At 38.0% G+C, this 57,671-nt stretch carries 47 protein-coding genes and 2 pseudogenes (1 of these 49 cut by a window edge); 24 read left to right on the forward strand and 25 right to left on the reverse strand.

What is annotated here, in order from left to right:
* Window positions 1-72 precede the first annotated feature (72 nt).
* From H4J57_RS05360 to H4J57_RS05395, 8 genes are all read left to right on the forward strand, one after another.
* On the forward strand, window positions 73-5,295 hold the full coding sequence (locus H4J57_RS05360) for a DNA repair ATPase (RefSeq protein WP_182242173.1): 5,223 nt from the start codon (window positions 73-75) through the stop codon (window positions 5,293-5,295).
* Between the two features lie 31 nt (window positions 5,296-5,326).
* Window positions 5,327-5,452, forward strand: coding sequence for a hypothetical protein (locus H4J57_RS05365; RefSeq protein ID WP_259366801.1), 126 nt, complete (start codon window positions 5,327-5,329; stop codon window positions 5,450-5,452).
* Between the two features lie 201 nt (window positions 5,453-5,653).
* Window positions 5,654-6,472 carry an alpha/beta fold hydrolase gene (locus H4J57_RS05370; protein WP_310733553.1) on the forward strand — a complete coding sequence of 273 codons (819 nt, stop codon included), beginning with the start codon at window positions 5,654-5,656 and terminating at the stop codon, window positions 6,470-6,472.
* Window positions 6,473-6,548: 76 nt separating this feature from the next.
* A complete protein-coding gene (lexA, locus tag H4J57_RS05375) occupies window positions 6,549-7,184 on the forward strand; it encodes a transcriptional repressor LexA (RefSeq protein ID WP_182175283.1) in 636 nt (211 codons plus the stop codon).
* Between the two features lie 565 nt (window positions 7,185-7,749).
* Window positions 7,750-9,306, forward strand: a complete 1,557-nt coding sequence (gene coxB, locus H4J57_RS05380) for a cytochrome c oxidase subunit II (protein WP_404842493.1) — start codon at window positions 7,750-7,752, stop codon at window positions 9,304-9,306.
* Window positions 9,307-9,317: 11 nt separating this feature from the next.
* Window positions 9,318-10,910 (forward strand): cytochrome c oxidase subunit I, encoded by a 1,593-nt coding sequence (gene ctaD, locus H4J57_RS05385; RefSeq protein WP_182175285.1) that lies wholly within the window; start codon window positions 9,318-9,320, stop codon window positions 10,908-10,910.
* Between the two features lie 11 nt (window positions 10,911-10,921).
* Window positions 10,922-11,503: a cytochrome c oxidase assembly protein gene (locus H4J57_RS05390; RefSeq protein WP_182214466.1), complete on the forward strand. Its 582-nt coding sequence runs from the start codon at window positions 10,922-10,924 to the stop codon at window positions 11,501-11,503.
* A 52-nt stretch (window positions 11,504-11,555) separates the two neighbouring features.
* Window positions 11,556-12,440 carry a cytochrome c oxidase subunit 3 gene (locus H4J57_RS05395; protein WP_182214464.1) on the forward strand — a complete coding sequence of 295 codons (885 nt, stop codon included), beginning with the start codon at window positions 11,556-11,558 and terminating at the stop codon, window positions 12,438-12,440.
* 78 nt (window positions 12,441-12,518) lie between these two features.
* Here H4J57_RS05395 and H4J57_RS05400 read toward each other — a convergent pair whose 3' ends face one another.
* On the reverse strand, window positions 12,519-12,734 hold the full coding sequence (locus H4J57_RS05400; RefSeq protein WP_182242174.1) for a DUF2909 domain-containing protein: 216 nt from the start codon (window positions 12,732-12,734) through the stop codon (window positions 12,519-12,521).
* 56 nt (window positions 12,735-12,790) lie between these two features.
* Between H4J57_RS05400 and H4J57_RS05405 the strand changes: the two genes are divergently transcribed.
* The 5 genes from H4J57_RS05405 (at window position 12,791) to H4J57_RS05425 (ending at window position 16,888) form a co-directional block, all read left to right on the forward strand.
* Window positions 12,791-13,522: an SURF1 family protein gene (locus H4J57_RS05405; protein WP_182242175.1), complete on the forward strand. Its 732-nt coding sequence runs from the start codon at window positions 12,791-12,793 to the stop codon at window positions 13,520-13,522.
* 25 nt (window positions 13,523-13,547) lie between these two features.
* A complete protein-coding gene (locus tag H4J57_RS05410) occupies window positions 13,548-14,108 on the forward strand; it encodes a hypothetical protein (protein WP_182214460.1) in 561 nt (186 codons plus the stop codon).
* Window position 14,109: 1 nt separating this feature from the next.
* Window positions 14,110-15,117, forward strand: a complete 1,008-nt coding sequence (locus tag H4J57_RS05415; protein WP_182242176.1) for a heme A synthase — start codon at window positions 14,110-14,112, stop codon at window positions 15,115-15,117.
* 9 nt (window positions 15,118-15,126) lie between these two features.
* On the forward strand, window positions 15,127-16,071 hold the full coding sequence (cyoE, locus tag H4J57_RS05420; RefSeq protein ID WP_182214456.1) for a heme o synthase: 945 nt from the start codon (window positions 15,127-15,129) through the stop codon (window positions 16,069-16,071).
* A gap of 175 nt (window positions 16,072-16,246) precedes the next feature.
* Window positions 16,247-16,888, forward strand: coding sequence for an SCO family protein (locus H4J57_RS05425; protein ID WP_182214454.1), 642 nt, complete (start codon window positions 16,247-16,249; stop codon window positions 16,886-16,888).
* A gap of 58 nt (window positions 16,889-16,946) precedes the next feature.
* Here H4J57_RS05425 and H4J57_RS05430 read toward each other — a convergent pair whose 3' ends face one another.
* Window positions 16,947-17,996: a polysaccharide deacetylase family protein gene (locus H4J57_RS05430; protein ID WP_182221317.1), complete on the reverse strand. Its 1,050-nt coding sequence runs from the start codon at window positions 17,994-17,996 to the stop codon at window positions 16,947-16,949.
* A 93-nt stretch (window positions 17,997-18,089) separates the two neighbouring features.
* Here H4J57_RS05430 and H4J57_RS05435 point away from each other — a divergent pair, with 93 nt between their 5' ends.
* Window positions 18,090-19,457, forward strand: coding sequence for an MATE family efflux transporter (locus H4J57_RS05435; protein WP_310733554.1), 1,368 nt, complete (start codon window positions 18,090-18,092; stop codon window positions 19,455-19,457).
* Here H4J57_RS05435 and H4J57_RS05440 read toward each other — a convergent pair.
* Window positions 19,447-19,701, reverse strand: coding sequence for a hypothetical protein (locus H4J57_RS05440; RefSeq protein ID WP_182242177.1), 255 nt, complete (start codon window positions 19,699-19,701; stop codon window positions 19,447-19,449). The two genes, H4J57_RS05435 and H4J57_RS05440, sit on opposite strands and share 11 nt — an antisense overlap.
* Before the next feature lie 58 nt (window positions 19,702-19,759).
* Window positions 19,760-20,338, reverse strand: a complete 579-nt coding sequence (gene nfuA / locus H4J57_RS05445) for a Fe-S biogenesis protein NfuA (RefSeq protein ID WP_070375496.1) — start codon at window positions 20,336-20,338, stop codon at window positions 19,760-19,762.
* 244 nt (window positions 20,339-20,582) lie between these two features.
* On the opposite strand from nfuA, the gene H4J57_RS05450 reads away from it, so the two are divergent.
* Window positions 20,583-23,159 carry a M14 family zinc carboxypeptidase gene (locus H4J57_RS05450; RefSeq protein WP_182242178.1) on the forward strand — a complete coding sequence of 859 codons (2,577 nt, stop codon included), beginning with the start codon at window positions 20,583-20,585 and terminating at the stop codon, window positions 23,157-23,159.
* A gap of 61 nt (window positions 23,160-23,220) precedes the next feature.
* Here the strand turns inward: H4J57_RS05450 and H4J57_RS05455 are convergent, their stop codons facing one another.
* Window positions 23,221-24,027: a ComF family protein gene (locus tag H4J57_RS05455; protein ID WP_182242179.1), complete on the reverse strand. Its 807-nt coding sequence runs from the start codon at window positions 24,025-24,027 to the stop codon at window positions 23,221-23,223.
* Window positions 24,028-24,095: 68 nt separating this feature from the next.
* On the opposite strand from H4J57_RS05455, the gene bioH reads away from it, so the two are divergent.
* The 3 genes from bioH (at window position 24,096) to H4J57_RS05470 (ending at window position 26,392) form a co-directional block, all read left to right on the forward strand.
* Window positions 24,096-24,896 carry a pimeloyl-ACP methyl ester esterase BioH gene (gene bioH / locus H4J57_RS05460; RefSeq protein ID WP_220465887.1) on the forward strand — a complete coding sequence of 267 codons (801 nt, stop codon included), beginning with the start codon at window positions 24,096-24,098 and terminating at the stop codon, window positions 24,894-24,896.
* 194 nt (window positions 24,897-25,090) lie between these two features.
* A complete protein-coding gene (locus H4J57_RS05465) occupies window positions 25,091-25,405 on the forward strand; it encodes a hypothetical protein (RefSeq protein ID WP_182242180.1) in 315 nt (104 codons plus the stop codon).
* A 3-nt stretch (window positions 25,406-25,408) separates the two neighbouring features.
* On the forward strand, window positions 25,409-26,392 hold the full coding sequence (locus H4J57_RS05470; RefSeq protein WP_182242181.1) for a putative metalloprotease CJM1_0395 family protein: 984 nt from the start codon (window positions 25,409-25,411) through the stop codon (window positions 26,390-26,392).
* A gap of 108 nt (window positions 26,393-26,500) precedes the next feature.
* On the opposite strand, the gene pyrE is transcribed toward H4J57_RS05470, so the two are convergent.
* Together pyrE and rph are read right to left on the reverse strand one after the other, a co-directional pair.
* On the reverse strand, window positions 26,501-27,154 hold the full coding sequence (gene pyrE / locus H4J57_RS05475; RefSeq protein WP_182214442.1) for an orotate phosphoribosyltransferase: 654 nt from the start codon (window positions 27,152-27,154) through the stop codon (window positions 26,501-26,503).
* Between the two features lie 26 nt (window positions 27,155-27,180).
* Window positions 27,181-27,894, reverse strand: coding sequence for a ribonuclease PH (rph, locus tag H4J57_RS05480; protein WP_070375502.1), 714 nt, complete (start codon window positions 27,892-27,894; stop codon window positions 27,181-27,183).
* A 154-nt stretch (window positions 27,895-28,048) separates the two neighbouring features.
* On the opposite strand from rph, the gene H4J57_RS05485 reads away from it, so the two are divergent.
* From H4J57_RS05485 to H4J57_RS05500, 4 genes are all read left to right on the forward strand, one after another.
* The gene (locus H4J57_RS05485) at window positions 28,049-28,546 is read left to right on the forward strand and encodes a thioredoxin family protein (RefSeq protein WP_083277985.1); all 498 of its coding nucleotides are present in this window, start codon (window positions 28,049-28,051) and stop codon (window positions 28,544-28,546) included.
* Window positions 28,547-28,550: 4 nt separating this feature from the next.
* The gene (locus tag H4J57_RS05490; RefSeq protein ID WP_182242182.1) at window positions 28,551-29,270 is read left to right on the forward strand and encodes a gluconate 2-dehydrogenase subunit 3 family protein; all 720 of its coding nucleotides are present in this window, start codon (window positions 28,551-28,553) and stop codon (window positions 29,268-29,270) included.
* Window positions 29,267-30,976 (forward strand): GMC family oxidoreductase, encoded by a 1,710-nt coding sequence (locus H4J57_RS05495; protein ID WP_182242183.1) that lies wholly within the window; start codon window positions 29,267-29,269, stop codon window positions 30,974-30,976. The genes H4J57_RS05490 and H4J57_RS05495 overlap by 4 nt, the downstream gene beginning before the upstream one ends.
* A 237-nt stretch (window positions 30,977-31,213) precedes the next feature.
* Window positions 31,214-31,819 carry an HAD family hydrolase gene (locus H4J57_RS05500; protein ID WP_182242184.1) on the forward strand — a complete coding sequence of 202 codons (606 nt, stop codon included), beginning with the start codon at window positions 31,214-31,216 and terminating at the stop codon, window positions 31,817-31,819.
* 59 nt (window positions 31,820-31,878) lie between these two features.
* On the opposite strand, the gene H4J57_RS05505 is transcribed toward H4J57_RS05500, so the two are convergent.
* The 13 genes and pseudogenes from H4J57_RS05505 to H4J57_RS05565 all read right to left on the reverse strand — a co-directional run bounded on the left by H4J57_RS05505 (window position 31,879) and on the right by H4J57_RS05565 (window position 51,932).
* A complete protein-coding gene (locus tag H4J57_RS05505; protein WP_182242185.1) occupies window positions 31,879-32,544 on the reverse strand; it encodes a YceH family protein in 666 nt (221 codons plus the stop codon).
* A gap of 351 nt (window positions 32,545-32,895) precedes the next feature.
* Window positions 32,896-33,622 (reverse strand): annotated as a pseudogene (istB, locus tag H4J57_RS05510) (IS21-like element helper ATPase IstB).
* Window positions 33,615-35,109, reverse strand: a pseudogene (istA, locus tag H4J57_RS05515) (IS21 family transposase). Before istA ends, istB begins: the two co-directional pseudogenes overlap by 8 nt.
* Window positions 35,110-35,274: 165 nt before the next feature.
* Entirely contained in the window at window positions 35,275-37,752 is a 2,478-nt protein-coding gene (locus H4J57_RS05520; protein ID WP_182242186.1) for a hypothetical protein, read from the reverse strand.
* A 16-nt stretch (window positions 37,753-37,768) separates the two neighbouring features.
* Window positions 37,769-40,408 (reverse strand): P-loop NTPase fold protein, encoded by a 2,640-nt coding sequence (locus H4J57_RS05525; RefSeq protein ID WP_182242187.1) that lies wholly within the window; start codon window positions 40,406-40,408, stop codon window positions 37,769-37,771.
* A 22-nt stretch (window positions 40,409-40,430) separates the two neighbouring features.
* Complete coding sequence (locus tag H4J57_RS05530) at window positions 40,431-41,165, reverse strand: hypothetical protein (protein ID WP_182242188.1); 735 nt, start codon at window positions 41,163-41,165, stop codon at window positions 40,431-40,433.
* A gap of 109 nt (window positions 41,166-41,274) precedes the next feature.
* Window positions 41,275-44,526, reverse strand: a complete 3,252-nt coding sequence (locus H4J57_RS05535; protein ID WP_182242189.1) for a type I restriction endonuclease subunit R — start codon at window positions 44,524-44,526, stop codon at window positions 41,275-41,277.
* Window positions 44,527-44,570: 44 nt separating this feature from the next.
* Window positions 44,571-45,605 carry a virulence RhuM family protein gene (locus tag H4J57_RS05540; RefSeq protein ID WP_182242190.1) on the reverse strand — a complete coding sequence of 345 codons (1,035 nt, stop codon included), beginning with the start codon at window positions 45,603-45,605 and terminating at the stop codon, window positions 44,571-44,573.
* 11 nt (window positions 45,606-45,616) lie between these two features.
* The gene (locus tag H4J57_RS20250; RefSeq protein ID WP_182242191.1) at window positions 45,617-46,498 is read right to left on the reverse strand and encodes a DUF4145 domain-containing protein; all 882 of its coding nucleotides are present in this window, start codon (window positions 46,496-46,498) and stop codon (window positions 45,617-45,619) included.
* Window positions 46,495-47,292: a hypothetical protein gene (locus H4J57_RS05550; protein WP_182242192.1), complete on the reverse strand. Its 798-nt coding sequence runs from the start codon at window positions 47,290-47,292 to the stop codon at window positions 46,495-46,497. Before H4J57_RS05550 ends, H4J57_RS20250 begins: the two co-directional genes overlap by 4 nt.
* Window positions 47,282-48,601: a restriction endonuclease subunit S gene (locus H4J57_RS05555; protein ID WP_182242193.1), complete on the reverse strand. Its 1,320-nt coding sequence runs from the start codon at window positions 48,599-48,601 to the stop codon at window positions 47,282-47,284. The genes H4J57_RS05550 and H4J57_RS05555 overlap by 11 nt, the downstream gene beginning before the upstream one ends.
* Window positions 48,601-50,967, reverse strand: coding sequence for a class I SAM-dependent DNA methyltransferase (locus tag H4J57_RS05560; RefSeq protein WP_182242194.1), 2,367 nt, complete (start codon window positions 50,965-50,967; stop codon window positions 48,601-48,603). The genes H4J57_RS05555 and H4J57_RS05560 overlap by 1 nt, the downstream gene beginning before the upstream one ends.
* Before the next feature lie 32 nt (window positions 50,968-50,999).
* Window positions 51,000-51,932: a restriction endonuclease gene (locus H4J57_RS05565; protein ID WP_182242195.1), complete on the reverse strand. Its 933-nt coding sequence runs from the start codon at window positions 51,930-51,932 to the stop codon at window positions 51,000-51,002.
* Between the two features lie 273 nt (window positions 51,933-52,205).
* On the opposite strand from H4J57_RS05565, the gene H4J57_RS05570 reads away from it, so the two are divergent.
* Window positions 52,206-52,748 (forward strand): hypothetical protein, encoded by a 543-nt coding sequence (locus H4J57_RS05570; protein ID WP_182242196.1) that lies wholly within the window; start codon window positions 52,206-52,208, stop codon window positions 52,746-52,748.
* Window positions 52,749-52,996: 248 nt separating this feature from the next.
* Complete coding sequence (locus H4J57_RS05575) at window positions 52,997-53,614, forward strand: hypothetical protein (RefSeq protein WP_182242197.1); 618 nt, start codon at window positions 52,997-52,999, stop codon at window positions 53,612-53,614.
* Window positions 53,615-53,736: 122 nt separating this feature from the next.
* Here H4J57_RS05575 and H4J57_RS05580 read toward each other — a convergent pair whose 3' ends face one another.
* The 5 genes from H4J57_RS05580 to H4J57_RS05600 all read right to left on the reverse strand — a co-directional run.
* A complete protein-coding gene (locus H4J57_RS05580) occupies window positions 53,737-54,570 on the reverse strand; it encodes a hypothetical protein (RefSeq protein ID WP_182242198.1) in 834 nt (277 codons plus the stop codon).
* A 13-nt stretch (window positions 54,571-54,583) separates the two neighbouring features.
* Window positions 54,584-54,838 carry an AlpA family transcriptional regulator gene (locus H4J57_RS05585; RefSeq protein ID WP_182242199.1) on the reverse strand — a complete coding sequence of 85 codons (255 nt, stop codon included), beginning with the start codon at window positions 54,836-54,838 and terminating at the stop codon, window positions 54,584-54,586.
* 48 nt (window positions 54,839-54,886) lie between these two features.
* Window positions 54,887-55,420 (reverse strand): hypothetical protein, encoded by a 534-nt coding sequence (locus H4J57_RS05590; RefSeq protein WP_182242200.1) that lies wholly within the window; start codon window positions 55,418-55,420, stop codon window positions 54,887-54,889.
* Window positions 55,421-56,647, reverse strand: coding sequence for a site-specific integrase (locus H4J57_RS05595; RefSeq protein WP_182242201.1), 1,227 nt, complete (start codon window positions 56,645-56,647; stop codon window positions 55,421-55,423).
* Window positions 56,648-56,826: 179 nt separating this feature from the next.
* On the reverse strand, window positions 56,827-57,671 hold the 3' portion of the coding sequence (locus tag H4J57_RS05600) for a YicC/YloC family endoribonuclease (RefSeq protein ID WP_182242202.1). Its footprint extends 19 nt past the window's final position; 845 of the gene's 864 nt are visible here — the last part of the coding sequence; the start codon falls outside the window, past its right edge; the stop codon is at window positions 56,827-56,829.

Here is a 57,671-nt window from a genome sequence, read left to right on the forward strand (position 1 = left end):
CATCAAGTATTAATTAAGCAATGCACAGTGTTCCATTCAAGGATAACTGTGCATTAGCTCATGGAGTCTCATATGTCAGATAAGGATAGCGTCACTAATCAGGCTGTTGCGGAAGGGGGTTCATATGAACTTATTCAGCGCAGATTGTCAGCCTTAGGCAGTGATCTTAATACACAAATTAAGCAGCTAAATGACAAGCGCATTGTTACGTTTGGCTCCACCGAGATGAAAGTTGATGCTCGTGTGCGGGTTAGAACTGAGCATAATTGTGTTGCTAGAGATATTGCCGCCATCGGAGATACCTTACTTTTTGGCTATAACGTCTTTCTCGGTTTAAAGCGCAATATTACCGTCTCAGATGTTTTTAGTTTGCACCAAATAAAAGGTGATAAAGATGACATTGAGATTATTGATCTTCCGGTACAAGATAGTTTTCTTGACGATGCTGAGTTTGTCCGTGATTTTGATGAGTTATACACCTATTACAAAAAAACATTTCTAGCCCATGTTTATCGACAAGGCAGTAAAGTATTTGCCATCTTTCGAATTGGTGAACGCCTTGACGATATTAGAGTCTTTCGTTGGGGTATCGACGCTGATCACCAAGTTAGCTATATCGATAATCGTGGTGAAAGAGATATAAAGCAGCCAGAAAACTTTGACTTTGAATGGCATAAAGTATCTCGAGAGCAACAAGAGCAAGGTAAACACCCACATTATAATTTATATGACATCTTGTTTGTCGAAGCTATTGGTGGCTCAATTACTTTAAAAGTTGAGAATAATACCACCGCAGGTCAAGGTATATATTCTGAGCCAGTCGAAGATGAACATCAGTCTATAGATGACGCTGAAATCCATTACGCCAGAGTGGGTGAGCTTATTTTATTGAAAATAAAGCCGTATCGTGAAACTGACACTCGCCATTTAATTTTTAATGCTAAAACTCAGCAAGTGATCAGGCAAGATGCTATTGCTCATGCTTGTATTCAGTTACCAGAAGACCACGGTATTATTTTTCCTGGTGGATACTATTTGCAAAATGGTGAACACAAAAGCTTTGAAGATAATGCCGAAGATTTACAATTGCACCGAGTGGTAAAGTCGCCAAATGGTGAAGACTTTCTCTATATATTTTATGAGCCAAATGAAGGGCAGTACGCTTTGTTTGGTTATAATTTAATTACGAGAACATTGCAAAACCCTATTTATGGTCATGGGCAAAGTTTATACAATAACGGCAGAGCCGTGGTTTTTAACGCCGAGTCCGAGCCATCACGTGTTCATGCCATGCAAATATGGCAAACGCCTTTTTGTAGTGAAGAGTTTGCTAGTAACCAACCGGTTGATAATAGCTTCTTTGGCAAAATAGGTAATCCTGAACTGGTCCGCGGTATTTCTGATTTATACAGTGTCGCTAAATTGATCTCGGTGCAAACACCAAGTGCGCAGCATTTTAATGACTTAGTAAAAGAGTCTAAGCAAATTTTTGATAAATATCATTGGCTCAATGATAAAGAGCTCGGTTTGCTGCATGATCTTATCAAGCAAATCGCGATCACTTCTGAATTGGTTATAGATGAATTTGAAAAAGTCACCAGCATTAAAGAAAACTCTGATCGGGCCTTGATTCAAGCAAAAGAAAAGCTAGCCGAGCTAGTAACACAAGTTCAAATCTCGGGTTTTGAGCATGCCTCACAATTCGTTGACTGCTTATCGGCGTTAGCCCAATTTAAAGGTGAATTGATTTCTCATAAAGACTTACGTTATATCGATGTTGACGCAATTAATGCCATGGAATCTCACTTAGATACGTTAACGAAAGAACTTAGCCAAGCAACCGCTGATTTTCTCCAACAAGACGATGCTTTAACGCCTTATCAAAAGACCATAGTTACATTAGAAAAGGCGATAGAAAAAAGTGAGTCGGTTAGCTCATTAAAGCCGATTCGTACGGAGATTGAAGAGCTTGTGCAAGGATTAGAATTACTTAACCGCACAATGTTGTCACTAAAAATTGAAGATAGCCGACAAAGAACACGTATTCTGGAAGATATTTCAGCAGTTTTTAGTCAAATAAACCGCGTTAAAGCTAATGCTGATTTGGCGGCTAAAAGTGTCGGTAGTGAAGAGGCACGAGCAGAATTTGGTGCTCGATTTAAACTGTTAAGCCAAAGTGTTACCAGTGCTTTAAATGCGAGTGATTCCCCGCAAGCATGTGATGAGCAACTTTCTCAAATTCTAATTCAGTTAGAAGACTTAGAAAGTCAGTTTAGTGATTATGATGAATTTTATAATGAAATCATCACTAAAAGAGATGAGATATACGATAATTTTGAACAACATAAGCAGCAGCTAATGGATGCACAGCAGCGTCGTTGTTTGAATTTGATGACGGCAGCCGAGCGCATTATTGAAGGTGTGATCAGACGGAGTCAATCGTTTAGTGAGCAAGACAAATTAAACAGCTATTTTGCTGGCGATCCTATGGTTGCCAAGCTTAGGCAACTAATTTCACAGCTTAGAGAGCTTGATGACAATGTTAGAGCTGATGACATTGACGCTCAATTAAAAAATGCTAAAGAGCAGGGCATAAGAGCACTGAGAGATAAAACGGATATTTACTCTGCTGACGGTAGTTTAGTTAAAATAGGGGACCACCAATTTTCGGTGAATCGTCAAAAATTAGAACTGACCTTATTACCTCGTGATGGTGACATGGTCTTGCATATCAGTGGTAGTGAATACTTTGAAACGCTACCCGCTGAATTATTTGTTGGTACTGAATACCTTTGGCAGCAAGCGCTGGTCTCTGAATCTGACAAGGTCTACCGAGGAGAGTATTTAGCGGCAACACTATTATTTGAGGCTGAATTTGCTGGCCAAGCGCAACTTGAGTGTTTAAAAGCGGCGGTAAAAAACAATGAATTAGGTGAGGTGGTTAGAAAAGCGGCTGAGCCACGTTATCAAGAAGGTTATGATAAGGGCGTGCATGATGCCGATGCGGCATTAATTCTAAAGCAATTACTTGCTTTAAGAGAATCTATTGGCTTGTTAGCTTATCCGGTCTTGGAAAGAAGACTCGCGCTACTTTTTTTCACCACAGAATTAGCTGATAACAGTAGAAAAGATTTATTACAGCGCAGTCATAATCTCTATATCATGGAAGAAACTTTTGGTGATAGTCAATTACGTCATCAGCTTATTAAAGAATTGGCTACGCTATTAGATAGCTATATTGAAAGTCAACCTTGGCTGAAATGCGACACGTTATTGTCAGCAACCTACCTATTAAAAGAGTTAGCTTTAGCCGAACAGAAATTTGTTATTAAAGAAAGTAGCGTTGAGTTAGCTAATCAACTGGAGAGTCAGTTAAAGCATAAGAGCTTAGAAAAACAACTCAGTGGCGCATTATTGGGTTGTTCGACACTAGAGCAAAAATATCAACTTTACTGGGCGTGGTTGCAGGCTTTTTCTTCGCACCAGAGTATGAATATCCATCAAGATATTATTGATGAAGCCGCAATTTTTATGCTGATGCAAGAGCAATGTGAATTCTATACTTCATTGGCTGACACCGAAGGTGTTGTTGACGGTTTATTGGGGCAGCATGGGCAAATATCGGACAGAAAAATTGCGATAAATTATCAAGAATTTATCACTCGACTTCGCCAATTTAAAAATGAACATGAACCGGCATTCAAAGGTTTTCATATTCAAAAACAAAAGGTATTAGCGGCACAACGTAAACGCTTACGATTAGAAGAGTTTAAACCAAGAGCGCTGTCTTCGTTTGTGCGTAATAAATTAATTAATGATGTTTATTTCCCGATTATTGGTATTAATTTAGCCAAACAAATTGGCGCAGCTGGTAATAATAAACGTTCTGATTTAATGGGATTATTACTGCTTATTTCTCCCCCAGGTTATGGTAAAACAACGCTTATTGAATACGTTGCCAGTAAGCTAGGTATGACCTTTGTTAAAATAAACTGTCCGTCGATAGGACACGATCAGTTGTCACTAGATCCCGCTCAGGCAAACAACTCAACAGCTAAAAATGAAGTTGAAAAGATTAACTTAGCCTTCGAAATGGGTAACAATGTTATGTTGTACCTTGATGATATTCAGCATACTAATCCTGAGTTTTTACAAAAGTTTATTTCCTTATGTGATGGCTCAAGAAAAGTGGATGGTGTTTGGAATGGTGACAGTAAAACCTATGATATGCGTGGCAAAAAATTTGCAGTTGTCATGGCTGGTAACCCTTATACCGAATCAGGAGAAGCATTTAGCATTCCTGATATGTTGGCTAACCGAGCCGATATTTATAACTTAGGTGATACTTTAAGTGGTCGAGAAGAAGAGTTCTCTTTAAGCTTTATTGAAAATAGCTTAACCAGTAATCGCTATATCGCACCACTAGCGACCCGAGATATGGACGACCTCTATAACTTGGTTAAAATTGCCGATGGTCAACAAGTTGCCACAACTGAACTAAAGCATAATTACTCGCAAGCAGAGGTCAATGAAATAGTTGCAGTTATTAAACGTATTCGTAAAATTCAAGCGACGGTATTAAAAGCAAATCAACAGTACATTGCCTCTGCCGCCCAAGACGATAAGTACCGCACTGAGCCTTCGTTCAAGTTACAAGGAAGCTATCGCAATATGAATAAGATGGCGGAAAAAGTAGTACCGGTTATGACCGAAGAGGAAGTTGAGCAGCTTATCGCCGATCATTATCGTGGTGAAGCGCAAACACTCACCATAGGCGCTGAAGAAAATTTACTTAAATTAGCCGAGCTGCGCAACAATCAAACCAGTGAAGAAAAAGTGCGTTGGCAACAAATTAAGGCAGATTTTGTTCGTCATCAAAACTTGGGTGATAGTGATAACCCGATTGCGGCTGTTGCGAGCCAAATATCGTTATTGCAAAAAGGGCTCAATCAAATAGGAGAAGCTTTGTTAGAGCCTAAATCTGCAGCGTTAGATAGTTTGAATGAAACGCTTGCCAGTCTTAAACTGCAAGTGAATATTGAAAAACCAGATGATTCAGCGTTAGCCGAAACTTTGGCGTTATTTAGTGAAAATATGGCGTCTTTTTTAACGCCGCTGGTTAACGCGTTACAAAGTAATAAAAATGTCGATTTGGCGATGATTGATACTTTAAAAACATTGCACCTGACTACTGAAAAATCAGTAAAAAGTTCTGAGACCCATATTCAAAAAATTAGTCGAGAACTCGCTTCAGGAAAACAAAGTAGCGATGAGCTTTCTGCGGACGAGACCTAGTTAACATCGGCTATGCTAAACGAGAAAATAGTTGCCAGTAGTAAAGATAAACCAAGAAGATGCCTTGTTACCTTTAGACAAACGACAACATATTGGTTTGTTGTTAGCGATGCATCCTTGGGAGTTACCTGAGTGTAAAGCACTGCGCAGAAATTAATATTTATTGCCAAACCGAGAACACATAACGTTATACTCCCTATAAACACATGACTGAATGCTAATGGTAGATGTTTAAAGTTATTAGCCCTTTTAAAATGATACTCAAACCGCGCTTTAAAAAATATTATCTCGCTTGTTTTCAAAAGTGAATAAAGCGTCAATAATTAACGTTCAACATAAAAAATGATGGAGCGCAGCTATGAATGAAAAAATTGCAGCACTTAAGTCAGACCTAGCGCTACTTAAAGAACAATTTAGTAAAAAAATTACTGATGCAGAAACTCGTTTAAAAAATATGATTGAACAAGAAAGCTTAGATACTTCGGTTGAACGTGGCTATAAAATTCAAGCTTCTTTTGAAGAGCCAGCAGATTCTTTAGCTAATGGTGAATGTGTAATTTTACTGCATGGGCTTGCACGTTCGGCTAACTCCATGAAAGCTATTGAAAAACGATTGTTAGCAGAAGGATATTTTGTGATAAATATCAACTACCCTTCTAGAGATTATTCGATAGAAGAGTTGGCTGAAAAAGTTATTTCTAAAGCGCTATTAATTTGTGAAAATCGCCAAGTTAACTTTGTTACCCATTCAATGGGCGGTATATTAGTTCGCCAATATTTAAGTATGCATAAAATACCTAATTTACATAAAGTCGTGATGCTAGGTCCACCAAACAAAGGCAGTGAAGTTGTTGATAAACTAAAAAATACACCTGGTTTTAGTTTCATCAATGGTGATGCGGGTATGCAATTAGGTACCGGCGAATTCAGTGTCCCTAGTAACCTTGGCAATGCTAATTTTGATTTGGGTGTTATTGCCGGTAATCAAAGTATTAATTGGATATTATCAACACTTATTCCTGATAAAGATGATGGTAAAGTTTCGGTTGCTAGTACCAAACTTGATGGTATGAATGATCACATTGAAATGGAAACGACCCATCCATTTATGATGAAAAACGAAAAAGTTATCGAACAAGTTATCCATTATTTAAAATCAGGGAGTTTTCAAAAATAATTTGGCTAGAAAACTTGCCTTTACTAACGACCTGTATATACTCACAGTAACAACTGTGTAAATTTACAGGCTCCCTATGCTAAATGAAATCAGCGAATTACGCCCTCTAACGAACCGACAACAACAAGTTTTTGATCTGATCAAAGATAAAATAAGCGATACGGGCATGCCACCAACGCGTGCTGAAATAGCCAAGTTTTTTGGCTTTAAATCAGCAAATGCAGCAGAGGAACATTTAAAAGCTTTGGCTAAAAAAGGCTATATAGAAATGTTGCCAGGTACTTCTCGCGGCATTCGTTTGACTGAGAAGTTAATGGAAGAAGCCGGTTTACCTTTAATCGGCAGAGTGGCTGCAGGTGAACCTATTTTAGCTGCAGAGCATGTTGAAGATCATTACAAAGTTGATGGTAATTTGTTCCACCCAGCTGCTGATTACTTATTGAGAGTTAATGGCGAAAGCATGAAAAATATCGGCATACTTGATGGTGACTTGTTAGCGGTTCATCAAACGACCGATGTACAGAATGGCCAAGTAATTGTTGCTCGTGTCGAAGAAAATGTTACGGTTAAACGTTATAAACGAGAAGGTAACATCGTTTACTTACATGCTGAAAATGATGACTTCTCTCCTATAAAAGTCGATTTGTCTGATCAAGAGTTTAATATTGAAGGGTTGGCAGTTGGCGTTATTCGCTCGGCAGACTGGATGTAATTAAGTTAACCTATCCAATAAACTTGGTGGTAACTAAATCAATTTATCTAACAAATATAGTATTAATTACGTCAAACTGCTCCGCAAACTTTAGTGTATAAAATAGGCTAAAGTTTGCTTTTCTAACCTTTCGTATTCTTTTCATGCAAACCTTTCTCTTTACTAAGAATAATTTTCATTCTAAAGCCCCTTCAAACAACTTTATCTTTCTCTGATTAAAAAACAACCAAGATCGATTTTTGCAATACGCGTATTTATACTCAGCTGTTTATTTTTAATACTACGGCTACAGCCCTTTGTTATTAGGCCTTTGCTTGTATTAGAGTTGATACTCTATTGTTTTTATTGGTTTTTATTTTAAAATAGCTCGATTTTTAAATTGACCCAGATCAACTTTTAAGTAATTCTAGTTTGGAATGTGTACAAATATAAATATAAGGCGATGTTGTCGACGCTAACTGGTTGATAACAAAATCGCTAAGAAAATAATAAAAATCCGTACTAAAGGATGTGTTTTGTCCTAGGTATCAAGTTTTAAACTTTTATAGGGTGAAGGAGATGTCGTGTGAAAAGACGTAACCTAGGTTGGCTGTTGTTGGGGAGTGTTCTTTCCAGTTCAGCTTGGGCAGATATGCAATTAAATCTGACCAAGGGTGTAACAGAAGTAAGTAGAGATGTTTACGATCTACATATGCTCGCAATGTATATATGTGTAGCAATTGGTGTGGTCGTTTTTGGTGCTATGTTTTGGTCAATGGTTTTCCATCGAAAATCCAAAGGGGCTAAATCAGCAGATTTTCATGAAAGTACAAAAGTAGAAATCCTCTGGACAGCAATTCCCATTGTCATTCTTATCGCTATGGCTGTACCAGCAACAAAAACACTGATTGAAATGGAAAATAACGACGATTCTGACGTTACCATTCAAGTTACCGCCTCTCAGTGGAAATGGCATTACAAATATTTTGATCAAGATATTGAGTTCTACTCCGTTTTATCGACGCCAAGATCACAGTATGAAACACAAGAAGGTAAACACCTTAATGTTGATGCTGGCGATAAAGTCAAAGGTGAAAATTACCTACTCGAAGTTGATAAACACCTTGTCATTCCAGTTAATAAAAAAGTACGGTTTTTAATCACTTCTGACGACGTTATTCATGCTTGGTGGGTACCTGCTTTTGCTGTAAAGCAAGATGCTAACCCAGGATTTATTAATGAAGCATGGACAAAAGTTGACAAGCCTGGGATATACCGAGGTCAGTGTGCTGAGCTTTGTGGCAAAGACCATGGTTTTATGCCAATTGTTGTCGAAGTAAAGTCTGAAGCAGACTATGCAAAATGGCTTGATGAACAACACCAACTCAACGCTCAAGCCGCTGCTGCTGAGAAAGCATCTCTTAACGCTTCCGCATCAATGGATGAATTGATGACCTTGGGTGAAACTACCTATATTGCCCACTGTGCTGCCTGTCATCAAGTTTCTGGTGCTGGTCTACCTCCTGCATTTCCTGCACTTAAAGGAAGTCCAGTTGCTACGGGTAGTATTGCCGCGCATATTGATATTGTACTCAATGGTAAAGCGGGTACAGGTATGCAAGCTTATGGTAAGCAGTTAAGTATGAAGCAAATTGCTGCAGTTGTGACCTACGAGCGTAATGCTTGGGGTAACAATACCGGTGATGCCGTACAAGCCGCTGATGTTAAAGGTGCTGCTAAGGGATCAGGCAATGACACAGAAACACCGGTAGCAGTTGCTGAAATGGTTGCTGAAGAAGCCCCAGTAGAAGATCTAACTAAAGTGTACAGCGAAGATGAACTGATGGTTATGGGTGAGCAAGTTTACATGAAAGCTTGTGCTGCTTGTCATCAAGTTTCTGGTGCGGGTTTACCTCCGGCATTTCCAGCACTAAAAGGTAGTGCAATTGCACTGGGTGATATTGCTGTGCATATAGATATGGTTATTAATGGCAGTAAGAAAAACCCTGCTATGGCTGCTTTTGGTAGCCAGTTAACTAAAACCGAAATAGCGGCAGTTGTTACTTATGAGCGTAATGCTTGGGGCAATAACACCGGTGATTTAGTACAACCTGCAGCTGTTGATGCTGCTAGTGCGAAGTAGGAGGATATAAAATGACTACAGACGTTATAGAACAAGAATCGCACGACGATCATCATGATGACCATAAAATGAAAGGCATCAAACGTTGGTTGTACACGACAAACCATAAAGATATAGGTACGTTATATCTATGGTTTGCTTTTATTATGCTATTAACCGGCGGCGCTTTAGCCATGGTTATTCGAGCCGAGTTATTCCAACCCGGTTTACAAATAGTGGAGCCTGATTTTTTCAATCAGCTAACAACCGTACATGGTTTGATCATGGTATTTGGTGCAATTATGCCGGCCTTTACCGGGTTTGCTAACTGGATGATACCTATGATGATTGGTGCTCCAGATATGGCCTTACCACGTATGAATAACTGGAGCTTCTGGATTCTACCTTTTGCTTTTGGGATTCTTTTGTCTACATTCTTTATGGAGTCAGGTGCGCCTAACTTTGGTTGGACATTCTACGCACCACTTTCTACAACCTATTCAAATGGTAGTACGGCATTTTTTGTTTTTGCTGTTCATATTATGGGTATCTCATCAATAATGGGCGCAATTAATATTGTTGTTACTATTATGAATATGCGTGCGCCTGGTATGACTTACATGAAAATGCCATTGTTTGTTTGGACATTTTTTATTACCGCTTACTTATTGATTGCGGTGATGCCCGTGCTCGCAGGTGTGGTAACTATGTTGTTAACCGACACTTATTTTGGTACGAGTTTCTTTGATGCCGCTGGTGGCGGTGATCCGGTATTGTTCCAGCATCTTTTCTGGTTCTTCGGGCATCCTGAAGTTTACATCATGATTTTACCTGCTTTTGGCATTGTTTCGACAATTATCCCAGCGTTTGCTCGTAAGAAGTTATTTGGCTACAGCTCAATGGTTTATGCAACGGCATCGATTGCTGTGTTGTCATTTATTGTTTGGGCGCATCACATGTTCACGACAGGTATGCCGTTATTTGGTGAACTGTTCTTCATGTATTGCACCATGTTAATTGCCGTACCTACGGGTGTTAAAGTGTTCAACTGGGTCGCAACTATGTGGCGTGGTTCAATGAGCTTTGAAACGCCGATGCTATTTTCTATCGCGTTTGTCATCTTATTTACTATAGGCGGATTCTCTGGTTTGATGTTGGCATTAACACCTGTTGATTTCCAATACCATGATACCTACTTTGTTGTTGCTCATTTTCATTATGTATTAGTTACCGGTTCATTATTCTCGATTTATGCTGGTGCATACTTCTGGTTGCCAAAATGGACAGGTCATATGTATAACGAGTCGTTAGCTAAATGGCATTTTTGGTGTTCACTGATTTCAGTTAATTTACTATTCTTCCCTATGCACTTTTTAGGATTAGCGGGCATGCCTCGTCGTATCCCAGATTATGCGTTGCAGTTTGCTGATTTCAACAAGTGGGTCAGTATTGGTGGTTTTGCCTTTGGTCTTTCGCAATTAATATTCTTAGCGGTTGTTATTAAGTGTATTAGAGGTGGAGAGAAAGCAGCTGCTAAACCTTGGGATGGCGCTGAAGGTTTAGAGTGGACTGTCGCAAGTCCTGCTCCGTACCATACATTTTCAACACCACCAAAAATTGATTAAGTTAATAAAATATGAATAAAGGTGACGAATTGCAAAATTCAAATAACAAAGATAGCACTGCTATAACGAAAAACAATCAAGTGATAAAAAAGCTGGTTATGATTGTTTTTGGTATGTTTGGTTTTGGTTTTGCACTTGTCCCTTTGTATGATGTGTTTTGTGATATTACTGGTTTGAATGGAAAAACGTCAACCACTGCCGCCGCTGTCTATAATGTTGAGCAGATTGACACAAAAAGAATTGTTACGGTGCAGTTTATTAGTCGAACCGCCCAAGGTATACCTTGGCAGTTTGAACCTATGGTCCGTGAAATAAAAGTTCATCCCGGTGAAATGAAACTTGTTAAATTTTATGCAAAAAATGAATCCACTCGCGATATTATTGGCCAAGCAGTTCCGTCAGTATCGCCCGGTTTAGCCGCCGCGTATTTTCAAAAAATTGAATGTTTTTGTTTTACGCAGCAACCGCTAAAAGCGAATGAAGAGGTAGAAATGGCGTTACAGTTTTATGTTGACCCAGAATTACCTGAAGATATTTCAACGCTAACTTTGTCTTACACTTTGTATGACGTGACCGGAAAAGTGGAATCGTAGCAATTTATACTGAGCACTTAGCGTGTAACAGTATTTGTTTAGGGGAATAATAATGACAACAAAAGAATATGAAAGTTATTACGTACCATCACAAAGTCATTGGCCAATTGTTGGCGCAGTGGCACTGTTTTTAATTGCTGTTGGCGCCGGGAACTATGTTTCTACGTTAAATAGTAGCGAAGGTGGCATTGGCGGTTACATATTGCTTGCCGGCATTTGTTTAGTTATATACATGCTCTATGGTTGGTTCAGTAACGTTATAAACGAATCGATGGCAGGTAAGTATAGCCATCAAATGGATAACTCATTTCGTCAAGGAATGAGCTGGTTTATCTTTTCTGAAGTGATGTTTTTTGCAGCATTCTTTGGTGCCTTATTTTATGCCCGCACGTTATCAGTACCTTGGTTGGGCGGCGCAGATAATAATGCCATGACTGGTGCTGTTTTATGGCCTGAGTTTGTCGCAAGTTGGCCGTTATTAGTCACACCAGATGGAACCGAAACAACTCAAATGGGCTGGTATGGCCTACCGTTAATTAATACTATTTTGTTATTAACGTCTTCAATTACTGCACATTTAGCACATTCAGCCTTAGAAAAAGATAATCGTAAAATGCTGAAAATATGGTTAGGTTTTACCATATTATTAGGTGTTGTCTTTTTATTCTTGCAAGTTGTCGAGTATATGCACGGCTATTCAGAAGAAATGAAATTGTACTTAACCAGTGGTATCTATGGTTCAACTTTCTACTTACTGACCGGTTTTCATGGTATGCACGTTACCTTAGGTACCGTCATGCTTATTGTGGTGTTTTTAAGGGTGTTAAAAGGCCACTTTACCCCAACAAATGCTTTTGCTTTTGAAGCGGCAAGTTGGTATTGGCATTTTGTTGATGTGGTTTGGGTGATACTGTTTGTTTTTGTTTATATCGTATAAACAATTACTGATATAAACGTTTAAGAAATATTGTAGGTGAGGCTAGCTTCACCTACTTTTTATTTTTAAGCGAGTTGATTAGAACGGTCGTGGGTGTGGCGTAATAACGCCTGTTAAAATAGCGACTAACATAAGTATAATAATGAAGGCTGAAATCATCACGCGTCGGCCAATAAATTTTGACATTGACGGTTTACTTGGGTCATTTTTGTTTAAGACAAAGAGTGCCTGAAACAGGCTAAATACCATGAAGATTAAGCAGCCAATAATAATTATTTTTATCGCAAATGCCATTTAAAAATTTCCTATGTTGTTATGTTCGCTTTAAGCATATTTAAGGAATTAATTGTTTGAAAAATTTTATATCAAACATTCGCCTACCTTGGTTGATATTTACCCTACTTGTTTTTTCCGGATTAGTAAAACTCGGATTATGGCAAAGTGATCGTGCTTTACAAAAAGAGCAACGCATCGCAACCATTACACAATTGAGCCAAACACAAGCCTTGTCAATTTCTCAAGTGCTCTCAGAAAAAAATGAAATTAATGATCTACCGATCACTATGTTTGGGGAATTTGATAATAATACTATTTTTTTATTAGACAACCAAACGAATAAAGGACAATTAGGTTATCGTGTTTATCAAGTGTTTAATAGTGGTGAGCAGGCGGTCTTAGTTAATTTAGGTTGGGTAGTAGGTTCTATAAATCGTCAAGAAATTCCCGATGTGCAGGCTATTACTGGAAAGTATCAACTATCAGGCCACGTACGTAAAATAGAGCAAGGCATAATGTTAATGGAACAAGTCTTGGTTAAAGGTGAGTGGCCATTGCGTGTTCAGCAGATAGAATTAGATAAATTCTCAACATTAATTTCACGTCAACTCTTGCCCTTTGTCGTCTACTTAGATAAAACAGAGAGTGTGGGTTATGAAAAAAATTGGCAACCAATTGTTATGCCACCCGAAAAACATCGTGCTTATGCCTTTCAATGGTTCAGTTTAGCGATAGCATGGTTATTGTTGATGATATGGGCGTCAATTAAGTTGGGTAAAAATAGTGAACAAGCGTTAAATCACTAATAAAAAAATAATAAGGTCTAAGTGTATGAATGATGTATCACAGAAAAAATCTCGTCGTAGTATGGTCATGGTGCTGGGCGCTTTTATCCTCCCTATCGTGTTAGCAAAACTCGCCTTAACTCAAAATTGGCTTGATTATGGTGTGACGAACAAGGGCACTTTAGTTGAGAATGAACTGACTTTAGAAAAGTTAGGTTTGAGTCAACCTGCTTTACAAAAAACTTGGTCAATTATTTATAGCTTGCCACAGCATTGTGATGATCACTGTGAACAAACGTTACTTAGTGTTAATAACTCTTACATAGCCCTGGGTAGAGAAATGCCCAGAGTAAAGCGCGTCGCACTTTCTCCTAATCCACTCTCACCTCAGCAAACGGAAAGGTTAACTGAAAACAGCTGGGTGATTATTTCTACTCCAAGTCTAGTTGATGACTTTTTATCAGATACCAAAGTCTTAGTTGTTGACCCTTTAGGTAATGTGGTTTTATCTCATAAACCACCGACAAATGATGATGCTCAAGCAATGTTTGGTAAAGAAATTTTAGCAGATATGAAGAAATTACTTAAGTATTCAAGGGTGGGTTAAGATGAAAAATCGTGTTAATCATCGTGTTCGTACCTTAGTCTTAATTAGTATTCTATTAGCACTAATCGTGGTTAGCTTAGGTGCTTATACGCGCTTAACGCATGCGGGTTTAGGCTGTCCAGATTGGCCAGGTTGTTATGGATTAATTGATGTACCAGCAACCGCAGAACAAATTATTAAAGCAGAGCAAGCATTTCCAGAAAGAAAAGTTGAAGTGCATAAAGCATGGAATGAAATGATCCATAGATATTTTGCTGGTGCGTTGGGTTTATTAATCCTAGCGATAGCATTTATGTCTTACCGACAACGCGATCAAGGTACGCCTTTAAGGTTACCGATGTTAATACTCGCGGTGGTTGTTTTTCAAGCGGCCTTGGGCATGTGGACCGTAACCATGAAACTAATGCCGATTGTCGTTATGGGTCATTTACTTGGTGGTTTTACAACCTTGAGTTTGTTATTTTTATTATACTTACGCTTGGCTGATTTTAGGGTACCAGGTGGTGATTTCGCCATTAAGAAATATGGTAGATACGGCTTAATTGGTATTGTACTGTTAACAGCACAAATAGGTTTAGGGGGCTGGACATCGTCAAACTATGCTGCCTTGGTTTGTACTGAATTACCTATTTGCCAGTCAGGCTGGCAAGAGCAATTGACCTTCGAAGATTCATTTGATTTGATCCCACCAGAAAAAGACAGTTACGAATTTGGTCATTTATCTCATGCTTCACGTGTAACGATTCATGTTGTTCATCGACTGGGAGCCATTGTCACTGGGCTTTATCTTTTTTGGTTAGCATTAATGGTATTTCGAAAATCTCAATCTGCATTTTTTAAGAATGCAGCTATTAGCTTAGCGTTTATTCTTAGTTGCCAAATATTATTGGGTATTAGCAATATCTGGTTCTCATTACCGTTAGCAGTTGCGGTGAGTCATAACGTGGTAGCAGCATGTCTAATGTTGTCTTTGATCACGTTAACCTACAGTTTACGACGGAAATTATAAGGAATACTTATGAGCGAATCAGTATCAACAGAAAGCCCAAACGGGCCAGCAACTACACCTGAAGTTATAGAGACTAAAACCGCTATTTGGCGAGATTATTATGAAATCACTAAGCCTCGTGTAGTGGCACTCTTAGTGTTAACCGCTTTAGTGGGTATGTGTCTTTCTGTTCCGGGTACCATTCCATGGCAAGTACTTATTCCTTCAATGGTGGGTATTGGCTTTTTATCATCAGCCGCCGCCGCGATAAATCACATTGTTGATGAACGAATTGACAGTATTATGGGGCGAACTTATAACCGGCCCGTTGCTACGGGACGTTTAACGCCGAGAAATGCGACTTTGTTTGCTATGTTTTTAGCGGTCAGTGGTTTTGCCATTTTATATAGCTTGGTTAATCCCTTAACGGCATGGCTTACTTTTGCAGGTTTGGTGGGTTACAGTTTTGTTTATACTATGTATTTGAAACGTGCTACGCCTCAAAATATCACGATAGGTGGCTTAGCTGGAGCCATACCCCCACTGTTAGGTTGGACAGCAATGACCAATGAAATACACCCTAATGCTTTGTTATTAGTGTTATTGATTTTTACTTGGACACCTCCACATTTTTGGGCTTTAGCGATACACCGCAAAGATGAATATGCCAAAGTAAATATTCCCATGTTGCCGGTAACCCATGGGGTAAACTTTACAAAAACCCAAATTTTACTTTATACCGTGTTACTTTTTGTTGTTGGCTTGTTACCTTATTTAGTGGGAATGAGTAATTGGTTATATTTAATTGGCGCAGTAACATTGAATCTGATGTTTTTTGCTTACGCCTGGAAACTTAAGTTTAATGCCGATGAGAATACGGCAATGGACACCTTTAAGTTTTCAATCGTACATTTAATGGGCTTGTTTATTATCCTATTACTTGACCATTATTTATTACCTATGATACCAAGCTGATCAATTATCTGATCATTGTTAAGGGTAAGGACAAAGCTACTTCGATATAATATTTAGTAGTAGGGTAACGACTTACTAAATTTTATATCGGGTATTTATCTATTTTTCCAGATGAAAAGTAGACCATTTAATCAGTCAAATGGTTATTGGATAAGACAAACGGAAATAATTAAATATGAACAAGTTGTTGTATGTCATTGTCGCCCTTGTTGCTGGTGCGGTAGGTTTTTTTGTCTTTCAAAAAGCGACAGTATTACCACAGCCTGAACACGCTTTATATTATCAGCAGGTTCGGGAAGTTAAGCCATTTCAATTAACGAATCATCATAACCAAGCCTTTACCAAAGAACAATTAGCCAATAAATGGTCGTGGGTATTTTTAGGGTATACTTCTTGTCCTGATGTTTGCCCGACTACATTACAAGAACTAAACTTTGTTTATGACGATTTAAAAGCGATCAGTAAAGATACACAAATTTTGTTGGTTTCTGTTGATCCTAGTAGAGATACGCCAGAAAAATTAGCTCAGTATATAGCTTATTTTAATGAGGAGTTTATTGCGCTTACGGGTGACCATGGTGTGTTATTTCCGTTTGCTCGTAACCTTGGCATGATGTACGCGATTAACGAGCCTGAAGGCGATGAAGCTGACAATAATGGTTACTTAGTCGATCACAGTGCTTCTTTAGTGTTAATTAATCCACAGGGAGATATCGCGGCTATTTTTAAGCCTAGACAAGCCTTGGGTGTATTACCTACCATTGATGGCGAGAAACTGGTCAGTGATTTTGCAAAAATTGTAAAATTAGCTGAATAAAGGAAACTTGTCATCCTTAACTTTATGGGCTGACAAGTTTATTAAATCGCTATATTTGTTAAAGCGGATACCACTGCATACCTTCTTTTAAGACAAACCAAGGCTTTGAGTACCAATAATAACGTCCTGGCTCACTAATACTTGGCGCGGTACAGTTACAGCGAACACGGCCAATGGGCAAGGGCGCGCTATAATTAATGGTAAAACTATTTTCTTCTTGCCATTCTATTTTTTGTCGACCTAAACCCGAAATATAACAGTTCAATTGTGCGGGAAGAAAATCTTCAACGACAACATCAAAAGTCACTGATTTTGATTGGTTATACTCGACAATAGTACTTGCATTCTCATTACGTAAAGTCATGTTGAAAGGTAAAGATTTTAATTTATCACGCAGACTAGATATTTGATCATAGGGCTTTGAAGCAGGAAAACGTGGCACGCTTGTTAAATCTGTTGCTAAGCCTACGGCTCCTGATTGTTGTGAAAAAGCAATAAAATCGTTTTGTGCTACCCATTGTTGTACTGCCGGAGTGTACTCACCATAAGGGTAGGCAAAATAGCGCCAACTTTGTCCGGTTTTTTCTTTAATAATACTTTCAGCCTCTAATAATAGTTCAGTATGTTTTATTAGCCATTGCTGTTCGGTTAAACCTTCACTAATACGGGCCATAGAGTCATGTTCCATGCCATGGTTAGCTATAATAACGCCTTGATCAGCCATCGTTTTAAGTTGTTGCCAAGTAAGATAGTTACTCGAGCCACGCTCAACAATGGCAGGGTTGATAAAAATCGTAAAAGGATAATTAAATTTGTCGAGAATAGGCTTACCATTGAGTAGAATATCAAGATAAGCATCATCAAATGTTATTGCCACTGTTTTGTCAGTAATAGGTTGCTGTTTCTTGATAGAATTCATTAAATCTGAAAGCGCGATGACATTGAAATTGTTATCAGATAAATACTGCATATGAATTTGAAACTGTTCCGGTGAAATACTAGTACTTGCCGGTGTTTTGTCACTAACATGGTGATATTGTAAAATTACAGCGGCAAAGCTAGAAAAGTGAAAGCAAGATAGCAATAGTGCAGGTAATAAAAATTTCATGAGTGAAGCCCTTGTTTAGTCAGTCATAAAAATAGCGCGTTTTGCTTTCTTTTTATAGTAAATTTTCAGGTAATTTTTATATGGAATACTTTTTTGAACGTTAATACTATCAACCACCATAAACAACTATTCCTCATCGCCTTACCGATGATTTTTTCAAATATCACCATACCTCTTCTAGGCTTAGTTGATACTGCTGTTTTAGGACATTTAGACCAAGCCTATTACCTAGGTGGCAGTACAGTCGGGGCAATGATTATTACCTTTGTTACTTGGTTGTGTGGCTTTTTACGTATGTCGACTACAGGTCTTACCGCTCAGGCATTAGGTGAAGAAAACGCACAAAAAAGTTTATTGGTTCTGCTACGAGGTTTGTTAGTGGCTTGCTTAATTGGTGGTGCACTGATTTTGTTACAGTCTTTTTATCTTGATCTGAGCTTAGGTTTAGCCGGAGGATCTGAACAAATACAATTTTATGCTAAGCAATATTGTGATATCCGTATTTGGGGTTTGCCTGCTGCGTTATCAAATCTTGTTATATTAGGATGGTTGTTGGGCAATCATAAAGCTAAGGCTGTAATGTGGATATTGATCGTCACTAACCTAATTAACTTGTCGCTAGATCTATTGTTTGTCTTAGTGTTTGATTGGCAAGTGCAAGGGGTGGCGTCAGCAACGTTAATCGCTGAATATTCAGGTGTTATTATAGGGTTGGCTTATATTATCTTTGCGCAACAGACAGGTAATCGACAACCCCTAAAAAGTATATTAATAAAAATGGTGGGAAAATTTACAGCTATCAGAGATCAGTTATTTGAGAAGTCAGCGCTGACCAATTACTTTCAACTTAATCGAGATATTCTTATTCGAACACTGTGCTTAGAGATTTGTTTTGTCTTTATTACTTTTCAAGGGGCTAGGTTAGGGGATGATGTTATTGCAACTAATGCCATTTTAATGAACTTTGTTTTGTTAATCTCATTTGGATTAGACGGCATTGCCAATGCAGCAGAAGTGTTAGTGGGGAAAGCACAAGGGCAAAAGAATCTTAAACAGCGTAATTTTGTCGTTAAAATCGCTTTATTTTGGACGGGACTCTTTGCGCTCACTTATAGTGCACTCTTTGCCATAGCAGGTGATTTCTTGATTGGTTTACTAACCGATATTCCAGAGGTTGTTTTCTCGACCGAACAATATGTACATTGGATGATTATCTTACCGGTATTAGGCTGTTGGTGTTATTTATTTGATGGTGTTTTTGTTGGTCTAATGAAAGCCAAAGTGATGCGAAATAGCATGATAATTGCGACCTTTGGTTGCTTTTTTCCAATGTGGTGGCTATTACAAGGCTTTGGTAATCATGGGTTATGGGCTGCATTTAGTGTGTTTTTGCTGGTTCGAGGATTAAGCTTAGCTTGGCATTATTATCGCGTTATAGAAAAACAACCCATTAGTCTTTAATTTTTTTATTTGTCTGACGATCAAAAATATTGAGTAAACGATTAGCAAAGATCCCACTGTAACCCCAAGCAGAGGTTAACAGACCAATAGCTAAAAAAACAATGCCGGCGATTTGCCAATAATAATGGTAATAGTAACCGATAAAAATTAAGCAAGCGCCAATAGCAAAAAGACCAAGTCCGCGAGTAAAAAGCACTAAGCTTCTTTGCGGGTCTTGGCCTAATTTTTCAAGTATTGTTATCATTTTAAATTAATGAATAACTCAGCAGTCAGTATAGTTGTCAGGTTAACGAACAAATAACTTAATAGTAAGAATGATCACCACGTTCGTGTTCAGTCATATCACGAACACCTTTTATCTCGCCTGCCATTGTTTCGAGAAGTTGTTTTTCGATGCCATCTTTTACAGTGACATCAATTTGACTACAACCATTACAGCCACCACCAAATTGTAGAATAGCGAAACCGTCATCAGTAATTTCCATTAACGTACACTCACCACCATGGCCAGCTAACTGTGGATTAACTTCTGCTTTTAAGAAGTAGTCAACACGTTCGAATAATGGCGCATCGTCATTTACTTTTCTTAATTTAGCATTTGGCGCTTTTAAGGTTAATTGTGAACCCATTTGATCTGTGGTGAAATCTATTTCAGCATCTTCTAAGTACAGCTTACTGTCACCGTCAATATAAGCAGAGAAGTGTTCGAATTTCATTTCAATATCTTCAGGTTCTATCGCGTCAGCTGGGCAGTAAGACACGCCACACTCTGCACTAGCAGTACCTGGATTAACAACAAATACACGGATACTTGTGCCTTCTGCTTGTTGTTCTAATAATTTAGCGAAATGCGATTGTGCTGTTTCGGAAATATTGATCATCACGGTTATTACTCTCTTACACTTGTTACCAAAATTTCTCTAAAGTTTCTCACGGACCTTAGAGATTGAAAATATTAATACCTGACTAATTTAGTCAGGTATTAATATTTTACGCTGTTATCTACCTATACGCTAGTGAAATTATAGTTAATTGAAATAACAATATGATAAAAAGAGACAGTTATTCTGGTGTGTTTCGATAGATTTTGGTATTTTATTGTTATTGAATTCAAGGATATATTTTATGTTACCACGATTGTTTTTAGCCGTGCTGGTCGGTTTTTTTATTTTTTCACCATTGAGTTATGCGGCAAAAGTTACCGACTATTTACCAACCGATCACACTTACAATCAAGCTATTCCAACCCCAGAAAGCTCATTAGGCTTTGGCATTGGCGAGCGACATATTCGTCATGATCAACTCCTCAACTACATCAAAGTATTAGCAAACAGCTCAGAGCGGATCACACTGACGGATATTGGACAGACCCAAGAACTACGCCAGCAAGTGCTATTGACGATTTCTTCTAAAGGTAATTTAGCTAATTTGAGTAAAATATTGGCAAAAAGATCAACCACGGGGAGCGCCGATGACATCAGTTCACCGTTAGTCATTTGGCTTGGCTACAGTGTACACGGTGATGAAATTAGTGGCGCTAATGCGGCAATGGCCGTGGCATATCATTTGGCGGCAAGTGAAAACACTGATATAAAACAAATGCTAGAAAATACCCTGATTGTTATTGAGCCAAGTATTAACCCTGATGGCATGGATAGATTTGTGCAATGGGCGAATATGCATCGCGGCAGCACACCTAATGCGGATCCTAATCATATCGAGCATCACCAAGGTTGGCTTACCGGTCGTACCAACCATTTTGGTTTTGATCTTAACCGTGACTGGTTATTACTCGCACAAAAAGAAAGTCAACATAGATTAGCGTATTTTCACCAATATCAGCCTCATGTATTAGGCGATTTTCATGAGATGAGTGCCAATGGCAGTTACTTTTTTCAGCCAGGCATTCCAACGCGTACTCACCCATTAACGCCAAGTGCCAATACAGAAATGACACAACTTTTAGCAACCTATCATGCGAAGGCACTTGATAAAAATGATCGCCTTTATTACAGCCAAGAAAATTTCGATGACTTTTATTACGGGAAAGGCTCTACTTACCCAGACATTAACGGTGGAGTCGGTGTTTTATTCGAACAAGCAAGTAGCCGAGGTATGCAACAAAATAGTGATAATGGCTTATTAACCTTTGAGTTTGGTATTCAAAATCACGTATTAACTTCACTCTCTACCATTGAGGGGGCTTGGAAAAATAAGACCAAGCTACTGAGTTACCGGAAAAACTTTTATAAAGAGTCAGAAAAATTGGCTGATCAAGAAAGCTTTAGTGGCTACTTATTACATGAAACACATGATTTTTATCGCCTCAACGTCCTACTTGATAAATTAAAACAACATCAGATTAAGGTCTATCCGCTGACTGAAGACTTTCGTTTAGCTGGCGTTGTTTATGCTAAAGAACATAGCTTCTATGTGCCATTAGACCAGCGTCAGTATCGAGTTATTCAAGCGTTGTTTTCGCAGCAAACTCAGTTCGAAGACAATACCTTTTATGATGTTTCGGGTTGGACAATGCCACTGGCAATGGATATAGACTTTTATCGGGTTGGTCGTACTTGGGGACTAAAACTGGCAGATAATGCTTGGGAGAAGCCAACAAATATAGCGGATAACAGTGGTATTGAGCAACAGGCGTATGCCTACGCATTTGAGTGGCATCATTTTTTAGCACCCAAATTACTCAATGACTTACTTAATAAAGGTATCAAAGCAAAGGTTGCTACAAAAACTTTTTCGTCACGATTTAAACTTGATGGAAAAATGGTTAATAAAGATTTTGCGCGAGGCAGTATTATTATTCCTGCGGGCATACAAACGCAATTAAATTGGCGTGATATTGTCACGCAAAGTAGTCAAAAAATTGATATACCTATTAATAGCTTGTCGACGGGATTAACCGTTAAAGGTATAGATATAGGTAGTGGTTCTTTCCGGTTATTATCGCCAGTAAAGGTTTTAATGCTCGGTGGTAAAGGCGTTTCTCAATACGAGAGTGCAGAGATGTTATTTTATCTTGACGATACCCTGTCTATCCCTGTAACGGTTGTAGAGCAGCAGCGTTTAGCAAAAATTGAGTTAAGTGGTTATAGTCATATTATTATGGTTGATGGCAAATACGATTCTCTTGGACAAGATGATGTCGATAAAATAGCGGCATGGACAAAAAGTGGTGGTGTCATTTTTGGGCAGAAACGAGCAGCTAAATTTTTATCAGAATATGAATTACTGGCGATGAACTTCGTTACTACTAATGAAATCAACCAGTTATTTGATACGGATAATGTACGCTACCAAGACAAAGAAAAACTGGCTGGGCGTAAACGTATTGCTGGCGCGATTTTTGAGTCAAGACTCGATACCTCGCATCCGTTAGCTTATGGTTATACGGATAACCGTTTACCGTTATTTCGCAACAGTACATTAATTTTGCAACATAGTTCAAAGCCGTTTATCTCAGTGGCGAAATATAATGCACGGCCATTATTGAGCGGTTATGCTGATAAAAACATGGTCAATCGAGTGGCAAATTCTTCAGCTATAGTCGCCCATAATTATGGTAATGGGCGAGTTATTGCCAGTACTGACAATTTAGCTTTTCGTGGCTATTGGTTAGGCAGTTCAAAGCTAATAGCGAACAGCTTATTTTTTGCTAAAGCATTTAACGCTTCTACTACTCATTAATAATTTGTTGAGAGATGAAAAGATTTAAATTGTGTAAAGCTAACACCGTATAAGTTAACTTTTATTGAATTTTGTTATTAGGTAAAGATAAACAAAGGCTTAATACGGTAACTTTTTTAACGCCATTAGCTTTCAATAAACGACAAATTTCATTACACGTTGAACCTGTTGTTACCACATCATCAAGGAGCAATACGTGTTCAGGTAAACGTGATTGTTGATCGCTTTTATTGACTAAATATTCGCTTGACAGTTTAAAGGCATGCCGTAAATTTTTACGGCGAATAACACCGGTTTGACCTGCTTGGCTTTTATCGTGACTAATACGCTGCAATGCATCTGGACAATAGGGCATTTGTGCAAGGCGGGCAAAATCTTCTGCCAATAAATGCGCTTGATTAAAGCCTCGCGTTTGCCATTTTTTCATGTGTATTGGTACGGACAATAGTAAGGGTTGATGGGGACAATGCGTATAAGGTTTATTTTCATACGGTAAGGCGTTTTTCCATTGTTTAAATAATAAAACACTCAGTAAAGGGACAAATTCAAAACGGCCGTGATACTTTAGTTGCCTGACCCATAAGTCTATGGGCCATTGGTAAGCTGATACTGAGATTAACTGATCAAAAATTCTTTTAGGTAATATAGTATTTATCGCTGGCCAGGTTAATAAATCACCGTGTAATTTTTTTAAATCAAAAAGTGGTAAATCAGCCAAGCAAAAATCACAAATAAGCGCTTGGCTTTGACAGCGACCACCACATAAGTCACAACAACTTAATTGTGTTTTAAACAACTTTAAACGATCAATAAAGTTAAATGATTTTTGTTTTAAATATTGAATAAATTTTACGTGGTTAAATTCCATTTAATACCTTCTTTAAGTAAACTGTCGTTAACTTCGTGTAATAAAAATTAACGGTAATACCCTCTATTATGAGCATGGCAGAAACTTTAAAAATATCGAGTCAAGGGTGCGGACTTCCGCTAGTTTTTATTCATGGCTGGGGATTAAACTCGGGCGTTTGGCAACCGAGTGTCGAGGTATTAAAAGAGCACTTTGAAGTGATCACTGTCGATTTACCTGGTTTTGGTGCTAATTTAGAACACTCAATATCTCCTTATACTTTAGCTGAAGTTGCATCATTAATAGCGCAATCTGTAGCAAAACCTGCGGTATATATAGGTTGGTCGTTAGGTGGTTTGATTGCCAGTGAAATAGCATTAAATTTTCCAAAGCAAGTGAAAGCATTAATCACGGTCGCTAGCTCGCCTTGTTTTGTTGAGCAAGAGAACTGGTTTGGCATTAAGCCAGATGTTTTAGCGATATTTCATCGACAACTAGCAGAAGATACCGCCAAGACGATTAATAACTTTTTAAAAGTTCAGGCGATGGGCAGCCCTCATTTACGTCATGATATTAAATTGCTACGAGAACTCGTTATGCAGTTTCCAATGCCAACCAAATCAACTTTAGATGAGTCGCTGCAATTATTGACAACCGTTGATCAGCGCGAAAGTCTCGCCCAAATATCGATACCCTACTTGCGGTTATACGGAAAGCTTGACGGCTTAGTGCCGCGCAAGGCAATTACAGCTATTACTGCATTATCACCTAACAGTGATGTTGTTATTTTTGAGCAGGCATCACATGCACCTTTTATTTCTCACCCGGAGGCGTTTCTCGAAACACTAACGACTTGGCTAGCCCCTTTAGTTGAAGGTACTTATCGATAAATCGATCCTTTACTTTTTAGTCGTATTGTATGATAATTGAACAAAGATGTTGCAGGGTTAAATAGCAAAAACTGAGTACTTAAGCCGATTACTTAAGCTAAGTATTTAAATTAAATATGTAAATTAAGTCTGTAAATTTAGTATTTACTTATTTGTACATTGTTATTCTGTTAATAGGTATAGAGGAGTTTGTTATGGAAATACAATCAGCATTAGCAAGTGGTCTACAAGGCTTTCAAAAAGCGCAAGGCGATGTAACAGAAGCTGCAGCAGATATTGCGGCTAACTTAGCTGTTAGTCCTGAAGATTTTGGTATTGGCCAAGAAAACAATACTGATAATGCACCTAGCCCAAATACAGCTAGTAAGAATGCTAGTTCAGCAGAATTACCAGACCTTACCAAAGCCGTTGTCGATTTAAAAGTTGCAGAATTTCAAGCGAAAGCGTCCGCCGATGTTATTCAAACAGCTGATGAAACTTTAGGCACGCTATTAGACGTTCGAGCATAACCGATGAACATCACGCCGCAAACGCCTACTCTGTCTATTCCTACTGCGGTTAATCCGCAAACGGATAGCTTGCGTCGTGAAAATAATATCCGCGAAGTTATTGCAAAACCAGCGGCCTCAAACCAGTCTGCAGCAGAAAAAGGGGTAGCTTCTGACAGAGAAAGAGGCAGAACCCCTGCACAGAATAATGAAAATTTTGATTTTGAAAGCATCCGCAAGCAAGCGGAATCAGCAACAAAAACGATTAGCGGTGATAGTAATCGCGAGAGTGGTTCATCAGAACAACAATCTGCAGCTGAGACTTTTCTAGCAAACGAAAATGCTATTGAAGATGATAGTGAAAATGGTCAAAATTCAGCAAGCTCCCCTGATGGCAAACCGGCTCCTAACAGTCGAGAAGCTTTTACCGAACAAAGAATTATTAATGAGCTACAACTAAGAGATCAAGAAGTACGTGCTCATGAATTGGCACATGCTTCTGTCGGTGGCGCATCAACGGGCTCACCTTCATATACTTTTGAAATGGGTCCAGACGGAAAGAAATATGCTGTTGGTGGTGAAGTTTCAGTAGACCTTTCTACGGTTAATGGCGATCCAAGAGCAACCATAACGAAAATGCAAAAGGTCTATGCCGCCGCACTAGCACCTGCCGATCCATCAATTCAAGACACCCGTGTTGCAGCTTCAGCGTCGCGAGCTATTTTACAAGCGCAAACAGAGCTGGCCGCGATTAGTTCAGCAGACACCAGTGAAGCAAAAAATGTAACCGTCCAAGGTAAGTCTCGTGATGTCTTTTCAGCAGAAGAAAATCAAGAAACAGAAGATTTTGATACACTAGTTAATCGCACGTTAGCGTCTCAGGACGAAATTATAGCTAACCGTGATAGCTCTGTTGATGAGCGAGCTTTAAGAATTGAAAGCCTCTATGCTGGCATTACTCAAGCTTATGAAAAAGAACCCAGTTTTCATTTCCAATTAACGGCCTAAAACCTCTTAAGTTATTGCGCTATAAAGAAAAAGCCTCATTATTAATAAATAATGAGGCTTTTTATTGTGCTTGTATCATTAAGCTAAAGTGATATTAATGATTGTCAGCTAAATACCGTAATTCTCACGGTATTTATTAATACTCGCTAAACTTGTCGCTAATGCAGGTTGCAAAGCAAGGTTCTCTTCAAGGTAAGTAACCACGTCAGCTAGGGTAACAATGGCAATAACTTCTGTACCAAAGTCACGTTCAACTTCTTGAATAGCAGATAATTCACCTTGGCCTTTTTCTTGGCGGTCAAGAGCGATTAATACACCAGACAATTGAGCGCCATGGGCCTTAATAATTTCCATTGATTCACGAATAGCAGTGCCGGCAGTAATAACGTCGTCCACTAACATTATCTTACCTTGTAAAGGAGAGCCAACTAAGCTGCCACCTTCACCGTGAGTTTTTGCTTCCTTACGGTTAAAACAATAAGGCATGTCCATACCGTGATGATCAGCTAATGCTACTGCAGTGGTGGTTGCAATTGGTATGCCCTTATAAGCTGGACCGAAAAGCAAATCAAACGCGATAGTAGAATCAACGAGTGCTTGTGCGTAAAAACGACCTAAGCGTGCTAAATCACCGCCGGTATTAAATAAACCCGCATTAAAAAAGTATGGACTTGTACGGCCTGACTTCAAAGTGAATTCACCAAAGCGAAGTACTTCTTTCGCTAGAGCAAATTCAATAAATTCACGTTGATAATCTTTCATCTTTATTCCCACTTTAATCAGAGTATTTAGCTAAGGGCTAACTTTTGTAAATCAAATAATTCGTTAATACTATCTTTTGCTAACGCTAGCATATTGTGCATTTCATCAAAGCTAAACGGCGCTTCTTCTGCTGTGCCTTGAATTTCAATCAATTTGCCTGTGTCTGTCATAACGACATTCATATCGGTATCGGCAGCAGAATCTTCTGGGTAATCAAGATCCGAAACGGCTTCACCTTTATAAATACCAACAGAAACTGCTGCTATCATATGCTTTAATGGATTAGTTTTAATAATATCTTTAGCGCGCATATAATTTAAAGCATCGACTAATGCGACACAAGCACCGGTAATGGAAGCAGTACGTGTACCGCCATCAGCTTGTATAACATCGCAATCGACGCTAATGGTATTTTCACCTAGGGCTTTCAAATCGACAGCTGCGCGCAATGCACGAGCGATTAAACGAGATATTTCCAACGTACGACCACTTTGTTTGCCGTTAGCTGCTTCTCTGCGCATACGGGTGTGGGTAGAGCGAGGTAACATGCCATACTCTGCTGTGATCCAACCTTTACCTTGTCCTTTTAAAAAACGTGGTACACCGACTTCTACTGAGGCAGTACAAATAACTTTGGTGTCGCCAAATTCAATTAATACTGAACCTTCAGCATGAGTAGTAAATTGACGAGTAATGGTTACAGGACGTATTTGACCTGGAGTTCTGCCGCTTGGACGCATGTTAATATACCTATGGTGAAATAATTGTTGCGCATTATAATCGTTCAGCAACAAATTTGACATAATCACGTGAAAACAATTTGAAATATAGTTAATCTAATTAGGGTCTAGTTAGCAGTACTTTACAATATCCTAATTTATATTGAGCCTATTTATGAAAAGCTTTGTTGTGTTAATGCTTGTTACTTTCGCTTCTTTTTTGTTAATAACACCCGCCTCAGCCATTAACGCTGATGATTTACCTAAATACAGTAAAGTCTATGATGAAAAAAGTGATCCCTTTAAAGATGCGAATGCGGCAATAAAGCTAGCTCAAAAAACTCAGCGTAATGTGCTAATTGAAATTGGTGGCAACTGGTGCAGTTGGTGTAAAAAAATGGATGTTTTTTTGGCTGAAAACCCTGAGGTTTATCAGAAGCTCCATAGTGAGTTTGTCTTGTTAAAAATAAGCGTCAGTGACAGTAATGAAAATGAAGCGTTTATGAAATCGTTACCACCCGTTTTAGGCTATCCTCATATGTACGTATCAACAAGTAGCGGTAAAATGCTTTTATCAAAAGATACTGCCGAATTACTCGTTGGTGAACAATATTCTAAAGAACAGTGGTTAGCCTTTCTTAATAAATGGCAAAGCAGTGAGACAAAAGGATAAATCAATGTCAGGTACAGCATTAAATAAAATCAACAGCTTCTTTGATAAAAATTATCAAACACCATCTTGGTTATCACATAAGTTTTCTCGTCGTAAATTATTGAAATCAGCGGCGGGAGCAACGGCAATCTCTGCACTTCCTGCGGTAGCGTTCAGTCAACATGAAAAAGATAAAGTGTTTGAGACTTTGCAGGCAGAGCCTTGGTTAACCTTGAATGCCGTGCTTGATCATCTCTTACCAGAATCAAGTAGTGGTCCAAGCGCCAAAGAGTTACAAGTCGTTATTTATTTATATAACGTTGTTTATCAGCAACCCACTGAAAAAAGTGAAATTGACTTTATTTTTAAAGGTGTCGGTTGGTTAAATGGTTATACACAAAACCAATTACAAAAAAACTTTACTGAGTTAAGCAAAGTCGAAAAAGAAACGATGTTACGAGGGATCAGTGGCTCGAGAGCGGGCGAAAACTGGCTCAATAATCTACTGGGTTATATTTTTGAAGCTATGTTATCGCCACCTGCTTATGGCGGTAATCCAAAAGGTACTGGTTGGCAATGGCTAGAGCATCAAGCGGGCTTTCCATTACCTGACGCGGGTCAACGTTATTTCGAGTTACCCAAACGTTCGGTGACCAGCGACAAAAGTGCCAACAACATTATTCAATCAAAAGACTTATTAGCAAATAAAAAGTGGTCGACAGTTAAAGGAAGTAACAAAGCATGAGTTTTGATATTTGCATAGTTGGTAGTGGTGCAGGGGCCTCACCTGTCGCTTATACATTAGCGAAAGCTGGCGCTAAAGTATTAATACTGGAAAAAGGTCCGTGGTTAACCGAGAAAGAATTTTTCAAAGATGAATTAGCGATTAGTTTACGTGATTCTTATAATCCCAAACTGGCTGATGAACAGCATGTTATTGAAGAAGAATATCAAACCGCTGACGGAGAAAACTATTGGCAAGGCGAGCCAACAAGTGAGTCGGGCTGGAGCTTCTGGAACGGTAATGTTGTTGGTGGTTCATCTAACTTTATGAGCGGTTATTTTCATCGATTAAAGCCGGTAGATTTTAAGTTAAAGTCAACCTTTGGTGATATTGAAGGCGCTAATATTGTCGATTGGCCGATCAGTTACCACGAGCTTGAACCTTTTTATGCGCAAGTAGAACGAGATGTTGGTGTCTCGGGGAAAGTTGTTTCACACCCTCATCAAGAACCACGCTCAAGCGATTTCCCATACCCGCCATTAGTTGATCATCAAGTATCAGACTGGATTGACAAAGCAGCAAAAAATATTGGCTATCACTCAATGCCAGTACCTCGTGCCATCTTATCGACTCCAGCCATGGGACGAAAAAGTTGCGAGTATTCAGGGTATTGTAGTAGCTATGGTTGTTCAACCGGTGCCAAAGGTAGTGGTCGAGCTGCTTTGTTAAACCATGCCGTGGCAACGGGAAATTTAACCATTAAAGCGAATGCTAAGGTTTATCATATAGCGAGTGATGATGAAGGTAAAATATCTGCCATCCATTATTACGACTCACAAGGTCGAGAACAAAAAGCCACAGCAAAAATTTATGTTGTTGCTTGTCAAGCGGTTGAAACATCACGTTTATTGCTGGCTTCCAAAGGGAAAAAATTCCCACAAGGGCTTGCGAACAATAGCGGACAAGTGGGTAAAAATTTAGTGTTTAGTGGTGGAGGTACAGGTAAAGGGGACTTTTTATTTGCTGATTTAACAACGCAAAAGCAAGCTCAATTAAAGCAAGTTGGCCCTTTTATAAATCGTGCTTTACAAGACTGGTATCAAATTGACGATAAAAGCTTCTCTGGTGCTAATCTACAAGGTCAAGCGAAAGGCGGCACCATAGACTTTCTCTTTTATCAAAACCCTATTGCTCGTGCACAAGGGCAACAATTCAATGATGCAAATGAGTTAGTGTGGGGCGAGCAATTACAGAAAAACTTAAAAGAAGAATTTACCACTTATAAAACCTTACGTTTTGAAGTCTTTAATGACTGGTTACCCACCGACGATTGTTTTGTTAGTTTAGACCCAGAAGTCACTGATAAATGGGGGCAAGCAGTCGCCAAGGTAAGAATTGGTGCACACCAACATGATAGGGTGGTTGGAGAGTATCTAGCGGAGAAAGGCAAGAAGTTGCTGGAAAGTATGGGTGCAAAAAATATTACTAGCTCTGTTAGCAGCTACCCGCCAACAAACTTAATGGCAGGAGGTTGCCGGTTCGGTAATGACCCCAAAACATCGGTATTGAATAAATACTGTCAAGCCCATGAAGTCAATAATTTATATGTTACCGATGGCTCATTTATGCCCACAGGCGGTAGTGTTCCCTACACGTTTACCATTTATGCCAATGCATTTCGAGTTGCAGAGCATATTAAACACCGTTGGCAAGAGTCTATCATTTAGCCATTGTTATTGGGGGAGTGTTGTGAGGAGATAAAAGCATACCCTCACAACAGTTTATTGATTAGGTTTTAACGAGACATCAATTTTCTAAGGCTAATCGACGAGTCTGATCTGAATTCGCTATAGCCACGTATTACTGCACAGTTTAATTATAACTTGGTGTAATAAATTGCTAATCAAAGCGAATGTTATTATTACACTTAATTCGTTTGTCCGATAACGAGGAGTAATACAGTATTGTTAGCACATAAACCATTAGGGGTGATATTTGATCTCGACAACACCTTGGTCTCTTCATCTTTAGATTTTGACAGTATAAGAGCTTCCTTGGGGTGTCCAAAAGGCATCGATTTATTAGATTTTATTGATGCTTTACCAGAACATCATCAAGTTGAAGCTCATGAGGTGATAGTAGAATATGAAATAAATGATGCTCTGACAGCAAATAAGTTGGTGGGAACCGACCAAATTTTAACTTTATTAGCTGAGTTGTCTTTACCTTGTGCGATTGTTACCAGAAATTGTCGACAAGCAGCGACGATAAAAGTAAAAAACAATAATATCGATATTGAGATATTACTGACCCGAGAAGATCACAAAGCTAAACCAGCCCCTGATGCGTTACTACATTTAGCTGAGCTTTGGCAGATAGCCCCTGAAAACTTATTGTATGTTGGTGATTATTTATATGACTTGCAAGCGGCGCGTAATGCTAACACCATGTCTTGTCTTATCAATTATGGTATAACAGCAAGCTATGAAAATTTGGCAGATGTTGTCGTTCTCGACCTTAATGAATTAAGCGAGACAATTAAGCAAGTATCGATTGTAGAACATGCATAATGGAATTATCTGCAGTGTATGTTCTTTACTGCAGACATTCATGCACATTAAATCGTTAATTACTTATTTTCAAGTAATGCTGTTAGGCATGATACTTGTTCGCTCAATACTGTAACTTGCCTTTCTAGATCTGCTACTCTTTGCTCCAGATAATGCTGATTTTCAGATGAACTATCGTCTATATCGACAATGTTAGTATCAGCTAATTGATTTTCATGGGTATCAGAAAGTAAATGAACGTAGCGAGAATCACGTTTGCCAGGCTCTCGCGCTAGCTTTTTGACTAATATCTTACTGTTTAAATTTTGCAATTGATGCAAAGTCGTTTCAACTTCACTGACATCGGTAAAGTCAGCTAAACGATTGGTACGAGTTCTTAACTCTCCTGGGGTTTGCGGCCCTCTTAGTAATAACACACAAATAATGGCTTTTTGCTGGCGTGTAAATTTTAAATGACCAAACTCAGTATCACAAAAACGATGAAAATATTTATTTACCCTTACCGAAGCTTTTCTATCTACCATTAATTGATTCATTTCTACTAATTCATCGACTAAGTTTTGCACATCACTTTCAGAAAAATTCGTTACCGGCTCACGGCTACTTTTTTGATTACAGCCTAGGGTAATACCATTTAATGAGAGTGGATATTGCTCAGGTGTTGTGATTTCTTTCTCAAGCATTACACCAATAATGCGGCATTGGTTGGCGGATAGTGTGATCATTTTTAAAGTTTCCTGACAAAAGTCTTTGCTGATGTTATACCAAGCTATGTCTATATTTACTATGTTAAGTTGTTTTATCAGCCATAAAAAAAGCCATAGTTTGCTATGGCTTTTAAAGAATCAAACCTACTTAATACCTATTCGATATTCGCGATCTGCTTATTGGTTGCTAGGGTTGTTTCTCCATTTAATTGGGCTAGGGTTCTATTTTGAATGAGGCCTTGTTATTTGCCCACCATTTTGCCCACCAACTCCGTTGTACTAACAGGAAAGTTTAGATAACGTGTCTATGTAAAAATCATCCCAGTTTTTAGTGCACTATCAGACGTCAACTAACTTGTCCGGTCGGCGTCAATTAACTTGGCCGGTGTTGGATCTTACTTTCATTGCCTGTTTTTTACGGTAACTCTCTCCTTGAATTTGATAAATATCACTGTGATGAACTAACCTGTCGATAGCGGCAACGGTCATCATATTATCACCAAATATGCTATCCCACTCACTGAACGCTTGGTTTGAGGTGATCAACAGACTCCCTCGCTCATATCGATGCGCGATTAATTCAAACAGTACCTGACTTTCACTGTCATTCTTTTTCACGTACCCTATATCGTCTAATATGAGTAGCTCATATTTATCGAGCTTTCTCAGCGCGTCATTTAATCCCAACGTTTCTTTTGCTCGCTGTAATTCCTGAGCAATCGCCGTACTCGTACTGAATTTAACCCGTACTGCTTTTTCAAGTAATCCGTATCCTATCGCACAGGCTAAGTGGGTTTTACCTAATCCACTCGATTTGATCCGTTTTTTGCTTTATTTGTAGTGATGTTACACCTTCAACTTCATCAAAATCATATTGATGAAGTTGCTTGCCTACGGGTAATTTACTGTCTTTAAGGAGCCGTTTTAATCGACTTTCATGCCGTTGGTTAGCTTCAAGTTCACATAGCTCAGCAAGGAATAATGCAGGCTCCCATTGCTCTGTGATCGCTTTTTGGGCAATAACTTCCCATTCTTTAGCTATTGCACTTAACCGTAATTCTTTCAGTAAAATCGGTAAACTTTGGATATTAGCCATGTAACCCTCCAAGTAAGCTATCGTAATCACTTATTTGGTGTTGATGGCTGACAATGTCTGGTATATCAACACGCCCAGGGCCAAACATTTGTCGGCACATATCGATGGATATACGTTTACCTTGTTCATAATTATTCAACACATAACGTCCAAGTGACTGTTCACAATCATAATTATGTGCGACTAACAATAATTCAACCATATACCGGCAGTCTTTGTCGCTCACCTGTACCTTAGTTAATTGCTTCCACAACAAACTAAAATCGCCCTCAGGAATTAGATCCTCGCGTAACTGTGAATATTTAAACGCATTAGGTTTCTTCGCCAGTGAGTGGATAACATGTTTATAATCTACCGCGCGTGATCGCAGACTTCCTTGCGCATACACTCTGGGCAGAGATAACGTTTTCTCGTGACCAAGAAAGAGATCAAGTGCCGTATCGTAAATATGAACCAGTAAGCGATGACCAATCAAGCGTGAAGGAACCGTATACGTCACGCGCTTGATGTTGATCGTACTGCTTGAGGTAACTTTGATGTATTGTTCACTAAAATCATTGGTACGACGCTTCGGTAGAGGGGTGAGGTGTTTACGTTCTTCATCAAACCTGTCTTTACACTGACGATTAATTTTCGCGACAATTACATTAAGAAATGCCTGATAATCGTTAATTGTCGTAAAATCACGACTACCGCGTAGGCGTAATTGTTGATCAACTTTCTGTTTCAAATGACTGTGCGCCACTTCAATCGCTCCATTTTCGTGGGCAACCCCTTTGTTGTTACGCGTTGGCACAACATCATAATGTTTGCACAGTTTTTGATAGCGCTCTGTCAGCGTTTCTTTTTCATAATGGTTGTTGAACGCCGCACTTAAGCTGTCTGTTCTGTGGGTTTGTGGCACGCCACCACTGCGCCAAAAGGCATTTTGTAATCCCGTTGAAAGGGATTCAAAGCTTTCACCTCCAAAGACGACTTGCGCATACGTCCAGCCACTAAAAACAAGTTTGTAATGAAAAAGCTTATGAGAAAATATTTCGCCTGCGATAGCTATCTCAAGTTTATCCATCCATGTGTAATCAGTGATCCCCATAAATCCGGGCATGTATTTTTGACGAAAGATAACCTCTTGTTCAGGGCCTTCAGTAGCTAACCACTTTTTCACTCGGCGTTGTAACGTCCGCAAATGATTGTGACCGAAATTTCCTGGCATCAGGGTGTCGAGGTGATCTAATAGTGTAATGGGTTGAAGTTCAGGATCGGCTTTAAGCAGCGGAACTAGGTGCTGTTCAAAGGCTCCATTGAAGGGGTCTTTACGTGTTCGATAAGCTCGGGGGGAGTTTACTTGTTGAATGTTCACCGGACTCAACGCGCCTTGCGGTGCGCTCTGACATACCTGCTTGGGCAGCGGCTGTTGTTTGTTTATGATCCTTACGATAAGACATATATAAATTAACCTGTTGTTTGGTTATGGGTTTTCCAGACATATCTTTCTCTATTGAAAAGTATATATCTGAAGTGTACCAAAACCGGTCAACCTAATTGTCGCGAACCGGCCAAGCTAATTGTCGTCTAATAGTGCACGTTGCTTGTATCAAGATTTTTTCAAACTTTAGAGTTAAGTTGCTTACGTATACTGGAATTTAATATGGCTAATTAAAAAAAGGCATTTTATTCTTTTTAAATTCCTGGACACCTATTTCCCTAATCCTATTAATCCAAATATCAGCTTCCTCTGAACATATGGAAAAATCTTTAATAGCCGTTTCTTTGATAACACGATGTTCGTTTGCAATTGTGGTAGGAAATAATCCAGCATCATCAGTATTTATACACACCTTTACCGGGCCATTTCGTAGGCCAAATAAGTTATTAACCTCACCTTTAATTAATGTTTGCTTATTTGGTGGGGTCCACCGGTAAATTGGATGTTCATCATAACTTTTGAAATGTCCTGCATAAATATTTGAACTGGGGCAAGCTTCAATCACTAAACCCTTTTGATCGAATATATTCATTAAGTAATCTTGAATAGCCGAAATGTAGTGAACCTCATCTAAAGAAAAGAAATCGATTCCTTTTGATGCATCGGTTATAGCGTCGGGATGCCCCTCCCTCAAGTGTTTAACTTTAACTATGGTTTGATACTTGTCATTATAATTACTATGTTTATTCGCACTCATAAAATACGACTCCCATAAATTTATAATTTTCTTGGATGGCTTCCTATCAATAAAATCTGGAATCAGCGCAGAGAGTAAATCTAAACCTTCACTATTTTTTAGCTTCATATATGTTATTGGACAGTTACGTCTTAATTCCCAAGCTTCATATAATGAACGAGGATCATGACTTTGGTCGAAAATATAATGGCTCCAGTGCGCAATTTTCTCCGCTAAAATTGCAGTATAAGGAGATATATCAGGACATTTCAGTGCAATTTTAATTGTTTGATGATGCAACCACACCAAATTATCAAGATGTTCACCAGCATTTATAAATACAGTACCCTGTCGTTCTACCCATAGCTTAGGGTTAATACCAAGAGCCAAAGCATGACCCAACCGGTCATCATGACCCATTTCACAGAAAGTAACCGTTTCATCAATGTGCCTAAGCCCCGAAATTAAGTGCTGAAAGTCTTCACCCACATGTACACTCAAGTGCAACTGCCTTGTTGGTTTATAGCTTGGGTGAGGGCATTGCCATGGAGATGTACGAAGGTAACGTAAGCTAGGAGCAAACACTTCTATCGGTAGTTCGTTCTCGTTACCCGCAACATCTAATCCTCGTAATAAGTTCAATAAATTAACAGAGTGTTTGGCTGTATCTAAAACACTCTTTTTAATAGTAGTTTGTTGAATTTCTACTGAAGAAAATAAACGAGTTAACCGATTTCTCTCACGTTCCAACTTTAAACGAAACTCTCGTTGGAGCTTATTTTTTGGATTCCCACTGCGAGTAAAGTGTAAACAAAAGTGGATGTTATTTTCATAACCCTTTTTAAATAAATACTCTGACATATTCTTTAATGACTTTCGCTCAGCCATCTTAGGACTAACTTTAAATTCTCTAAAAATATTTTTAGTGATATCAGTTGCTAGTGAGTATCTTACATAAGCATTTTCAGATTTTCCTTTTCTCAGATTATGTCGAAAGTATTCAACAAAATAGCCTAAGCCAACACCTTTATTAATCATTGAAGCTCTTAAAATTTGACTAGTATGAATAAAAGCACGTAATGCTGTTTTCCATTCCTCGCCAAGTTCCATATACCTTTCAGCATAAAAAAGCGCTGTATATAAAAGTAAGCAACCTTGATCCGAATCACTATTAAATGCATCTTTCAATAATTGATGGAATACACTGTCCCCACTGAATTGAATGAGTGACTGTAAACTTAAATTTTTCTGCCTAAGGCTTATCAAGTCCGAAAAATTGGGCAGTATATATTTATTATTATCGGATTTTTCAAAAAGGCTTCGCTCGATAAGAACATTGAACAAAGAATGCAACAAGCGCGGCAATTCACTATCATTAATCAAACCAGAATTAATAAAAGAAAATTCGCTTAATTGAGGGGGAGTATGTGTTTTACCTTTTGGTGAGTATGGGAATAGTGAAAACTCGAGAATAGCTTTTCTATGACTACCATTACCCCCTAAATGAGCATGATTATCACCATACTTAAGGTTATCATCAAACTGTAACGCTTGTGGGCACTGTGAAACTAGAGAAAGCTGGTCTGGCTGGATTTTATTTAGCTTAAGCATCTCTGCATACATCCAACTTATAACTAGTAGGGGGTCGATATAAGAACATATGGCTTGCCACTCATCTAGGTATTCAAGCTTTGCTTCAAAGCTATTACCTTTCCAACTTAAAAAACGAGTTCCCATTTCATCAATAAAACTCAGATCATAATTCATGCTTAAGCTTTGAGCATCCAAAGATGATAACAATGCTATATTGTCTTCTTTACGATGATCGTTTTGTTGATAATCTAGAAGTGATAAATAAGCTACACCTTTGGTTCTTTTGGTACCATTACTAGAAAGAAGTTTGTAAAGCCAGCGGTCAGACCTTAATAAACTGACTTTAAAAATATATTCAGCATCTATAGTTAACAAATTAATTTACTCACCTTTAGATTTTTATAGCTTGAGTTTTATCTAAACGAGCATCCCAAGTAGACCTTAACGCCTTGGAGTTAACATTTTGTTTTTCTAGGATTATTCTTTCTATGAACTCCGTTTTAAGCTCTGTTTTCCCCTCGAAAACCTTATCGATTTGCGTTTGAGTAATAAATCGATAAATATTTCTTTCCCCTAGGTTTAATAATGCTTCCTGCTTAGTTTGAACGTCTCCATCCATTACAATTATTTCATCAAACTTCTCTATAAATTTTTCCCGCCGAGTTTTGCGGATATTATCCGAATTTGAATTGCTGCCTTTTGGTCGTGTACCAATATACAACCAGTCTCGCATACTTTTTTGATTATAATTATCTGATAGTTTAAAAATCGGATGTTCAGTAAAGGCTTCCATAAGTGCTTGATTTTTACTTGCCTCACCATGAATAAAATCTAATACATTCACTTTATAGGCCCGGTCTAAATTTTTAGCTTGTGGCAACATTAAGTTATCTGAATATCTCGTTTTGGCGGTATTTTGAATGGCCACAACACCTTTATCTTTTAAGAAAGAGCCCAAAGCACTCAGCAACACAAACTCAAAACGACGAGCAACATGAAATAAGTTATCGTGAGAATATTTTTTATTTTCACTTTCTGAAACTTTCTCTTTAGTCCTTGGATCAGCTGTAAACGTATTGTCTTTTTTCATCAAATGCAATTGAGTAAAAACTTTATTAAATACAAAGCTAAATAGTGTTGTTAATCCTTTATTTTTAGCTTCTTTCAAAACTTGATCATTATCATATCGCCATTGAATTACCTTACGTATAAAGATACCTTCTACTTCAGGAGAAAATAATGAGTCTAAAGTATCTATTTCATCCTGACCTTCACTTTCATTTTCATCCTTACTATCAACTTCATCTGAATCAATTGTTTTAGTCGGTGTCAACGAATAAATAGAATGCATAGGAGGGTTTTTTTTCAATTTTTGTAATAAACGTTCACCTTCATGTGCATCAAAATCATGTATCACTGAAAACATAAAAAGTTCAAAAGCCTTACCAAAAAATAATTGATGCTTCATATATTTAGCTGTTCCATAGTAATTAGAATGCGTAAATAAACTTACTAACATGCTTAAATTACTTTGAACATTTTTATCTACTTCTTTCCCTGTAGCTTTAAGAAGAGAAGGTCTCGATATAAATAAATTATATTTATAGAACTCAATCGGTGGCATTGGAATAATTGTGTCTCCAATAGTTCCCTTTACAGAATTAAGCATACCTCTTTGAGAATTAAACCAATCTGCATTAGGGTTTTCTTTCGTTTCTAATACATTAAAGTCATCAAAAATTCGACTCTGAATAATATTAAATTCAATTGACTGGTTATGTGTTAATAACACTGACTGAGCTTTAGTATTAAAAAGTGCCAGGCTTGAAGGCAACAAAAATGGTTGCTCTATCAATTGCTCTTCCGCTGTAGCTGTTAAGTATCCTCTGCCATAACTACTAGTTTCAGAGTAGTGCATAAAATCAACCCAAAAACTTGATTTATTAATATTACTCTTTGATTTTATAGCATAAACATAATCAGAAAATTTTTGAACAAATTGGACTAATTTACGTGATGTTATTGGGATAGGAAAACTGTGGCTATTTTCTTCGCCATTAATTAATGGCGAAACCCACGAATTAACAACGGTAACGAATTCATTAAGGTCAGTAATCTCTCCCTTCTGAAGGTGGACCTGTATTTTAGGGATTAATGATGTTATAGAAGTTAAACCAATACGAAGATGTTCAGGGAAAACTTTAAGTAAATATTGATCAGCCAAATACTCTGCAGTTACTGGATCGATCGGGACTCTTTTTTGATATTGCGAATTACTCGCGTGAGCAAAATGATCAATAAGTATTTTTTGATAAATTGATTTATCACCACAAACAACCGGAATTATTTGTGGGCATGATAATAATCTCCGAATAGTTTCTAACACTTCGTGAGATTTATTCATCGACATATCAACATCGTCTATCAGTAAAACAATCGCGTCTTTCTTTAAGAAAGAAATACAAAATTCAATATAGAGGTGAAAGTTACTTTCAAGATCCATCGATGATTGATAACTTAAAATTCTGTCTAAACCACCAGCATCTCGGCTATTATACTCAGACTGACCTAAAGATTCGGCAAGAGTACCTAGGATATGGTAATAGTCTGCTTTTGAGGAAGTTGACGCGTTAATTTCCTTTTGCATGTATCCGTGGATATGCGCAATCACTACATTCACAAAATTATCGTTGTTAATTAATAAGGTCGGATCGATAATATCTAAAAAAAGAACATTGCAGTTACTCTCTGATTTTTTTTCTTGATGCTGCTTCCATTGTTTGGCTAGGTTATATAAAAATACGGTTTTACCTGTGCCTCGGTCACCGAATACAAAAAGTGCATCATGAACTCTTGATAACGTTTTATTTACTGATCTTTCATTATTCTTTAGAATTATTTTTGATTCTTTAACTAACCGCTCTATATTAGAAATAGCTAACTCATAAGCTCTACTTTGCCAAAGCTCATTGTCATTTTTATACTCACCAGTGAATTCACCAGAATCAACATTTAAAACTAACTTTTCCATCAATTATTATCCTTAATTTTTATTATTTTTTTGTAGAAAGCCACTTTAGTGCTGAATTACCATATTCAATGTAATCGCCTACAATGTCTTTATGGATCTCTTCATGAGATTTTTTAATTAATTCATGTAACTGTAATCTTATATTTTTATCTTCATTCGTATCAGTGCCTAATAGTTTATCCGCATATAAAAGCTCTACTTTTTTTGCGTACAATCTATTTCTTGAATAACCACGGGTATAGCCATACTTCCGGTTACTGGAATAACTAATAATGAAAATTAAGAGGCCCCAAAATAAAGCATGTGGTGCCAACTCATTCCACTTAAAAGTTAAAATACTTAATATAAGTAATACTGTCATTACTCGTAAACAGTTTATCAATATAGATTTTTTAGTTTTTCTGCTGTAATTTATTGTATCTAAAGTTAATTTTATTATCGATACAGCTAGCAAGAATAATACAACTAGAAGATCAAAAATATTAATGTTAAAGGCTTCAAATGTAGAGCAGACCTTAGACATTATGACTTGATTGGTAATAGTTAATTTTATTTCTCCAATAAAAGAAAAATTACCTGCAAGGGTCAGTAAGCCAAATACAATCATCAAACTTGCTATGGAAGCTAACCGTCTTGTTAACGTGTGTGGTAGTTCAAAGTCATTTGCTTTGTCTGAAAATTCTGTATGAATCACTTTAATTGACTCTGTTAAATCTTCTTTAGCAAAGCTTGCTAAATCATTTTCATTTACTGGCATTAACCATCCCTGCTAAGCATTAATTGCTTTTTTAAGTTAAAATTTATATTCGGCGATATACAAAAAGTGTATTCAATAGGCTCAGATCGTTTGAAATAATATTTAAATATCATTTATCAGCCAACTTCAACAAATCAAACACCAACCTTGAAAACCCATTAGCCTTATCCGGATTAGATAACAACTGCATCATTTGGTTTTCATGGGCTTCGCCGCTATCCATAATTGCATCCATTAAGGCTTTAGGAAAGTCTCCTAGCATTGCTTGCTCAGGCGTATTATTGTCTATCTGCTTCATCACTAGTGTATTTTCTTTCATCTTATCTTTGATGGTATATAGATAATTAACCATATCCTGATCGGTCAGCATATCAGTGATAAATAGTTCATTTAGCTTAGAGATAATTTGAGAAAGAAACTCTTCTTTAGGATCTTTAGCTTTGGCTGTTCCCACAGCATCACCTGGTACTAATTCATAATCCGCAGCATCTTCTTTCAGTTGAATGTCTTGCTGGCGTATTTTTGATAACCGATAGTGACTCATCACGACATTGCTTAAATCAATATCACTTTCTTCAGCTGTTATCTCACGTAGCATCGGGCGAAGGTTACGGGCATATAGGCATAGTTTTTCTAGCTCTTTATCGTCGTAATCGACAATCTGAGACATAAATTCATAGAAGCGCACGAATGTACCTAAATCCTTTTTAAATATCTCTAAAGCGTCTTTTTCCTGCTTACAATCTTTAAAACTGTTCTCTGCATTAGCTATTAATACGGCATCACACGTTTTTTTGGTGCGCTCGAACATATCTCTGGATTGTTTGTATGCATCAATCGCAGACTTATAGCGTTTTTGCCAGCGCTCAACAGCAGGCTTACAAATATTGGCTATGGCGGCGTTACTTTTACTTTTAATAAAAAATGCATTGCAGAATTGTTCTACTTCTTGCCATTGAAAAATACCAGACGAACGTAACTTGTCCCTTAAATCAAAAATAAGATCAGGGTCTGATACATCAGCTAACTCAGCTGTTTGAAAGTAGGGCTGGAATGAAGAAAGAATATCTTCAGGTTCATTGAAAAAATCCAGTACATAAGTGCCAGTTTCAGCTTTACCAGGGAATGTACGGTTTAAACGAGAGAGTGTTTGTACACACTCTACGCCGCCAAGTTTTTTATCAACGTACATAGCGCAGAGTTTTGGTTGATCAAAGCCTGTTTGAAATTTATTGGCAACTATCATCACTTGATAATCATCACTATCAAAAGCCTTGCGCATATCGCGGCCTTTGAGATTGTCATTCATATTTTTTTCGGTGAACTTAAAATCAACGAAAGCTTCACAGCCAGGGTCTTTATCAGAGAACTCAACTTCTCCTGAAAATGCGACCATCGCATGTATTTTCTGATAACCTTTTTCAACAATGTATTTATCAAAGCCTTGTTTATATCGAACGGCTTCTTTACGTGAGCTGGTGACAACCATAGCTTTAGCTTGTCCACCGAGAAGGCCCATCACGTTATCTTTAAAGTGCTCTACAATAACCTGTACTTTTTGGCTAATGTTATAGTCATGCAAGCGTACCCATTGATTAAGTTTTACTTTTGCTTTTTTACTCTCAACCTCTTGGTCACTACCTTCCATTTTCATCGCAAGGTTATAAGCAACTTTATAGTTGGTGTAGTTTTTCAATACATCGAGGATAAAGCCTTCTTCAATGGCTTGGCGCATACTATACACATGATACGCTTCAGGCTTATTTTGCTTAGACGGAGCTTCATCTGGCTTAGGTAAACGCCCAAACAATTCAAGTGTTTTGGTTTTAGGTGTTGCGGTAAACGCTAAGTAACTTAGGTTAGTAGAAGCGCGACGTGATGCCACAGTAGCATCTAAAATATCTTCAGTAGTGAGTTCTTCATCAGCATCTTTAGTATCAATCATTAATACTTCTTTGAGCTGCCGAGCTGTACTACCTGTTTGTGAGCTATGAGCTTCATCGGCAATAACCACAAAGTTTCGTTCTTTTAAACTAACGCTATTTTCAATGGCTTTTAACACAAAAGGAAAGGTTTGAATGGTAACGATAATAATTGGCTGTGAGCATTCTAAAGCGCCAGCAAGTTTCTCAGATTTAGACCCATTTCCTTCGTCACGGTTTATTCTGCCTACCATGCCTTCTACTGAAGTAAATTGAGATATTGTTTCTTGTAGTTGGTCATCAAGTACCGTTCTATCAGTGACAACAATGACAGAGTCAAATAACTTATTACCCTCAGCAGTATGAATGGCAGATAATTGATGTGCAGACCAAGCAATAGAATTCGATTTACCCGAACCAGCACTATGTTGTATTAAATATTTATGACCAGGGCCTTCAGTGCGAGCAGCATTAACTAATTTACTAACAACATCCCATTGATGATAACGAGGAAATATTAAAGTCTCTTTTTTGTATTTACGGCCTTCCCAGTCTTCTTTTTCTTCTATTTGTAAATGCACAAAGCGAGCGAGAATATTTAATAGGTTATTAGGTTGTAATACTTCATTCCATAAATAATCAGTGGCATATTGATTAATATTTTTAGGTACATCATTACCAGAACCACCTTCACTTGTGCCTTTGTTAAAAGGTAAGAAATAAGTATCATCACCTTCTAGGCGTGTAGTCATATAGACTTCATATTGGCTTACTGCAAAATGTACTAAAGCACCACGTTTAAAAGTTAATAACGGTTCAGGCTTCTTGGTGGCAGGGTCTATAGCAAAACGTGTAGTTTTATATTGATTAATCGCGTTTTGAACGGCTTGTTTAAACTCTGACTTAAGCTCAAGCGTTACTATGGGTAAGCCATTAACAAATAGCACTAAATCTATACGCCACTTTTTAGCTCTAACACCGTTTTCTGCTTCATGCTCATCAGTTGCCCAAGGTGAGTAAACCAGTTCGGGTACTACACGTAATTTGTTCTTTTGGTAACGCGCTAAAGTATCGGGATTTAAATCATGCTCAGGTTTGAATTGGCATAAACTAAAACGTGTGCCGCGATCACGTATTTCGTGTCGTAAAACGCCTAACGTACCAAAAGTCCGCATATCTTTATTAGCGGCATTAGGATCAGCTTTATTTAACTGCGAGGCTACCCGCTCTAAAAATTTTTGCTCAGGGTTGCTAGGGTAGAGCGCACAAAACTTTTGCCATTGAGTATCCTGAGTCTCTTTTACAAAACCCAATACATCATCTTCATATAAGGCTAATTCACGATTATAGTTTTCAGGCTTTCCTAGCAACCAACCATTAGCGACTAGCTGGTGTATCATATCGTTTTGAAAAACCACTTCTTGTGTTTTATTACTCATGTTTATCCCTACGTCCTTGAGCTTATTACCATTGGTTTAGCTATTTATTCGGTTTTTTTATTCGTTAAGGCTTTCACTGCATTAGCTAAATCTTGATCAACTTGGCTTGGTTTTAAATCAATTACTCGTCGAAATTTATCGTATTCTTGTTTGGCTTTTTGTTTCGCCTGCTCAGCCGATATTTTCCCAGCGTGAGTTAAAACATCAAAGTCGCTTAATTTAAGAAAATCATTTAACTTACTTGCCCAATCAGCCATTTTCATTAGTTTGCCATTTCGTGCTTGCAGCTCGGCAAATTCAAGGTAAGAGGTTACCAAACGGTTCAATGTTTCAAGTTCATCTTCAGACAAGTAATTTTTGCCGACTATAACTTCTTTGCGTATAGGTTCTTTGCCAGCATCTTTACCTGGATAATTTGTTAAGCCTAGATGAGGTTTATTGGCATCAATACGTTGGTGAACTACTTCAGCAGCAGTATGACCATGTGCAGCCCAATGCATTTTATTTTGAACTTGAGAAAAAAAACTGATGCTTGATTGTGCTTTACCGTCATAATCGATGCTAGTTGCGTAGATATCACACACTTTCCGCCAGAACATTTTTTCTGAAGAACGAATATCACGAATAGTATTCAGTAATTCTTCAAAGTACTGACTATTTTCAGGCTGTTTTAAGCGCTCATCATCAATAACAAAACCTTTAACCAAGTACGATTGCAAGGTTTTAGTTGCCCATTGTCTAAACTGAATACCTTCTTTAGATCTAACGCGATAACCCACAGCAAGAATGGCCTCTAAACTGTAGTGTTCTATCTCTCTTGTTACTTGCCTAGAACCTTCTTGGCGAACTATTCGGAATTTCCGAATGGTTGCGTTTTGTTCAATTTCACCATCGCTATAAATATTAGATAAATGTTCATTAATGGTAGGTACACCCTTTTGGTATAGCTCAGCGATCAATGCTTGAGTAAGCCATAAGCTATCAGACTCAAAACGACATTCAACCTTAGTACTGCCATCAGTACTATTAAATAATATAAACTCACCATTAGGTGCTTCGGGTATTAAATTATCAGTCATTAATTACTCCGTTATTTTTCATGTTCTAGTGTTTTAGCTTCAGCTCGAGCTTTTTTCTTGTCGAACTTGTCCTCTAATTGCGCTTGTGGTGCTTTTAAACGTTCTAATTTAGCTAAACGAGGAAATATGGCTAATACTTCTTCAACAATATCAAACGCCAGCAGCAAATCATCTTCATTAACGTTATCAGAATGTGTGCCTTCATTACCGACTAAACGTAATGTATTTAAAAAACTCGCTTCGGTTGGGTACTTGGATTCCAATTCTTTTATTTGTCGAGCAAGAGAGTTCGGCTTCATACCTAATTCACTACAGAATTTTTCTATTGCTCTCCGTAATTTACTGGCAGATAAGTTGGTATCAATATGGAAAAAATTAAAAGCACCTAACAGTTCAAACTGGATTGATACTGGCACCGCAGGGGGTATCTCAAGCATGGGCACGGGTACTGAGAAGTGGTCAATTTTGTATAAAGAAGGTAATTGTTTTTTATCAGTATTGTTTTTTGTGTGTTCTTGGGCCAAGCCTGTTACTGCTATATGGTCATTGCAGCTGACACAAGTCATAAAGGCGGTAAATTTACAGAAGTGATAACTAGGTTTAACAACCTCACGGTAGATCACTGCTGCTGCACCAAATAACCCTAATACAGAATTGCTTCCCAGCATTTTACCAACGAGTTCTTTTTGTTCGATGCCCCTTTCTTTTCTCTTGTCATTTTCCAAGTTGAAGTGAGGTGAAGCTATTTTCTTATACTTTTCAGATACAACACGGCTAACGATAGTGCTTTCATCGATGTTCAATGTTTCTTGATGGCAATAAGGGCAGGGTAAGTTGGGGTATTTGTCTAAAGCGACGAAACCTAATATTGACTTCCATTTGTCAGTGTTCACGAGGTAAATCCTTTTAATAGTTCTATAATCTCTTTGCTGAAAATAAAACAGAGTATTGAAAAGCACCCTAATAAATATGGAGCTATAATGTCTAAATTTTCACGGTGAGTTAAAAACCTTGTTGTACGATACCTGAGTTCATAGGATAAAATTTTAAAATATGGCTTAAGGTTGACTCTGTTTTTGGTAACCTTTTTATCTTCTTTCTTAGTTTCTTCACTTTTAATGCGCATTAAATTAACGGTCGCCCAATTTTCATAACCGGAGCCGACACCACTCATCCAAGTATATTCAATATGCCTGCCAAAGAGATGTGAACAACTATATTTTGTTTTCGTTCCGCTGCAACTTTGTTGATAAATATCTACTTCTAAGCTATTTGGATATAAATCATGAATTAACCCATCACTTTCTCCAGCTTCTTCATGATAACGATGAAAATAATCGTCGTTGAGCATTCTTTGGGTCCAGGCTTCATACAACTCATCATGATATGGGCGGGCGTAGTTGTAGTATCGGATCATAAGAAAAGCGATGGATAGCAACAATAAATAGGCAATACCGTTTTGATTAGTGAAACTAATCTTCATGATAAAGGTATTTGCTTCAACTACCTTGGCACCTGAGAAAGCGATTGCTAATAGAATAAGAGAAACTACGGTAAGTAGCTTACGTTTAGCTTTCAAGCCTTCATCGGCGTCAATACGTTGAGTTAGTGTTAATGACTTTTCTGGCTCTACATCTGCAGTGGGAATAGGTGCGACTATTGAGACTTTAACTGCGTTATCGGCCATTGATAGAACCTTGGTTTGATGATTTAGGAGCATGCCAGCTTCTAACATCAATTTTTCCTGTTACGGCTGCGGATATTAGTGCTGTGCGGCGTTCTTTTAAATACTGTAGCGAGATTTCACACTTCTTCACAGACTCATCATAGATAGGTACTTTTGATTCGATCAATTTAACTATTTCATATGACTCCTTTTCAGGAGGAACTGGTAAGCTAATATTCGCTAAAGTGCCTAACCCCAAGGTCTGCTGAGTCCCATAAGTCCAAGAGAGTTGAATTGCATCTCGTACACTGGATGACTGTAACAAGTAAAAAATAAATTTTGATGATATATCGTCCCTTGGACGAATGGTTGCAAGTGGCACCCAAACGTTAAAATCCTCGTCTGTTTCAACCATCGCAACAACTCCAGTTGTTGCGCCTAACTTGACCATTAATATATCGTCTTTTCTAGGAGAATAACGTTTAGAATATATTTCATGGTCTGCTCTAGAAATATATCCCCACTTTTTATCAAAATTTATATATCCCTGAGATATTGCCTCAGCTGAGATAAAAGGGATCCCTTTATCCTGTCTAATGGGTGTTAAGTGAGGGCCATCAATAATAGGGGCTGACACTAAATACTTTAACGAACAAACTTTCCAATGCTCAGGCACTTCGCCTAACCACTCAACACCTGAGTCTTTCATTGCTGCATCGGGATTAAGGCCTTTAGTGACGGCATGGCTGATCACGGCTTGACGTTTTTCTTTTAGCAGTTTAATCAGCTGTTGCTGTTTGTCGATCAGGGTATCTATTTGAGCAGTTTCGTGATCTAGGAACTCGGCTATTTTTTCTCGATCACAGGCTGGAGGCTGTGAAATGGAAATATCCGCCATCTCATTATTCATAATTTTTGCACCATTGGTGTCTGGGCGCTTATGAAACTGGGTGACGTACTCTAAACAATACAGAGTAAATCCCATACAAAGATCGCTATATTTAGGCTGTAAAGTTCCACAAACATTTGTGCAGTTATGCTTTCCATTACGCAAAAATACCGTACCTGCATTAGCACCGTCAGTCGTCCAAGTTATTTGTTCACAATCAAAGTCATATGTACCGATGTAGCCTAGACACCCATTGTTTTTAGTCTGCGAAGAATAAACAGGAAATTGCCCATCATCTTCCAGCTCTTGCTCTGAGATAACCCGGCCTCGGCCGATATTAAATAGAAACTTAATTCGTTGAATGTCCCAATCCGTAGGAATACTTTCTATACCAAGAACACTAGTCTCTTTGTAATCAGAATATGCCTGATACTTAGCCATCAAGAATGCACCTCTTGCAAAAGCTTCATTATCTCAGCTGAAACTGTATCTAAATCCGTATCAATATCGATTAATTCTCTTGGTGGTTGATACTGATAAAAATGGCGATTAAATGGGATTTCATAACCGACAATACCGATCTCCTGATCTTTATCATCTTTCTTGCTGGCGTCTATCCAGGCATCAGGCACATGCGGTTGTACTTCTTTCTTAAAGTAGGCTTCGTTGATGTCATTTACTGTTTGGTTAGGGTCAAGGGCAACGTTTTCGTTATCTCGTAAATCACCATCGGTTTTGTACTCAAGCGTTTGACCATTTTCTTTACCTTCGCTAGCAAACAGGCCGTATATTGGATTGGCTTTAGTTTTATGTATCTTCTTAATCACTTTTTCTGCTTCAGGATTTTTCCAACTTACCGCTGTGGTGATTTGTTTTTTCTCTTTGGTGTCTAAAGTGATTTTTTGTGCTTTGCAGGCGACTTTAAGAGCAGCTTCATAGCTATTCATGTCATTGCATTGCATCGTGCCCATACCTTGTGGAACAGCTTGTTGTAATTGCTTGGCTTTGAGCATTACTTGTTTTTGAGCAAGCCAGACTTTACTGTCGAGTAAGTCTTTAATTTGTTTTTCTTTTAAGTCACTAAAATGATTTTTAACATAAGCGCGAATTTCTATTGCGACGTCATTTAACATTCCGTAGCTTTCGCAGTCAGTATTGTCAGACCAACCCGCGCCAAACTGCTCATGCACCCACTTCATCGGTGCATTTAATGGTTTGGCGGCAAAGCGTAACTCGGCAATACGTTCATCACTGAATTGATAGCTTTCGCGTAATGGCCGCTCAATGGTGATGCGGCGATAACCAAACTCATGGCTGGCGAATATTTTACTGGCGAAGGTTTTTAGTGCTTCGACTTTTGGATTAGCCGACTGACGGCCACGGCTACTTTTTTGTTCTGCGGGTTTATTTAGTCCTAACTCTTCAAGAGTAATAGCATCGACCACTTTAAAGGCACCAAAGCTGCGGGTAATAGTGGCAATATCCTCAGCGTTCATTTCATTACGTTTTGAACCGAGAGATTTACGCATTTTTCCACACAGGTTAACGCCATTGATTAGCTGTACTTTGCCTTTGCGTTCATCTGATTTTTTATTAGAGAGTACCCAAACATAAGTAGCAATACCTGTGTTGTAAAACATATCGGTAGGTAGTGCGACTATGGTTTCCAGTAGATCGGCTTCAAGAATATAGCGGCGAATTTCAGACTCGCCTGAGCCTGCGCCTCCAGTGAACAATGGCGAGCCGTTAAGGATAATACCAATACGACCGCCGCCTTCACTGGCATCTCTGAGTTTACTTAGTAGATGCATTAAAAATAGTAATGAGCCGTCTGATACTCTGGGCAAGCCAGCACCAAAGCGTCCATCAAAGCCCTTAAGGGACTTTTCAGCTTTGATTGTTGATTCTATTTTCTTCCAATCTACGCCAAACGGGGGGTTAGATAACATGTAATCAAACTTATCTGCGTAAAGCTGGTCGTTAGATAAGGTATTGCCTAATTTAATATTAGAAACGTCTTGCCCTTTAATGAGCATATCAGCTTTACAGATAGCGTAACTTTCAGGATTAAGTTCTTGACCATAAGCGCGCATTACCGCTTGTGGATTTAATTCGTGTACGTATTCCATACCTGAGGAAAGGAAACCACCAGTTCCCGCAGTAGGGTCGTAAATGGTGCGGATAATACCGGATTTAGTTAAGGCATCATCATCTTCCATAAATACCAAGGACGTTGTTAAGTGGACAATATCGCGTGGGGTAAAATGTTCACCCGCTGTTTCATTAGAACCTTCAGCAAAGCGGCGTATGAGTTCTTCAAAGGTCAGACCCATATCGTGATTGCTGATCGCTTTGGGGCTCAAGTCTGTTGTTCTAACCTTTTGTACTACTTTCCAAAGTAAATCAGCATCATTAAGCTGGCCAATGAACTCTCCAAAGTTGAAGTATTCAAATATTTCGCGGGCATCTTTGGAAAAATCTTGAATATAGCTTTCAAGGTTAGTTTTAATATCCGACTCACCAAGCTTAGACATATCCATTTTTGATGTATTGAAGAAACTTAACCCACCCGTTGCTCTTAACAACATTTGTTCTTGCGCTTCTTCCGGCAAGTTCATTTGTTGAACCTTGTCGTGTTGAGCAAGCACAGCTTCTTTGCTTTCTTCTAAAACACCTTCAAGACGACGTAATAAAGTAAAAGGGAGAATGATACGGCCGTATTGAGATTGTTTAAAGTCACCACGAAGTAGGTCTGCAATAGACCAACAAAAGGCTGCAAGGTTGTTTGGGGTTTGTTCTGTTGTCATTTATTATTCTACTTTTATGTTATGGAGCAACTTTAATCTTCGATAAAGTAATCAGTGTCTAGCGTTTTAAGTTCATATACCTGCTTGGTACTAACACCTAAATTATGCTCGAGCATCAAATCGGTTAATTGATCGCCGTTTATTAAAACGATGCGTTTTTCTATCAGCGAGGTAAACGCAATCGCTTCTTTGCTAAAGGCTGAGGTAGTAATAAACACGCCCTTCTTAGCTCTATGCATGTCTAATGCGCCTGAAAAAGCTTGAATATCTGGCCTGCCAACGGTTTTATTACTGTAACGTTTAGCTTGCAGGTAAATCATTTCAAGGCCTAGTTTGTCTTCTTTTATAATGCCATCGATACCACCATCTTGAGTATACTGCGTGGCTCGACCGGCATCTTTACGAGAGCCGCCATAACCCATGGCTAACATTAAATCGACAACCAATGTTTCAAAAAACTCTGGTGATGCATTTAAAATTGCCCTGAGTATATCACTCGATAAAGCTGAGTTAATTGTATTAAATGTGTTTTCAATCGATTCATGAGGCGTTAGTTCATTTATCGAACTACTGCAGTTATCTAGGGTATTGTCGGTGATATTTTCGATTTCTGACTTTTTATTGCTACGTTGTTGGAAGGCTGAAAATTCTGGAAATTTTTTCAAATAATTATTATTAATATCTTCATTACTATTAATAGCAGATAAGCCTCGTTTAGAGATCAAACAATAGCCTCGTCTAGGTTGAGTGACTAAACCCGCCTGTACTAAGTAAGTTTTAGCCCAGCCGATGCGACCATTAACATAAGTAGATTTACCACTAGGTATTTTTAATGCTCTCTGCTCTGGGGTGAAGTTAAATTCATCACAAATTGCTTTGATTATATTTCGTAATTGATGCTCTTGACCATCGGCTAAGTACTTCAGTACATAACCCATATACGCTTGATAGTTGGGAATAGGCATGGTTACACTCAAAATTTATTATTGGAATCATGTCTACAAACATCACTGATAACTTCAAGCTGCTACTTTTTACAAGTGACCGGGGGAGAGCATTAATCCATTTTTCTGTATACAAAATGCTATAAGGGTGGTTCCTTGTCAATGCAAAATTTAACAAAAAAACAAATAAGATCAAAAGATTACTTTTTATTAAAGAAGTTCAAGCGCTAATGTTATAGAGAAAAAGTATAATTCCCCTAATACTTCATTTTATAAACGAGGTTGTTAGTTTACATGACTAAAATCGATTGGGAAAAATTGCAGCTTAAATTTTGGTTTGATCATAACCAAACAGGTATAAGCGCCAAAGGTTGGTGCAATAAGTATCAGTTAAATTACGCAACAGCTCGTCGTTATATAAAAGTAAGAGCGGTAAAAGAAAGTATTATATCGCAAGTTGAATCCAATCCAATTGTCAAAACCAGAAAAGCACCAAAGCGAAGAGGCCCACCATATGGTTCTCAAAATGCACTGAAGCATGGGGGCTATTCAAAGTATTTTTATAATGATTTTGAACAAAGAATGGAAGCAACCTCAGAAAATGATAGATTATTATTATGCAGAACTCGCATTCACAATGTGATCTTCAAAATAATTCAAATTCAAAAACATCTAGAAAAACAACCATCTGTTCAAATTACCCTTAAACTGTATGATGCTTTATTTTTTGCTGATTTGGCAATAGATAAAAATATAGCAAGGATTGAAGCTGTCACAAAAAAAGTGTCTTCAAGAAATCTTGATAATTTAAAGGGATACTTGAAAGAAATGATTTAATTAAATTACAGACTTGAAACTGTTAACTAGGGGGTTTTAATTTCAAGTACTTGAAAATATTACTTTACATTGTTTTATCTTCAGTTAAATATTATCAATGCTCTTGTGATAAAGTGCGCAATTTCACAACGAAAAAATATGTCTGCGCAACTATAAAAGTTTAGTTTATTCATTGAATAACGATAAAGCTCATAAGTTGCACAAGATAAAATCCAACTGTTATTCACCACTTATTGAGACCAAGAATAATGATTAATATAGAACGTCTATGTGTAGAGCAAGCATTAATCGTCAAGTCTAATTCAGCACGACGGCAATTAGCTGATTTATGTAAAAATGGAATACCTATTGATCACCCACTATCCGGTTTCACTATCCAAGTAGAGTGGAAAAAAGAGCTCATAAAAAAAATAATACAAACATTATTAATGCCGCTAGTCATCTTTTTATTGCTGTTAACGTTGCCAATAGCTTACATGTTCAATATATGGACTTTTCATAGAAAAAAACGCGATTTAGAAAAAGAAATTAAGTTATGTGACTTAAATTTTGAAGGTACAAATAACCTAAACATTAAAACGGTCGAATCACTTTGGGAACTTCACGGCCTTGATGATAATAAATATACTCTGGATGAGTGCATAGATCTTTTGTCGAAATGGATTAAGATTCTCTATGGGGCAGACCTAGCTATGAACATTAATATACGTCAAAGGGTAGATACTATTGCTGCGAATAGAATAGAACTAAATCGTGCTTATTATGAAAACGAAAGTGATGGCATCCATTTTCATTTTGCACCTATTTTTCCATCGATTATTGTATTAATCAGCAATGAATTGTCAGCATATGCACCTGAAGATTAAATGGCGTAATACCAAACTCTACCAAGTTAAGGGGTTTATGTATAACAGGCATGAGATAATCCCCACAGACTCATAGCATAGGCAATGTCTGTCCTAGTGTCACTTACGCTGATTAAAACAAATTAGGCTCTATCATAATCTGAAAGCCATTCTTCGTTCGTTTGATCTACTGGCCTTTTTGATTGTTTATGTAAGGCTATAACGTTACTTAATTCCGCACCTCCTTGATTACTTATACCGTACTTCATTACCTCCGTAGTTAAGTTACTTTGTAGACCTTTAGATTCATGGTGTTGTAACACATAGCTGCTTGGATAAGTTGCTTGATCTTTGCTTAGCGGTTGCTGATCGGTTGCTGATTGGTTGTTTATCATATATTGCTGGTAGGCATCGGCTATCTGTTCGCTCGAGATGCTTAGTAATGTTAATTTTTTATCTTTAAACCGGTTGTTGGATAATACTTCACCAGTAAAGTAATAACTTTTAAGTTTACCTAAGACATCATGAAAAGAACTACGACGTCTGGGTGAGGGGAAGTTGTTAATCGTCCAAAATTTATAGAAATTGGATCGTATTCCTACATTGAATTGGCCCTTGGGTAATTTTGTTCCCTTTTTACCAAACTTCGTATCGCGCTTTCTTTTAGTGTCCACATTATAAATAACACACGCATCTTCTCCTGTGACAATGTTTACAAACTGCAAGCACAAGCCGGGATAACCTTTTGTGCTTTGGTTCATACCGAAATCACCAACAGAATTACCAACATATTCAAACATTGGTATGGATGTTAACTTACAAAGTTCTCGCATGAGTGAAGAGCTATTTTCTGATAACCACTTATGGGGAACCGGTTTACCACTTTTTGACTCTATTCCAACTACACCTTTGTTGATTAATAACTTATCACCACGTAACATGAGCTTAATCAATAATTCTTCATGGGTTGTGTTCATAATGTAGCTCCGCTTATACTGCTTCGCTACGTTGTTTGATTAATGATTGAACTAGAGTTTGAAGTTCATATTTAGTGTTACCTGCTACCATTGCTTGCAAAACGGCTTGCACTTCATATTCAACGTATGCGACGCCCCTAGCGCCTAAAGCTATTGGAGGACAAAAAGCCCCTTCATTTATCCGGTTATATAATGTACTTGATGAATAGCCTGTTTGTCCTAATACTACGGACTTTTTGATGAGTCTTATAAAAGTGTTTTGGGTCATTATTGAACTTCCTGATTGGTTACTGGAGGTTCATTTAAGCATTAACTTTTATTGGTTATTACGGGGATAAATATGTGATAATTTATCCCGTAAGCCTTTACTGCTTTTTATATGGCGTTCGAATGCGCGTCTTATAGTATCGGTACTTTTACAATATTGAACTGCTACTTGCTCATAAGCTTCTGATCTTGGAAACCCTAACTCTAACAATTTCAATACATCTTTTGACCGTGTGAATTTAGCTTTTTCACTAGGTCGACCTGCTTTTTTTTCTTTTGAAACCTTTAACATTTCACACTTAATGTTTCTACTTATTAAATTGAATCGACCTAAAAGTACAGCATTAGCTAGTATCATTTGAGCGTTAAGGGGCAGCAACCCATCATTTAATAAATAAAGGGCAATTTGAAAATCTAATTCACTCCTAAAAAACGTATGAGGGGCTTTCTTGAATAAGCTAATGTCAATAAGTGAATCAGTCCATTCAATAATTAACTGGCTAGCATGTTCTAAATAATCATCAAGTTTATCGTGGTACAAAGCATATTGCCAAATCATCATCTCTTCATTGAACTGAGTCATTTAAGTTGCCTTATGTGTATTTATTAATTCGGAAACTTTAGTCGATAATAGTGTCATTGCTTCTAATCTTTCATTGAAGTAATCATGCCGATTATAGACACCTTCAATTCCTTTTATTTTATGATTAAGGCATCGCTCTGCTATGTATCCGTTTACCCCCAATGAAGCTAATAAACTGCGACAAGTTCTTCTTAAATCATGAACAGTAAAGTGAGGCATATCACCCATCAAATTAGGCGGTTGCTTTTTCTTGCCAGCTTCATGACCGAACAGTTTAGTGATTGCCCTGTTAAGTGTGTCAGCTCCCATGTATGGTTTTTTACTAGCTTTTCTATTTGGAAATACATAGTCTGAACCACACGACCTTATTTTAAGTTCATCAAGCCATTTAGTTACTTCTAATGAAAGTGGTATATTAATTGAAACACCAGATTTACTCCGTTCTGCGGGTAATGACCAAATTGCATTATCTAAATTGAATTCAGCCCAACTAGCTTCTGTTAATTCTGCTTTTCGCACACCTAAGCAAAGTAAAAGAGCACACGCTAAATAGTTCTCTCTAGCAAAACTATGATTATTTTCTTTGCAAACTTTAAAGAAAATATTGATCTCATCTAACGTAAGAAACCTGTCTTTACTTTTTTCAACGCCACCTGCATCTGATGTATTAAACGCACTAGCTGGATTAAGTTGAATGATATCTAGCTTTATTCCATGATCGAATAACTGTTTACAGTACATTAAGGTATCGTTTGCTATCGCTGGACGGTTAGTTATCACAATATTTTGTAATATTGCACGTATGTCTCTTGCGTTGATATCGCTTGGTTTAGCTTTTCCAATAGTGGGCGCTATTTCTTTTCTATAGATACGAGCTGGAATATTTGGATGCTTCAATCTTTTCTTTAAGCCTTCATGCCAATCATCAAAAAGGTCGTCCATCGTATTAAAGTTATGCTGTGATTCTCGTTGGCGGGCAAATAACGGGTCAAGTCCATTAAATTGAATACGTTTCTTTTCGGCAGCTAAGGATCTAGCTTCCGCTAATGACAACATCTGTATATTACCCAGAGTCATTTCTCTTCGCTTGCAGTTGGCTGTATATCTCAACATCCAATATGGCTTACCCGATTTTGGTACTACCAAATACAATCCATCTCCATCGGCGTAACGGGCAGAAATACCATTTACCAATGAGTTCACTTGTTTAACCGTTAACTTTCCCAAAATAGTCCCTCTAATTAAGCACCCACCAATAAATAATAAATGAAACTCTATTACTCACCATATAACCCACCAGTTACTGGTGGGTGTTGCTGGACTTGATTAAACCTTATTGGACGTATAAAAGCAAGAAAGCCCTTAGTAAATAAGAGCTTTCGTTTTTGGTTGTTTCTTGTTGTTTGTTATTCTATATTCGCGATCTGCTCTCGCATTTGCTCGATAAGTACTTTTAGTTCGACAGCTGCATTGGTGATATCAACATTAATCGATTTAGATCCTAAGGTATTCGCTTCACGATTAAATTCTTGCATCATAAAATCTAGGCGACGACCTTGTGCACCACCTTTTGTTAGGATGCTTCTTGTCTCTTTTACATGGCTAAATAGGCGATCAATTTCTTCGTCAACATCCATTTTTTGCGCAAGTAACACTAGCTCTTGTTCAACTCGGCTTGAATCAAGCTCAATTTTGGCGTCGGTGAATTTATCGGTGATCCGCTTACGCTGCCATGCAATGATTTCAGGCATAAATGCTTTTACTTTGTCTGACTGCTCAACAATACCTTCAAGGCGTTGTTCAATTAATACTTTTAAGTTTTCTCCCTCACTTGCCCGAGCATCAATAAAGTCTTTTAGCGCTTGTTCAAATCCTTCCAAAATTTCTTTTTGAATGTTGGTCATATCGGCTTCTTCAGCTTCCATGACACCAGGCCAGCGCATTATTTCTAAAGGATTTAATTGACTATTAAGTGTTTGTTCGTTTATCCAACCTGCGTGCTGCAGCAGTTGTTCAGCTAAGCCTTTATTAAGTGATAAATTGTTTTTTGCTGATGGGTTAGCATTGAAACGCAAGCTACACTCTACTTTGCCACGATTTAATTGTTTACGAAATCGCTCGCGCAATGCCGGTTCAATGCTACGAAATTGTTCTGGTAAACGGAAGTAAGTTTCCAAAAATCGTTGATTTACAGATCGAATTTCCCAAACTGCATTACCCCAATTACCTTTCACTTCAAAGCGAGAAAAAG

Source organism: Colwellia sp. BRX8-7 (assembly GCF_014077275.1).
In the GTDB taxonomy this organism is placed as follows: domain Bacteria; phylum Pseudomonadota; class Gammaproteobacteria; order Enterobacterales; family Alteromonadaceae; genus Colwellia_A.

Coding starts and splice junctions, on each gene's coding strand:
- H4J57_RS05450 (WP_182242178.1), top strand. CDS start 20,583: ATGTTACCACGATTGTTTTTAGCCGTGCTGGTCGGTTTTTTTATTTTT.
- H4J57_RS05590 (WP_182242200.1), bottom strand. CDS start 55,420: ATGACTCAGTTCAATGAAGAGATGATGATTTGGCAATATGCTTTGTAC.
- H4J57_RS05565 (WP_182242195.1), bottom strand. CDS start 51,932: ATGCCTATTCCCAACTATCAAGCGTATATGGGTTATGTACTGAAGTAC.
- H4J57_RS05530 (WP_182242188.1), bottom strand. CDS start 41,165: ATGCCAGTAAATGAAAATGATTTAGCAAGCTTTGCTAAAGAAGATTTA.
- H4J57_RS05555 (WP_182242193.1), bottom strand. CDS start 48,601: ATGGCTAAGTATCAGGCATATTCTGATTACAAAGAGACTAGTGTTCTT.
- H4J57_RS05400 (WP_182242174.1), bottom strand. CDS start 12,734: ATGGCATTTGCGATAAAAATAATTATTATTGGCTGCTTAATCTTCATG.
- H4J57_RS05470 (WP_182242181.1), top strand. CDS start 25,409: ATGAACATCACGCCGCAAACGCCTACTCTGTCTATTCCTACTGCGGTT.
- H4J57_RS05455 (WP_182242179.1), bottom strand. CDS start 24,027: ATGGAATTTAACCACGTAAAATTTATTCAATATTTAAAACAAAAATCA.
- bioH (WP_220465887.1), top strand. CDS start 24,096: ATGAGCATGGCAGAAACTTTAAAAATATCGAGTCAAGGGTGCGGACTT.
- H4J57_RS05410 (WP_182214460.1), top strand. CDS start 13,548: ATGAATGATGTATCACAGAAAAAATCTCGTCGTAGTATGGTCATGGTG.
- H4J57_RS05585 (WP_182242199.1), bottom strand. CDS start 54,838: ATGACCCAAAACACTTTTATAAGACTCATCAAAAAGTCCGTAGTATTA.
- lexA (WP_182175283.1), top strand. CDS start 6,549: ATGCTAAATGAAATCAGCGAATTACGCCCTCTAACGAACCGACAACAA.
- nfuA (WP_070375496.1), bottom strand. CDS start 20,338: ATGATCAATATTTCCGAAACAGCACAATCGCATTTCGCTAAATTATTA.
- H4J57_RS05580 (WP_182242198.1), bottom strand. CDS start 54,570: ATGAACACAACCCATGAAGAATTATTGATTAAGCTCATGTTACGTGGT.
- H4J57_RS05425 (WP_182214454.1), top strand. CDS start 16,247: ATGAACAAGTTGTTGTATGTCATTGTCGCCCTTGTTGCTGGTGCGGTA.
- H4J57_RS05390 (WP_182214466.1), top strand. CDS start 10,922: ATGAATAAAGGTGACGAATTGCAAAATTCAAATAACAAAGATAGCACT.
- H4J57_RS05440 (WP_182242177.1), bottom strand. CDS start 19,701: ATGATAACAATACTTGAAAAATTAGGCCAAGACCCGCAAAGAAGCTTA.
- ctaD (WP_182175285.1), top strand. CDS start 9,318: ATGACTACAGACGTTATAGAACAAGAATCGCACGACGATCATCATGAT.
- H4J57_RS05575 (WP_182242197.1), top strand. CDS start 52,997: ATGATTAATATAGAACGTCTATGTGTAGAGCAAGCATTAATCGTCAAG.
- pyrE (WP_182214442.1), bottom strand. CDS start 27,154: ATGAAAGATTATCAACGTGAATTTATTGAATTTGCTCTAGCGAAAGAA.
- H4J57_RS05560 (WP_182242194.1), bottom strand. CDS start 50,967: ATGACAACAGAACAAACCCCAAACAACCTTGCAGCCTTTTGTTGGTCT.
- H4J57_RS05360 (WP_182242173.1), top strand. CDS start 73: ATGTCAGATAAGGATAGCGTCACTAATCAGGCTGTTGCGGAAGGGGGT.
- H4J57_RS05535 (WP_182242189.1), bottom strand. CDS start 44,526: ATGAGTAATAAAACACAAGAAGTGGTTTTTCAAAACGATATGATACAC.
- cyoE (WP_182214456.1), top strand. CDS start 15,127: ATGAGCGAATCAGTATCAACAGAAAGCCCAAACGGGCCAGCAACTACA.
- H4J57_RS05550 (WP_182242192.1), bottom strand. CDS start 47,292: ATGGCCGATAACGCAGTTAAAGTCTCAATAGTCGCACCTATTCCCACT.
- H4J57_RS05570 (WP_182242196.1), top strand. CDS start 52,206: ATGACTAAAATCGATTGGGAAAAATTGCAGCTTAAATTTTGGTTTGAT.
- H4J57_RS05395 (WP_182214464.1), top strand. CDS start 11,556: ATGACAACAAAAGAATATGAAAGTTATTACGTACCATCACAAAGTCAT.
- rph (WP_070375502.1), bottom strand. CDS start 27,894: ATGCGTCCAAGCGGCAGAACTCCAGGTCAAATACGTCCTGTAACCATT.
- H4J57_RS05540 (WP_182242190.1), bottom strand. CDS start 45,605: ATGACTGATAATTTAATACCCGAAGCACCTAATGGTGAGTTTATATTA.
- H4J57_RS05465 (WP_182242180.1), top strand. CDS start 25,091: ATGGAAATACAATCAGCATTAGCAAGTGGTCTACAAGGCTTTCAAAAA.
- H4J57_RS05505 (WP_182242185.1), bottom strand. CDS start 32,544: ATGATCACACTATCCGCCAACCAATGCCGCATTATTGGTGTAATGCTT.
- H4J57_RS05415 (WP_182242176.1), top strand. CDS start 14,110: ATGAAAAATCGTGTTAATCATCGTGTTCGTACCTTAGTCTTAATTAGT.
- H4J57_RS05370 (WP_310733553.1), top strand. CDS start 5,654: ATGAATGAAAAAATTGCAGCACTTAAGTCAGACCTAGCGCTACTTAAA.
- H4J57_RS05485 (WP_083277985.1), top strand. CDS start 28,049: ATGAAAAGCTTTGTTGTGTTAATGCTTGTTACTTTCGCTTCTTTTTTG.
- H4J57_RS05490 (WP_182242182.1), top strand. CDS start 28,551: ATGTCAGGTACAGCATTAAATAAAATCAACAGCTTCTTTGATAAAAAT.
- H4J57_RS05495 (WP_182242183.1), top strand. CDS start 29,267: ATGAGTTTTGATATTTGCATAGTTGGTAGTGGTGCAGGGGCCTCACCT.
- H4J57_RS05525 (WP_182242187.1), bottom strand. CDS start 40,408: ATGGAAAAGTTAGTTTTAAATGTTGATTCTGGTGAATTCACTGGTGAG.
- H4J57_RS05430 (WP_182221317.1), bottom strand. CDS start 17,996: ATGAAATTTTTATTACCTGCACTATTGCTATCTTGCTTTCACTTTTCT.